This is a genomic window from Pseudomonas fluorescens (genome assembly GCF_001307155.1).
Classification (GTDB): Bacteria; Pseudomonadota; Gammaproteobacteria; order Pseudomonadales; family Pseudomonadaceae; genus Aquipseudomonas; species Aquipseudomonas helvetica.
The window spans coordinates 6,182,809-6,238,333 of record NZ_CP012830.1 but is presented as its reverse complement, the minus strand read 5'-3'; the positions used below and the strand labels follow the sequence as shown (position 1 = coordinate 6,238,333).

Genomic DNA, 55,525 nt, shown 5'->3' with positions numbered 1-55,525 from the left:
GTCGAGAAGCTCTCGAGCGAGGAGACAGATCGGGCCTGGTCGCTGCTGCGCGAAGTACAAAAGGTTGCCTACGAACACGGCCAGGACCGTATGGAGCAATGCTTCGCCAGCGGCCGCGGGCACCGCTTCGATGCCTGCGCGCACCTGTACTCGATGCTGTGCAACAACCTGGCGATCAACTACCGCTGCTACAACGACCAGCGCATGTATGAACAGGCCCTTGAGTTGCATACCCGCGGTATCGCCGCCAGCTCGTTCGCAGAACATTATCAGGGCATCCTCCAAAACCGCATTCTGTTGGAGGATAACCCGGGCATCGCCGAAGCCGCCGAACAGCTCTGGCACTACGCAGCCGACTATGGCTACAGCCGCCACGACCCGGAAGAATACCTGCAGGACGTCGCCCGCGCCCTGTACCGACTGGACCGCGAACGTGAGATTCTGATCTGGCTGGAGCGTATTCTCAAATGGCAGGAAGAGCGCGGAATCAGCGACAAGGAGCTGAAATACTCGCCGCTGTTCGCACGGATAAAAGTTGCCATGTACCTGTCGTACAGCCTGCCGGAGGCGGCCACCAGCCTGTGGCTGCGTTACGCGCCGCACATCAACGAACGCGACGAATCCTCCCTGCTGGGCTGCGCCGGCGATGTGCTCAAGGGCCTCGGGCGCAAGGAAGAGGCCCTGGCCTATTACCAGCGTTCCATCCTGCGCAGTGACCCGAACAACGACGTTGACCAGAGCAACAATGAAATCTTCCGCCAGAGCATCGCCGAGCTGCAGGCTTCGGAAAAACCGGCCGGCAAGGCCTGGTGGCAGATATGGAAGTGACACCAGAGCTGCGACAATCCGGTTACGCCCCGCGCAACGCACTCAATGCCGATCAACTCAAGCGCGGCATTGCCGAGCGCAGCAAGGCCCGCGGTGATGCGCCAGAGGTGGGCAAATGGTTGCTCAACCATTTCTACCGTCATCTGGTCGGCAACTTCGAGCCTGCGCGGCGGATCCTGACCCTGGAGCAGGCTGTCGAGGCACTGGGAACCGAGCCGCCGTCATGGGTGGCCAGGCATTTAAGCGACGCTGGCAAAGATTCGCAGCAGGTGCTTGCGCCGCTGGTCTGGGTCGATCCGCAGCAGGCGCCACTGCTGGCCCAGGAGGCCTTGCTGGTGGAGTTCCTGACCTCGCGTCAGGGCACGGCGCTGGCCGGCAAGCTCGACCGTATCAACTGCCCGCAGGCGCTGGCGCTGTGGCAAAAGGAACACGTGCAGATGACTGCGCGGGTCGAGCAGGGCTGGCGCCAGAGCCAGCCCGAGGCCTTGCTCACGCGGGTGACCACCGCTGAGCACGTATTGCAGGAGCTGCGCCCCGAGAGTTCTTTGCTGCGCGCGGAAATGGCCTTTGAAAGCTACGTGATGCGCCACTGCCTGGGCCAGTTCGCCGATCGCCGCGCCTTGACCGGCGGCTACGGCGAGCGCTATGCCGAAGCGGTGGAGCAGCGGCGCATGCGCGTGTTCAGTTTTCGCGATGGCCAGGGCCAGCCACACATCACCATCAGCCTGATCATCCAGGCCGACGGCACCTTGACCGTCGAGCAGGTCAAGGGCAAGCAGAACCGGCCGCCGGTCGAGCGCTATTACCAGGACCTGCTGCAGTGCCTGAATGCCCTGGGCACCGACCAGCAGACGCCCGCCGACTGCATCGCCATCGGCATCGTGCGCACCGAAGCCGGCTGGCTGCGCATCGAAGAGGTCAGCGACCCGACCGCCCAGACTCGCCTGGTGGCCCGTTATCCGCAACTGTACGAGCGCCTCGATGCGCCTTCGGCCATGGTCGAATGGCTGGTGGCCGGGCGTCAGCCGCAGCAGTTCTTGCAGGTTGCCCCGCAAGCGGTGTCGGTCAAGTACGCCACCCGGCATATTTTCAGTAAACGCATTGAGCGTCAGCCTAATGACCCGCTGTACCTGACCGAAGGTGTGCCGTGGCCTGACATGACCTCGCCCCAGGCCGAGGAAATCCAGGCCTGGCAGGCCCGGGCAAGGTAAGGAGAACGGCATGTCTTTGTTTATCGCAGTTGTTGTTTCAGCCTGGTTGCTGTGGCGAGCATTCAGACCACGCGGCGCCACGCCGTTGTTCAGCCAGCGCAAGCACTGGTCGCTGCTGCTGGCCAGGCCCATGGCCGATGCGATGGAAGTCGAGGGCTTCTACTCGCCGGCGTGCGATCACTTCACCGAGCAAGCGCAGACGATCATGCGCGCAGCGTTGCTGCACCAGGCGGGGGTACGCAGCAATTGCAATGACGAGGCGGTGCGGGCGCACTTCAGTGCGACCCTCGAACAGCAATGGTACAGCCTCGACCTGCAGGCGCTGACGGCCGGCGATGAGCCGCGTGCGGCCATGGCCTTTGCCTGCGCGCGGGTGGCGTTTCTGGTCCGTTGTGCGTTGCTGATGCGTTGGCTCGAGCCCGATCTCGCCTGGCGTGTGCTGCTGCTCAATGCGCAGCGGGCGCAGGACTGTTTCGACGGTTGGGAAGATTTCGGCAAAGCCTATAAGTTGGGGCGCGAGCAGTGGGTTGCGGCGTTTCGCGTCGACTCGCTGGGCGAAGCGTTCCACGAGCAGCATCTGCACCAGTTGCTGGCGCCCGGCGGCGGTGCCTGGGCCGATATATCCTGGCGTACGCCAGCGGCGTTGAACCCGGCTCTGGCGGGGTAGCGGCGCAGCTGTTGGTTCAAGTATCCGAGAGGGGGCATTGCGATGATCGGCTTCACCTTCCGCCAGTTGGAGTATTTCATCGCCGCCGAGCAGGGCAGTGTCAGTGTTGCGGCGCGCATCAAGCGTCGAGGCTGATGGCAGATAAATAAGTCTGTCTCCTTATCAGATGCTTATCACTGCAATGCCAATCGAGTCAGCTGGTTCTAGATCGATGACGACTCAGACATCTCCACCAGCAGGTGCCCAAATGCGTCGGCCGCAGGTGTCTTTCCTGTGACACTCCAAATCAGTCTGAAATCTGCAGCCAGCAGCGGCGGCAGGCCATGCTGACCGTCAATCACCACCATACCAGGCTCCAGATCACCCAGCGGTAGAGCGGTAACGGCAAGCCCTGCCAATACCGCCGCTCGCAGTCCTTGTTGACTTGGGGAGGTAAAGGCGACTCGCCAATTCACAGTGGAACGCTCCAATGCCTCTACGGCCACCTGGCGGTGCAAGCAGGGCGCTGGTGCAAACGCCAGCGGCAAAGGGGCGTCGCCGCTGAAGTCGAAATTCTGCGAAGCCGCCCACACAAACCGGGTTTCGCGCAGCACGGCACCGTCGGCCTGACTTCCCGGCAATGCCAGGATCACGGCCAGATCGAGCCCATCGACATCGACCAGCGCACGCAGATCGAGGTAGGTGCCGACAGTTACATCCAGACGTACAGCGGGAAATTGTCTGGCGAACCGAGTCAGCAACGGCGGCAGACCATCGCCGATAAAATTTTCTGGCACACCGAAGCGCACAGCCCCGGATACCGACGATTTTTTGAAACGCTGGGAAAGAGCGTCCTGCGCGCTGAGGACGTTTTCGGCATGGCGCAGAAAATCTTCGCCATCTTCTGTAAGCGTCAAACGTCGGGTGGTGCGAATCAGTAGCGTGGTACCGGCTTGTTCTTCCAAACGCCGGATCTGATGACTGATCGCAGACTGGCTCAAGTGCAGCCGCTCTGCGGCACGAGTGAAACTACCGGCCTCCTTGATTGCAACAAAAGCACGCAACAGAGTGGGGTCGAAGTCCATTAAGTCGACTCATGATGGATATTAATAAAACTTACGAAATTAAATCATTTCTGTCATTTTTTAATTGCTTCCAGAATGCGCCCGGTCACCTAGACGTGTGCCAGGTGACCCTGGCAAGGCTATCGCGTCTCTTCCCTGATGGCGTTCAGGGTGGTCTTGCCAGCACCCATCAACTTGATCTGGAAGATCATGATGCCGTTCACTTCTTCGCAAAAAGATGTTTTCACACTAGCCGCCGTTTGCTTGGCCTCATTGATGTTCGGCCTGGAAATCTCGAGCGTGCCGGCAATCCTGCCCACTCTTGAATCGGTTCTGGGCAGCGATTTCAAAGATATACAGTGGATCATGAATGCCTACACCATCGCCTGCACCACGGTACTAATGGCCACCGGCATACTGGCGGATCGGTATGGGCGCAAGCGAGTGTTTGTCATTAGCCTGGTGCTTTTCGGCATTACCTCTCTGGGTTGTGGATGGGCGCCCAGCCCCGGTGTGTTGATCGCCAGTCGATGCCTGCAAGGTATGTCCGGTGGTGCCATGCTGATCTGTCAGGTGGCAGTGCTGTCTCACCGATTCCAGTCGGGAGCTGCGCGCGGCAAAGCTTTCAGTGCGTGGGGGATCGTGTTTGGCATCGGTTTGGGGTTCGGTCCGATTATTGGCGCAGCTATCGTAGCGTTGTCGAGTTGGGAATGGGTGTTCCTGGTGCATGCGCCAATTGCCGTGCTCGCGCTGGTGCTGGTGATCGCCGGTGTCGATGAATCACGCGATCCGCAGCGTCGCCGGCTTGATGTGTTGGGTATTATTTCACTGTCGCTGGCGGTGCTGGGCCTTTCCTGGTTCATCACTCAGGGAGCGGGGGTGGGGTTCTCCAGTGGTTCGGCGATCGCCAGTCTGGTTGTGGCAATGGTCAGCTTCATCGTCTTTGTCGTCGCACAGCGACGCAATGTCGATCCGATGTTCGACTTCTCAGTGTTCCGCATCCGCCGTTTCTCGGGTGCATTGCTGGGGGCGGCGGCCATGAACTTCAGCTTCTGGCCATTCATGATCTACCTGCCTCTGTACTTTCAAAACAGCCTGGGCTACGCCAGTGTGGGCACTGGTCTGGCGCTGCTGGCCTATACGCTGCCGACACTGGTTGTCCCCCCGTTGAGCGAGCGGCTGGCGCTGCGCTATCGACCTGACGTGGTGATTCCCGCAGGCTTGTTCACCATAGGTTTGGGATTCTTGCTGATGAAGTGGGGCAGCAGTGTCGCGCATGCCAGCTGGCTGACGATGCTTCCGGGCTGCCTGATCGCCGGGATCGGGCTGGGGCTGACCAATACGCCTGTTACCAATACCACCACCGGATCGGTGCCTGATGAGCGCGCCGGCATGGCATCGGGCATCGATATCAGCGCTCGTATGATCAGTCTGGCAATCAATATCGCGCTGATGGGATTCATTCTGGTGGAAGGTATTCTGTCTTCTCTACGCAACCAGTTATCTGGCTTGTCCGATGATGTTCAACTGAGGTTGCTGGCGGAAAATATTTCAGCCGGTAACTCTGCCGTATTGGCGCAGACTGGCCAGGGCACCACGATTCCGGTCGATGTCGCCAACGCAGCGTTGGCGCATGGGTTTGGCTGGGTGATGCTCTATGGCGGGGTTGCTGCATGGGTGCTAGTGGTAGCGAGCTGCTTGGTCTTTCGTTCGAGTAAAGCCGTTCATTTTCAGCGGTGACTGTAATCCGAAGGACGGTTTCTGGCCGATTGCTGCCTATCGAAAAAGGCCGCAATCAGCCTGGAGGTTAAGTCGCCATCAGCGCTTGCTAAAGGCCAGCCCGGCTGCGAACAGAACAAAGACCATGCCTGTGGTGTGATCCATCCACTTGATCACTTTCTTACGCCGCAGAACGCCGGCAAGGGATTGAGTAGCGCCAATCAACGTCGAAGACCACATCAAACCCAGCACCACGTGAATGCTGACCAAACCAAATGTCCAGGCAACCAGGCTGTGCCCGTGGGGGATAAATTGAGGGAGAAAAGAGACGTAGAAAATGCCGATTTTGGGATTGAGGACGTTCCCCATCATGCCCTTCAGGAACCAGTTTGCATTTGGCTTGCCGTCATCTTCGACGGGCGACAGTGAGCTACGCGGGCGCAGCAACATGTTCAATCCGAGCCATGCCAGATAAGCGGCGCCGCAGTATTTCAACAGACTGTACGCCAGCTCCGATACCGCAATCAGAGCACCCAGGCCAAAGGCGACAGCGGCGCCCCACAGTAAGCAGCCAGCATTGATACCCAGCGCAGCGCGAAACGCCTGTTGCTTACCTTCCACCGTTGCGGTTCTCAAAACCAGAGCGGTATCGAGGCCGGGCGTCAGTGTTAGCAGAGTGGCTGCGAAGGTAAAGGCGAGGAGATTATCTGCAATAGACATCGGTGTATGACTTCAAAGTGATGACGCGCGAACGTTAGCACATGGCGGGTTGCCTTCTGCGACTGCACGATCTTCCAGTCTTTTTACGAACGCTTCGGCTTCTGCCAGACAGGTTGGTCCGGTGCCTGTTGCATTGAAATTGGAGAGTGGGTGTCATCTTGGCGTCATCGAACCGATGGCAAGATCCTCGCAAACCGTCTTGAGCGCTCAGCAGTGCTCCGCCTGATGGCTGATGAATTTGCGAGGAATACCCGTATGAAAGGAGACGCCTCCCTGTTTGCGGCCATTGACCTGGGTTCCAATGCGTTCCGCATGATGATTGGCCAGTCGGTCAAACGGAACCAGCAATTCGTTATCCAGGAGGTGAAAACCCTGCGTGAGCCTGTCCGCTTGGCGGAGGGATTTCAGGGCGGGTCGCTGAACGAACTGGCGCTGGATCGGGGATGGCAGGCACTGGCGCGATTTGGCAAAAAGTTACGCGGCTTTGAGGCCGGTCGTGTACGTGCGGTGGCGACCAGTGCCGTCCGCGAAGCAGATAATGCTCAATTGTTTCTGGGCAGTGCAGAGCGGCATTTAGGTTTTCGTATTGATGTCCTCTCCGGGCATGAAGAGGCCCAACTGGTGTACGCCGGGGTTGCCCACACGATACCGGGTACCGAGAGTATGCGACTGGTCGTGGACATCGGCGGTGGTTCAACTGAATTGATTCTGGGGCAGGGTGCTCACCCCCTGTTGACCGAGAGTATTGCCATCGGCAGCGGCACCTTTGGTGCACGTTACTTTCAGGGCGGTGATATCACGGCTCAAGCGCTCCTCGAGGCTGAGCGGGTGGCCACTCTACAGTTTGAGAAAGTTGCACGTCGTTATCGCGCACTCGGTTGGCAGCAGACTATCGGTTCTTCAGGTACCGCAAGGATGCTGGCCAAAGTGCTCAAGGCCAATGGATTGAACGACTACGGCCAAAGCGGTATCACCTACGGCGGTCTGTTGCGTCTGTCATTGCGTCTGCTGGAAGCGGGGCATGTGAAACGACTCAAATTAGCGGGTTTGCCAACCCATCGCCTGAGCGCCTTGCCCGGCGGCCTGGTGCTCATGCTGGCGGCGTTCAAGGTATTTGGTATCCCGCATATGACTCCGTCCGAGCCAGGCTTAAGGTTCGGCGTTCTGCATGGCCTGATGTGTAAACACTAGTGGAAACCGAAGCCGACTTTTTCAACACGGTCGGCCGATTTCTGCCTGTCGCCAAGGACATGGAAAGGGCATCGATATATTTTTCATTGCTGCGGCCCTTGCTGCTGAGACGGATGCTGCTGGCGTTGCGGTTTCTGTTGCGGCAGCGGCTGCGGTTGTTGCTGCGGCTGATGCGGTAACTGTCCCGCCTCGTGCTGCTGTTGAGGCAGCCTCTGTTGTGGCAGCGGCTGCGGTTGTTGCAGCGGCTGATGCGGCAGTTGTCCCGTCTCGCGCTGCTGTTGAGGCAGCCTCTGTTGAGGCAGCGGCTGCGGTTGTTGCAGCGGCTGATGCGGCAGTTGTCCCGCCTCGCGCTGTTGTTGAGGCAGCCTCTGTTGTGGCAGCGGCTGCGGTTGTTGCAGCGGCTGATGCGGTAGCTGTCCCGTCTCGCGCTGCTGTTGAGGCAGTCGCTGTTGCGGCTGCTGTGGCCGTGAAAGCATGTGTATGTGACGCCAGTGAGCGCGATGGCGGAACCAGTCCCGATCGCGGTAGTGGCGGTTCCAGTAGCTGTCGAAGCCGAAGATCAGAGTCGGCATACCTATCTGGGCGCCATAGTCGGGGATGTATACGCGCCGCCCGGCGTAATCGTACTCAAGTAAGTTGCCGGCTATCCAACCGCGTTCGCCATGCCAGCTGACATCGCACCACCGCCAGTCACTGAGGCAGCCATAGATCGTCAGCCTCGAGCCCCGAGGTACGGTCATGATGGGCGGATAGGCGAGGTCCGGGCCGGTTCTGAGGACGCTGTTGGAAACGGTGTAGGCAAACTGGTCCTGAGCAAAGGTCACGGGAGTGGACAGGCACGCAAGCACTCCAATGATCAAGTAGATAATCGCTTTCATGTCTCGGGCCCTCTGTACCGAGACATCATTTTACATCCGAATGAACGAGTTCCCCCTTGTCTCGGCATGCCCCTGTCTAGCGCTTCTGGCCGCTTTCTTCTGGTGGCCGTATATCCCGAAACAGGCTCAGCAGCAGTAAGTCGTAGGTGATCTTCAAGCCGCCCGCGATCACCAACGGCCAACCAAACGTCGATAAGCCCAGCAAATAACCAGCGAGCAGTGGGCTCAACGCCGACGCCAGGCTTCGTGGGACCGTCGTGATACTGGCCGCAGCTGCGCGCTCCCCACGTGGCACGATTGCCATGATGTAGGAGCTACGGGTCGGAACATCCATTTGCGACAACGCGCTGCGTGCAAGCAGCAGGATGATTGCCAGGTTCAATGTCGGCATCAGAGGAATGAGGATCAGGAACAGGCTGGAGGGTAAGTGGGTAAACACCATCGTATTCACGAGTCCAAACCGATCGGCTATGCGATTCGCTGCCAGATATGAAAACGCCGTCAATACTCCGGTCCAGAAAAAAATCTGCCCTGCGACCGTGGTGGAAAGCTGAAATTTCTGGAAAAGCCACAAGGCGATCATCGATTGCACTACGAAGCCACCCCCGAACGCATCCAGGCTAAACAAGGCTGCGAGGGTATAAACGACCCGTTTCGATTTTTGTAACGGCGCAGCCGGTGCCTTGTGCTCGTCCGTGCCGATCGCCTGAGGTAGCGTGGAGTAAATCAGCGCCGATGCCAGTCCTAATAAGCCGTAAAGGAGAAACATCGCTTGTAGCGCTTTCTTCCTGTCGAGCCCGGATGTCGCGACTATCCAATCAGGCGCACCTGCGACCAGCGCCCCCAATGCAGCAGCCAATGCAGCGATCAGACTATAGCGGGCAAACACCGCCGTCCGCTGACGTTCGTCCACTATGCCGGAAAGCACGGCGTGCTCTAGCGGCAAGAATACGCTGACGTCGCCGCTGGACGGATTCAATGTCCCGACGATAGCAATCACCAGCAAAGGCCAGAAATCGGTGACAGTCGCAAAACCAAAGCCGGTTCCCGTCATGAGTAGCGAGGCCATCAGCAGCAACAGACGGTAGGTAAAACGATGAGCATAGAGGCCTACCAGGAGCGTCAATACACCTGAGCCTAACAACGTGCCGGTGGCGATCATCCCGACTTGAAGCGGCTGCATGCCCAATGCCAGCAGATACAGTGGCAGCAGTAAGCTGACGTAACCGTCGGCGAATGCCCGCAAGCCTCGCACGCATAGCAGACGGGAAAGGACCGGCGAGTTCACTTAACCCAGCGTGCAGGGCATTTTCCGACCGCGCCGCAGATCCAGCCGGCGCAAAAGGGGACAGAATTATTTTTCATTGCTGTCGAGTCTGATGGCAGATAAATAAGTCTATCCCCCTTTCCATGCAAGTGCTTCAACGTAGCGGTTACTACTGATGCGCCCGTGTATTTCCATTGTCCATGCACATGGACAGACATAACGGATTTACCTCATTTTTCTGTGAAATCCGCAGGCATAGAGTGGCTTCACCGGTTTTAAACACCGAGCTGAAAACCCCACTACGCAGTCAATCGGAGATTCAAAAATGAGTAATAAACTGGCGGGTAAAGTTGCATTGGTCACTGGCGGCACCACCGGCATTGGCCTGGCATCCGCGCAGGAGCTTGCAGCACAGGGCGCAACGGTCTTCATCACCGGCCGTCGTCAGGCCGAGCTGGATGCGGCCGTCACGCTGATTGGCGAAAAAGCGGTCGGGATCAGGGGCGACGTGGCGAGCCTGGCCGATCTGGACCGGGTTTTTTCACACATCGCCGCACAAGCCGGGCATCTCGACATCGTATTTGCCAATGCGGGTGGCGGCGACATGCTGCCGCTGGGCTCGATCACTGAAGAGCATTTTGATCGTATTTTCAGTGTCAACGTCAAAGGCCTGCTTTTTACCGTACAGAAGGCGCTGCCACTGCTCAAAGACGGAGGTTCGGTGATCCTGACGGCGTCTACCACGGCCACCCAAGGCACCGAAAACTTCAGCGTTTACAGTGCGAGCAAAGCCGCTGTACGAAACTTTGCCCGGTCCTGGCTGCTTGACCTGAAGCCTCGCAACATTCGCGTGAACGCCATCAGTCCTGGCCCGGTCGCCACGCCGGGTCTGGCAGGCCTGGTGCCAGCAGAACATCTCGACGGCCTGCATACGCATCTGGCCAGCCTCGTTCCGATGGGGCGTCTGGGTGATCCGAAAGAGGTCGCTAAAGCGGTGTTGTTCCTGGCGTCCGATGACAGCAGCTTCATCAACGGCATCGAATTGTTCGTCGACGGCGGTGCCGCGCAAATCTGATTGCCATGGCTTGAGTCGAAGCACCTGCGCGGTGTTTCGACGATTGCTCTTTCATCAGCGCGGCATGTCGGTACCACGCCTTTGACCCGAGTGAGCCTGTTCATTTCAACGTGGAAAAATGCTCCACCAGCCAGTCGATGAACACGCGAACCCGATTGCTGAGGTTGCGGTTGGGCGGGTAGGCGACATGAAAGGGATACGGGGCTGGGCGCCAGTCTTGCAGGATGGGTACCAGTACTTCGGTCTCGATGTAGGGTTGCACTGCATAGTTGAACGTATGGATTACCCCCAGCCCCGCTAGTCCCGCAGCAATGTGCGCGTTGCTTTCATTGACACTCAGTACACCGCTGCCGATCACTTCGAATTTCTCGTCACCTCGCTGAAATACTGCCGGGATCACTCGATTGGTTCGAGCCGATTGATAACAGATGACGCGATGATCGTTTTCCAGTTCCCGTGGATGAGCGGGAACACCAAAACGTTGCAGATAGGCGGGTGTGGCGCAGGTGATCCAGGATGCCTGGCCCAGGAATCTGGCCGCCAGGGACTGCTCCATGAGGGGGCCGCCGCGTATGACACAGTCGACGTTGTCGCTGATCAAATCGACATGCCGATCGCTCACGCCCAAGTCGATCTCAATGTCGGGAAAACGCGCAAAGAATTCAGGCAGGGCGGGAATGATCAGTGCGGTCGCCACGGAGCTACCGACATCGACATGGATTTTCCCGCGAGGATTGAACAGCGTGCTTTGAAAACCGGCATCAATCTCCTCCAGGTCCCGGATGATTCGTGCGGTTTGCTCATAATATTTGGCCCCGTCTGCGGTGACGGTCACGCTGCGAGTGGTGCGTTGTAGCAAGCGCACGCGCAGAAAACTTTCCAGCTCCTGTATCAGCTTGCTCACCGAAGTTTTTGGCATTTCCAAAGAGTCGGCTGCCTTGGTAAATGAACCTGCTTCGACGACCCGGGCAAACACGCGAATGGCTAAAAGTTGGTTCATGCTCGGTTGTGCCCAGTGGGTGAGTTCGGTCGCAGTCTAGTGTGTCAGGAGCAGAAAACCGAACTGACGCCCTTACTGTTCCCGTATCGGGAAAAACAGATCGAAACAGGTCACGCCATTTTCGCTGGTGACGCTGTAGCGGCCACTGTGCAGTTGCATGATCGTGGCGACGATCGAAAGCCCCAGGCCATTGGACTGGGCCGAGCGCTCGCGTGATGGGTCAACGCGGTAGAAACGCTCGAATAATCTTGGAAGGTGTTCCGCCGGAATGGTGGTTCCGTAGTTGCGCACGCGCAGATTGATGCCGTCCTCGGACGGTGTGGCCTGGATCAACAGTTCGGAATGAGGTGCGCCATATTTGATCGCATTGGCGCACAGGTTGGCCAAGGCGCGGCGTAGCAGCATGGGCTCGGCCCAGATAAGGCCGTCGCCCTCCGCGCGGATGGTCATGTCGACGTCCGCGGCCAGGCCTTCAAAGTAATCGGCTACGCGTTCCAGCTCGTCGGCGGCACCCAGTTCCTGGCGCTGATCACGAGCGCTACCGGGATCAGTACGAGCAAGGAACAGAATGTTGTCGAGCATGCGTGCCAGGCGTTCGAGTTCTTCGACGTTGGAGGCGAGCAACTGCTGGTAATGTTCCACGCTGCGGTTCTTATGCATGGCGACCTGGATTTCGCCCAGCAAGTTGTTGATGGGTGTGCGCAGTTCGTGGGCCATGTCGGTCGAGACCTGGCTCAGTTGCGCAAAACCCTTGGCGAGTCGCTCAAGCATGGTGTTGAAGGAGTCGATCATTGGCAGCAACTCCTTCGGAGCACCTTGGCTGTCGAGTCGCTCTGTCAGGTTGCCGATGCCGATACCGTGGGCTTGTTGCGCCAGGCGCCTGACGGGCAACAAGCCGCGGTGAACCAGGGCATATCCCGCCAGCGCCAGGACGATCGCCGCGAGGCTGGCGAGGATGTAAACGCTGAGACGATAGCTGGCGAGTACGGCGGTTCGTTCGGTCATCAGGCAGCCAACGGTCAGTTTCAGCTTGCCCGAGTCGATACTTGCGGAGATGGCCGCAAAAGGTGTTCCGTTCACGGCGGGTAGATGCTGTACATCGGTCAGTGACAGGGAATGGTCCATGGTCACGGGAGTGAGGTCGGGAATATCGATATGACGAGGATTGACCTGCAGTAACGGGGCTTCCCCTGGAACGCCAATCGTGAGTATGTATTCGCGATTGCCCAGCATGTTCTGAAACAGCATAGGTTTGGTCTTGATCAGTTCCAGCGTATTGCTGCCATTAAGAAAAGTACGCAACTGATCAATGCGGTAGACCAGAGTGGACTCGTCACGTCGGATCAGTTCGCGTTCAAGATCGCGATACAGTGCGACGCCGGTGGTGGCCATCAGGGCGAAGGCCAGCAAGGCGAACACCACGGCCAGGCGCAGGGTGAGGGAGTAATGACGACGGTTCATGGTTGCGTATCGAAGCGGTAGCCAACGCCCCGCACACTGTGGATCAGCTTCAGCTGGAAAGGGTCGTCGATTTTCAGGCGCAGGCGTCGCACCGCCACGTCGACCACGTTGGTGTCGCTGTCAAAGTTCATGTCCCAGACCCGGGAGGCGATCAGTGAACGCGACAGCACCTGATCCTGATGCGTGGCGAACAGGTGCAACAACGCAAACTCTTTGTTTGTCAGCGTCACGCGCACGCCGGCGCGGGTGACGCGGCGTTTGATGACGTCAATCTGCAGGTCGGCGATCTGCAGTTGCTCTTCTTCCCGGGTCGGACCCCGACGGGTCAGGGTGCGCAGGCGTGCGACCAGTTCGGCGAAAGAAAAGGGTTTGATCAGGTAGTCGTCGGCCCCCAGCTCCAGGCCTTTGATTCGGTCGGCGATGTCATCGCGCGCGGTCAGGAACAGTACCGGCGTGTCGGCTTCCTTGCGCAGGCGGCGCAGTACTTCCCAGCCGTCCATTTTCGGCATCATCACATCCAGCACGATGACGTCGAAAGGCGTTTCCAGGGCCAGGTATAAACCCTCGGCGCCATCGCGGGCCAGGCTGACGGAGTATCCCTGCTCCTGCAGACCATTGAGTAAGTAATTGCCCGCCTTGGGCTCGTCTTCCACGACAAGGATGTTCATGAGAATGACCTTGGTTCGGTGTCGGCCTTCAACCCAAAAGAACGGGCCTGAACGCCGAGAGCAGGTCGCGCAATTTTAGCCCAATCATCAGGTTTTGTTGCGTATTGCCTGCTCCCGGACAGTCATGTGTATACCGCATTCCATCAGTTTCCGTTGGTGCAACGTCCTTGAACCGAATAGTCCAGCACATGTTCCTGACCCTGATGATCCAGGTAATCGAGACGGGCTGGAGTGACGTCACATTGGTCCGGAATTTCAGTCATGGACAGGACTTTCGCAACGTCCAGGTGGACGAAGAAACCGGTCCTGTCGTGGATCACCGCCGAAGTGTCGCTGGTACCGGCGAAGGCTGAGCCGGTGGCGAGGAGGGTGGCGAGTCCGAGCGTTAACAGTTTCATGGCAGTATCTCCTTGTCTGAAGTGGTCTGCCTGTTGTTTGGCAGTGAGTTCACGGTAACAAGGCAACTCCAACAGCCGACGAACAGGGCCATTACAAAGTTGTAATACAAGGGCGGGTGACTGGAGGCGATTGAAGCGAGAAGTTGCATCGAGAACTATCCTTACCTCTCCAGAGGAGGATGGCGATGAAGTACATGATCAGCTGGTTTGAACGGCCACAAGGTTCGCCTGCGGAGTACGAGAGTGCGCAGAAACGGATCCTGGAGGTGTTCGGTCAATGGAAAGCCCCGGACAATTTCAAGATCGAGGTGTTTGTCGTGCGCGTGGGCGAGTGGGGCGGACACATGCTGGTGGAGTGCGACGATCCGCTGGCGGTTCACAAGGTTTGCTCGACGTTTCCTGCGTTTGAATTCCAGGCGCGACCGGTGGTTGCCGTCGAGGACGCGGTCCGGGTCGAACTCGAAGCAATCGCCTGGCGCGATGGCCTGAAACCCCAGTGATGCAGATTATCCCGGTGCTATCGAAGAGCGGGCGGATCGCCCGCTGAGCTTTGTTGAATGAACCGATCAATCAACCACCTTGCGGCGGGTCCTGGCGGCAGGTCCGTGCGATAGATGGCGTCGAAGGTGTACATCCCGCTTTTGTATTCTGGCATTTTCAGGTGGACGAGTCGGCCAGCATCCAGATCTTCCCGGACTATCGTGATCGGCATGTTCCCCCAGCCAATGCCTTCACGCAGCAACATGTGTTTGGCTCCCAGGTCGGCCAGCCTCCAGGTGCGGGTACTGAGGACTGCGAAATCCTTGTCTTTTGTCAGGAGCGAACGGTCGGACAGCACAAGCTGGATGAACTCACGTCCAGCACCTGGAATATTCAACGCGCTTGAGGCCAGTGGATGATTGGGGGCTGCCACCGGAATCAGCTCGACACTGCCGACTGCAATTCTTTCGATACCATCAATCCCCTCATTCATCGGGCCACTGACGCCGACGGACGCGCCGCCGTTGATCACCAGTTGAGTGACTGCACCGAGCGCCTCCATATGCAGGTGGAGTGCAACCGTAGGAAATTCCTCTCGAAATGATTTGAGTGCGTCCACCACGCGCTCAGCGGGAAGCATCACATCCAGTACCACATGAACTTCAGCTTCGAGCCCCTGAAGCAGGCCTTTTACTTTGGCGCGTAACCCATGAATGCCATTGGCGATGGTTCTGGCTTCGGCCAGCACGGTGCGGCCGGCGTCGGTGAGTTGGGGTTTGCGCGTCGTATGGCGGTCAAATAGCGACACGCCGAGTTGCATCTCAAGATTGGCGATCGAGTAGCTGATGACTGAAGTGGCTCGGTGCAGTTTTCGTGCGGCGGCTGCAAAACTGCCGACCTCGACAACTGTCAGGAACACACGCAGTTGATCGAGAGTGGGAGTGCCTGGGTCTGAGATCATTTCTATTTACTCGAACGTAATCGTCGAAATTAGTCGGCTATTGCGATTGTAGAGTGGGTGGCAGACTTTCTTCAACGCGGTGCTCCAATGGTGGATGCGCCCAACTTGATGGAAGAACGACCATGTCCCAATCTGCAGCGACTACCTCCAAAGATACCCATGAACTGTCCAGTGCTGTCGCTACCACCGCCACGGCGGCGCTGGTCGGCCGTGTGTTCCTCAGCGCCATCTTCATCCTCTCGGGCATCTCCAAGCTGAGCGCCCCGGCGATGATGATCGGCTACATCGGTTCGGTGGGTTTGCCATTCCCGCAACTCGCTCTGGCGTTGGCCATCATCATCGAGATCGGTGGCGGTATTGCGCTGATCGCTGGCTACCGCACCCGTGCCGTGGCGCTGGTGCTTGCGCTGTTCAGTGTGATCACCGCGCTGGCATTCCATAACAGCCTGGGCGACCAGAACCAGTTCATCCACTTCTTCAAGAACATCGCCATGGCGGGTGGCCTGTTGCAGGTCGTCGCATTCGGCGCTGGTCGTTTCAGCCTCGACGCCCGTCGTCGCTGAGCCAATGGCGCCGCAGTGGATGAACGCGTGCGGCGCCTCTCAGGTTCATCTTTCGAAATACTCCGAGAATTCACCATGAAAGCCATACGTGTGCATGAATACGGCAACCCGGATGTGCTGTCTTCGGCTTCGTTGTCGAAAACCTGCCGAGTAAGCACCGGGCGAAGGTTTCCTTCTGCCCGATGTCCAGCTTCGAGTCGCTCACTTCAATTTATAGGGGAGGTATCCTGTTTTGGCATAAAGAAACGCGAAAATAGTTCGGATTGTGATTTGATGTTTAATTTGGCGTAAATATTGCGGCGGTGAACTTTTATCGTCTCTGTCGACAGGGAAAGTTTTCCGGCTATCTCTTTGTTAGAGAAACCACCCAGTAGCAATTTGAGTGCGTCATTTTCGCGTGTTGTTATTTGTTCTTGATTGAAGTGGATGTTGCTGCCAGCGGAAATGCATAGTTATCGATTTGCACGTATTCATTTAATGTGCGAATAAGCGATCTCCAGAACTCTGGACGGTTCAACTGCATGATCAGCTTTCCAATCGATCGGTGCCAGGCCAGGCTATGAAGGTCGAACGGCATTTTCTACCCCTTTAGGGTTAGGGAATCGTCGGTCAGGGGTAAGTATTCGTAGGTATTTACTATTCGCTAGTGCCCGGTATATTCACTATTCAGGGCTTGGAATGGCCATGAGGGCACATCGTCTTGACAAGGATAGTTGCATGAGAAAATCACCTTTGCGAAGCATTTTTTCAGCCTCGCTTCTCTGTGTAGGGATCAGCACATCAGTGGCGGCTGTAGAGCCTGGGATGTATCTGTATAACTGGTTTGGGCTTATCGCACCGGAGACCCCAAAGGAGTTTGAGCAGGAAACCGGTACCAGAATGCAGATGGATGCGTTCGACAGTGCCGAAATCATGCAGAGTAAGGTAATGGCTGGGCGCACGGGGTATGACGTGGTGGTGGCTACCTCCGATGTGTTGCCAAGCCTGATCCAGGCGGGAGTCCTTCAGCCCCTGGATCGTCATCAACTGAGTAATTTGTCACATATCGATCCTGAGATCTTGTCCCAGCTCGCGGTCAATGATCCTGGTAATCGCTACGCTGTGCCCTATTTATGGGGCACTACCGGCATTGGCTATGACGTTGATAAAGTCAAAGCAGCATTGGGCGATGATGCTCCGGTGAATAGCTGGGACCTGATCTTCAAAGAAGAAAACATCAGCAAACTCCAGTCGTGTGGTGTGGCAATGCTCGACTCTCCCAGTGAGATCGTTTCGATTGCTTTGCATTACCTTGGGCTCCCCAGCAACAGCAGGAACCCGGATGATTACCAGAAAGCACAAGCCCTGCTGTTAAAAATCCGCCCCTACGTCCTCTATTTCGACTCATCCAGAATCGACGCTGACCTGGCGGATGGCAATATTTGTGCGGTTGTGGGATGGGCTAATGGCGCCCTTGCTGCGCGGGCCATAAACGAGAAGTCCAACACTGGACGCAAGATTGCCTACAGCCTTCCTCGCGAGGGCGCGCTGGTGTGGTCGGAAAATCTGGTTCTGCTAAAAAACGCACCTCACCCGAAGGAAGGGTTGGCGTTTATTAATTATATGTTGCGACCAGAAGTTATTGCCAAGACCTCAAACCACACGCTGTACCCTAACGCTAATAAAGATGCCACTAAGTTTGTCGAGCGGAAGCTGGCAGACAATCCTTGGGTTTACCCGGATCAAAAGACGATTGCTACACTTATTCCACTTGAACCGCTGCCATTGAAGTTGGAGCGTGTCCGCACCCGAGTTTGGAGCAAAGTTAAGACTGGCATTTGATCTGGCTGGGGTGTTGTCTTTACTGAAGAGTTGCTTCTGCTTCCGGCGATAGTCAGCGTTTATTTAAAATGCGGGTCATCACGTAGGGAGCAGGGGCTGCCTTTATCAGTCGACTGACTAAAGGGTTGTCACAGCAGTTCAAGGGAAGGAGAAAAGTCATGCGTCAAGGTGATTGCCAATGCTACGTGGAGTCGGACGAATACAAAGCCTACAAGGAAATTGAGGAACAGATCGCCCATTGCACGCCCGAACAAGCCTGGGCCATGTATTACGTCTCGGCCGGAGTGGTGCGTCAAAACATCGCCATGGCGGTGACGGAGCACATCGCCAGGGGTAACAAGGCTCTGCTGGTTGAGTTTCCCGAATTTGCACCGGCTGCTACGGCTCATGTGTTGCCTGCGCGGTCTCTTGACTGACTTGCATCAGCCTTGAAGGCGCCCGTTCTACAGGTGTTGGCCAATCATTCACTGGTCTAAATCGAAAGGCCAAATCGATATTCGTGCTCTGTCCCTTCTTGCCGAAAGGCATGTTCGATCGAGAAGCCACACCGTTCCAGTACTTTTGCCGAGCCGATATTGCCAGCGTATACGTTGGCAACCAGTTGTTTAAGGTTCCAATGCAGCTGCGCCTCCTGGATCAGACGCCTCACCGCTTGCGTTGCCAGTCCCTGGCCGCAAGCGCTTTGAGCAATCCGATAGCCGACTTCTGCCGAGCGCTCGGCTATGTCGATGCCTTTCAGGTTCGCTCGACCCACTATTTTTCCGTCAGGATCTTCGATGACAAACGGGTGCCAGGTTCTGGCGGCAAAATCGGATAAATAAGCGGCAATGTGGTCGGTGACACCTTGTATCGAGTAAAAAGCAGAATCGCGCGCGTCAATGTGGCGCTCAAACCATTCGCGATTGTCCAGTTCAAATGTCAGTAATGCCTCAGTATCGGTACTTTGAAGGGTACGAATTCTGATGGGCTTCATAAGGTTGCTCCTTTTTCTGTCACCGAGGGCAACGTTTTCCGTGTGGTCGCCTGATCGTAAAGGGATGCGTCTTTACTGGCTACCCAAGCGCTTTGAGCAAACGCGGCTAGGCGCGTTCATGCCGGCATGGTCGATCCTGTGCCTACCGTACTTCCCGGAGCCTTTATCCAGTGTCTGACATGCCGACCAACGCCGCCTATGCGAAACGCTTCAACGCCGTACTCGCCTACATTGACGCCAACCTCGAAGGTGTCCTTTCGGTGAAGACATTGAGCCGTGTGGCGAACTTTTCGGAATTTCACTTCCATCGGCAATTCACCGCGTTCGTGGGCGTACCGGTCTCACGTTATGTGCAACTGATGCGGCTACGACGCGCGGCGCATTGCCTGGCCTCCCTTGCGGATCATTCGGTGCTGGACGCCGCACTCGGTGCCGGCTTTGAAAGCCCCGAGGCATTCTCCAGGGCGTTCAGGCGGGCGTTCGGTATGACGCCGAGTGCATTCAGGAAGCAACCGAACTGGCAGGTCTGGGGTGCGGTGTTTGCAATTCCTCATTTTTCCAGGAGCATCATCATGCAGGTACGAATCGTGGAGTTTTCCGAAGTCAGGGTCGCAGCGCTTGAGCACTGCGGGCCAACCGGGCTCATCGATGAGAGCGTGCGCAAGTTCATCGAGTGGCGTACGCAGAGCGGACAGTCGCCGGTGGCATCGAGTCGCACCTTTGGCATTCCCTACGGCAATCCCGATACGACACCGCCGGAAGAATTCCGCTTCGCCATGTGCGGCGAGATTCACGAGGCCGTGGCGCCGAATGAGTTTGGCGTGCGCGAACTCGTCATTCCTGGCGGCCGCTGCGTGGTGGTGCGACACGTGGGCTCGACGGATCATATCGGCGAAACGATCTATCCGATCTACCGCGACTGGCTTCCTGCCAGCGGTGAGGAGCTTCGTGACCATCCGCTGTACTTCGATTACCTGAGTGTCTATCCCGAGACACCGCACGATCAGTGGCAGACCGATATTTATATTCCGTTGCAATAGCGGTTGCGGCGCACGTTGCTTTCGACCCGGTGCTGTCGCTGGGCTATTGAGTGAGCGGCGGAGCCCTGTATCAGGGCTCCGCTGAATGGCGACTCTCTCACTGCTTCGAAGCAACGCTAGCAGGCTCTGGCGTGGAAGAAAGATGGCCAATAGCTTTCATTTCAGTCATTTGTACCGTTCGAAGGCGTTTATACTGCGCAGGCTTTTGATCAATGCGCGCTCAACCGCCCGGGTACTCACTTGAAACGCGACCTTCGACTTGCCACTTTGCTGACCTCCCTGGTGTGTGTATCCGTGGTGGTGCTGACTGTCTGGCAGATCTGGACAGCCCGTGAGAACACCCTGAGTGACATCGAAACCGACACGTTGAATTTGACCAAGGCACTCAACACGTACACCGAGGGCACGTTCAAGCAAAGTGAAGTGGTACTGCTGGGGCTGACGGACAGGATCGAGAAAGACGGGACCGGCCCGCAGCAGCTCGAACGCCTGAAAGTGCTGGTCGCTCAGGAGATGGGTGCACTGAAGCAATTGAACAGCGTGGCGCTGTATGACGCTCAGGGGGATTGGATATTCTCGACCAACAAGCATGTCTCACCCAACAGCAGCCACGCTGATCGAGCATTCTTCAAGCATCACCGCGACAATTCGGACCGCGGCATCTTCATCGGTCCGGCGATTCTCAGTCGTGCCACTGGCGTCTGGGTGATTTCGGTCAGTCGACGAATCGATCATCCGGATGGAAGTTTTGCCGGGGTGATCGCCGCCACCTTGAGTCTCGAGCACTTCCTCAAGCTCTATCGAACCATGTCCGTTGGGCAGTATGGCGCGATCAGCCTGACCTCATCCGAAGGGCGTCTTCTGGTGCGGTATCCCTTCCAGGAGCAGGACATCGGGCGTGATCTGTCTCGTGCACCGATATTTTCCGAGTACCTGCGCAAGATGTCGTCGGGTACCGTGGACTTTGTTTCAAACGTCGATGGCATCCATCGAATCTACGCGTTCACCAGAAGCGATCAGTATCCCCTCGTGACGACGGTCGCGGTGGGCCAGGACGAGGCCATGCAAGCGTGGTGGAGCCAGACCAGGCAATCGGTTGCGGTGGTGATGGTGTTGCTGGGACTCCTGATTACGCTTGGGCGCAGATTGATTGCCGATATCAGTCATCGTATTCGGGCAGAGGCAGACCTGCGAACCACCCAGACTACGCTGATCGAGCTTAACCAGACGCTGGAAGTTCTCGCCAGCGAAGACAAGCTGACCGGTCTTGCCAATCGCCGGCATTTCGATCAGTTTCTGGATATCGAATTCAAGCGCGCCAAGCGCCAGCGAAGTCCTTTGTCGCTGATCCTGATCGATGTGGATTTTTTCAAGCGTTACAACGATCACTATGGGCATCTCGCCGGAGATGAATGCCTGCGCATCATCAGCCAGTCGATCAAGCAGTGCGTGCGTCGTCCAGCTGACATGACCGCCCGCTACGGCGGTGAAGAAATCGCTGTGGTGATGCCCAACACAGACGAGTCGGGTGCCCGCTCGGTTGCCGAGGCCATTCTCCTCGGCATTGCACAGGCGCGACTTGAACACCTGTCGAGCCCTTTCGGTAGCGTGACCGCCAGCCTCGGGCTGGCGACTTTTACCGCCTACGATAGCGAGCATGATGAAACGTCGCTGATTGACCTGGCCGACCGTGCGCTGTATTTGGCAAAGTCGCAAGGCAGAAATCGCCTGAGTGTCGCCGCTGTTGGCGTGCAAGGCGAATCTGCGTAAACCGCGATGACACTGGTGCAGTGCTAGCGCTTTTCAAACCAGCCATGATCGCGGTACCAGGCCAGCGTATCGGTAAGCGTCTGTTCGACGGGGCGAAACCGCAGGCCAAGCTCTTGTTTGCTCTTGTCAGGGTTGAAATGCGTGCGCCCGGCTTCGCGCACCATCAGGCGCACGGTCGCCATGCTCAGCAGAATCGGCTTGCCGGTCAGGCGCGCATAGAGCTCTTGCGTAAACGCCAAGGCGTACAGCAGCGACAGCGGCAATTGTCGTAGCGGCGTCTTGACACCCGCTATCTTGCCCAGCAAGGGCACCAACTCAGCCATCGTCATGTGGCGTCCCGCTGCCAGGTAACGTTCGCCACTTCGGCCGTGCTGCGCAGCGGCGATTTGCGCCAATGCCACATCGCGGGCATCGACGACAGAGAAACTGCCGGGAACCAGGCCGGGCAGTTTATTGCGCACGACGTCGTTGAGTAATTGCCCCGAGGAAGTCGGGCCAATATCGGCAGGGCCCCACATCCAGCCAGGCAGAACCATGCAGGCATGCAGGTCGGGATGGTCTTCCAGGAACGACAACACGACACGATCAGCGAGGATCTTGCTGCGATAGTAGCCATCAGCATCGGCTTCGTTGCGCAGGCACGTCTCATCGATCGATGTGCCGGGAGCGCCGTCGAGCACGGCAATGGAAGAGGTGTGGATGAAACGGCGAACACCGGCATTGTAGGCGTGCTCAAGCAGGCGCTGCGTGCCTGTCACGTTGATCCTTTCAAGTTCCTCCCAGTGGCTGCCGCCCTTGTAGTTGTCGCGAAAGAACGCCGCCGTGTGAAACACCGAATCGCAGCCTTGCATCGACGCGGCGAAGGCATCGACATCGGCCATGTCACCCACGACCAGTCTCACGCCCGGAAGATCTTTGAACTGTTGTTCACCTTTGGCTCTTGAACGAACCAGGGCTTTGACCTCGTAGCCACCGGCGACCAGTTCACGCACAAGGTTGTTGCCCAGCAAACCGGTTGCGCCGGTGACGAATGTACTGCGCATGTTTCATCCCTACATTGACTAAAGCAGGTAGATATACCGTTGCTGTCACTCCCGAAAAACAGCGACTGCTGCATAATGGTTTTGCACATTTGCAAAGCGGCGGGCATGTACATGAGTTCAGAAGCGAATTGGGACGATCTGCGTCTGTTATTGGCGGTCTCGCGACGTGGCAGCTTTCTTCAGGCCGGCCAATTGTTGGGCATCGCGGCGTCTACAGTGTCCCGACGGATCACTCAGCTTGAGGGTTCACTCGGCGAGCCACTTGTCGAGCGTGGCGTTGAAGGCTGCTGGCTGACCTCGCGGGGCCAATCCCTGGTTGAAGTTGCCCTGGCCGCGGAGGAGGGCTTGAGGCGTCAGGCCGCTGCCGGCGCGTCCGTATTACCAACGGAGCTTTGCGGCAGTGTCCTGGTCAGTGTCGGCGAAGGATTTTCGTCTTGTGTGCTGGAGGCCGCGCATCGCTTTACGTCTTTGCATCCGCGTTGCTCGGTGGAATTGCTGGTCACCGCCGACTTTCACAAGATCGTCCGCGGCGTAGCGGATATCGCTATCCGCACAGCGCACCTGGGCGAGCCATCACTGGTTTATCGACCCATGGGCAAGCTCGCTTATGGCGTCTTCGCTGATGCGGCCTATCTGCAGCGTTTTCCAGCCGTGACTCCAGTCACCGCGGTGAATATTGCCTTGCTCCCGCCGCTGGACATGTTGCCGCAAATGCGTGCGGCACGGGCCGCGGGGCTGGAACGTGCGCAGATCAGAGTGAATTCGTTCGCCGCACAGATCGAAGCGGTAAGGCGAGGGATGGGCGTCGCGGTGCTGCCGCGTATTTTGGCAAAGGACCTGATAGCCGTGTTTCCGGATATCCAGCTGCCGGATATGGAGGTCTATCTGGTGACCCGGCCTCAAGCGTTGAAACAGGCCCACATCAAGTGTTTTTTTGCCATTTTGGAACAGGTGCTGCGCGAGGCCCTTTGTGCAGCACTCGTCGAAGAATGAGAAATTTTTGCGTCTTCGTCGATTCGGCACACTGAGGTAGAATGCCGCGCTCTGGACGCACGTCTGTTCATTTCTGCGTCCGATATTTTAAAAACAGAATTAGTGTCACCCGAGTAGCTGAAGCCAATGACTAATAAAAAGTCAGCGCGGGAGGGGCCTAAACGTGAGACCGATGGTGTCTGTCGGTCTTATATGTCTACCCATCAGTCTTTCTGAGTACAGGGTTCGACGGCATGCGGCATTGCATGCGGTGAGCCCGGGCAGCTCATGATCAAGAGTGGTAGGTGGATGGCGTTCTATCCTAGGTATTACTGAATGTTAAAAAAAGTCAACACAGGGCTACTCGGCCTGGCCATGTCGATGGTCCTCATGCCTTTGCACGCAGCTGAAACAAAGAAAGTCGATGTGCTCCTCATCGGCGGCGGCATCATGAGTTCGACCTTGGGCGTTTATCTCAATGAGCTTGAGCCTGGCATGTCCATGGAGATGGTTGAACGTCTCGATGGCGTCGCCGAGGAAAGCTCGAACGGCTGGAACAACGCCGGCACCGGTCACTCTGCTCTGGCTGAGCTGAACTACACGCCAGAAGACAAGAATGGCAAGGTCGAGATCCCCAAGGCCGTTGAAATCAACGAAGGCTTCCAGATCACGCGTCAATTCTGGGCCTGGCAGGTCAAGAATGGCGTGTTGAAGAATCCCCATTCGTTCATCAACTCCACTCCGCACATGAGCTTTGTGTGGGGCGATGACAACATCAAGTTCTTGAAGAAACGCTACGAAGCCCTGCAGGCGAGCCCGCTGTTTGCCGGCATGCAGTACTCGGAAGACCCGGAGCAGATCAAGAAATGGGTTCCGCTGATGATGGAAGGCCGTGACCCGAATCAAAAGGTCGCAGCAACCTGGACTCCGATTGGTACCGACGTGAACTTCGGCGAGATTACCCGCCAGTTCGTCGGCTATCTGCAAACCAAGCCGAACTTCGCGCTAAAGCTTTCGAGCGAAGTGGAAGACATCAAGCGCAATGAAGATGGCAGCTGGCGCGTTTCCTACAAGAACCTGAAAGACGGTTCCGAAACCCAGACCGACGCCAAATTCGTGTTCATCGGCGCGGGCGGCGGTGCACTGCATCTGCTGCAGAAGTCGGGCATCCCTGAGGCTCAAGAGTATGCAGGCTTCCCGGTCGGCGGCTCGTTCCTGGTGACCGATAACCCGGCAATCGCTGAACAGCACATGGCGAAGGCCTACGGCAAGGCGTCGGTTGGCGCACCGCCGATGTCGGTTCCGCACCTGGATACCCGCGTGCTGGATGGCAAGCGCGTGATTCTGTTTGGCCCATTCGCGACCTTCTCCACGAAGTTCCTGAAAGAAGGCTCTTACTTCGACCTGCTGACCAGCACCACCACGCACAACTTCTGGCCGATGACCAAGGTGGGCATCGAGCAGTACCCACTGGTTGAATACCTGGCCGGCCAGCTGATGCTGTCGGACGACGACCGCATGAATGCCCTGAAGGAATACTTCCCGAATGCCAAGAAGGAAGACTGGCGCCTGTGGCAAGCCGGTCAGCGCGTTCAGATCATCAAGCGTGATGAAGAGAAGGGCGGCATCCTGAAACTGGGCACCGAGCTTGTCAGCTCCCAGGACGGCAGCATTGCCGGTCTGCTGGGTGCATCGCCAGGTGCGTCCACCGCGGCTCCGATCATGCTGGGCGTGCTTGAGAAGATCTTCAAGGACAAGGTCGCGACCCCGGCCTGGCAAGAAAAGCTGCACCAGATCATCCCGAGCTACGGCACCAAGCTGAACGACAGTCCTGAGCGTGTTTACCAGGAATGGACGTACACCAGCCAAATTCTGCAACTTGCCACACCGCCTGTGATTGGCAAGGCAGCGGCCGCGCAACCAGCCGCTCCAGCTCCAGCGCAACCACAGAAAGAAAGCAATCCAGCGACTGATATGGCCCTGTAAGACCAAGCCCCGCCACACACTGTTTGGCGGGGCTTGTTGCTGGACCGATCAGAAACGATAAAGCCCGGACTCGTGCCGGGCTTTATCGTTTCTGGCGTTTGTTCGTATGCATCCGGCCAAGTCATCTACCCAGCCCTGCAAAGCCAGGACATGGTTTCGGGCTATGGCTACCTACTCAGATGTACACCGTTCAGTTTCCCCCGGTGGTCGTAACGCCAAGGGCCGAAGTATGAGGTCCTGATTGTTTGACGGCAGAATGTGTTATGACCACTGCTATTTCAATGGGCCAGGTGTGAACTATCAAACCGACCGCGCAAGCTTCTGGAGATTGTCCTGATGAAATATTTAACTGCGGTCTTGGTACTGGCTTGGGCAGCCGCACCTTCCAATAGTTGGTCCAAGGATGCCCCGAAACACTCTCCACAGGCAGGCGAACGTACCTACGCGCAAAACTACAAGGATATGGTACTGGCAGATTGCATCGCTACCGCCTACAAGAGCGAACCTAAAGCCGCCCAGGATGCCGGAAGCAGTGCCAGTGCGCTTATGGACTGGACCTATTTCGATCTGGAGCAAGCACCTCAAGCCGGTAGACCTCTGATTGACCAGTTTCTGGCTCGTGATTATCACAACCCACTGGTCGAGTCAGAGCGTCAAGGCGTTCGCTTTGAACTGCTCAAATGCCTGGACCTCTATCACAGCAAAGAGTTGGACAGTCAGGTCAGGCAATTGGTCATCAATCCCCAGCATACCTATCGTCAGGACAACCCGGCACGCCCCCAAAAGGATTGACCCGGCACCGCGATTGACGCTGAGTAACCGCTCGGCCGCTCGACTTCGCCAGCTGCTACAAGTTGCGTAATGGTTTCTGGGGTTTTTCAGACAAAAAAAGAGCCTCAAAGCTCTTTGATGGGGAGGAAGTAGAGCCCAGAGGCTCAAGATGCACGTGAAGCAAGTGGTGAGCTTGGTAGGGGTTCAGATCACTCACCACCTACGCAACTGTTGGAGCATTTAACAGTTGCGCAAAACTATCCTAGGAAGGTGGGTGCGTGGGCTCAAGTACCGTTAGTCGAGTGTCGCGGGGGCTTGTATCCGCTCCTCAAGTGATGCCCGGTGCCTGGAGAAACCGTTGGGGGATGGCGTCCGCAAACGGGTAGAGCGAAAAGTAAGGTCGGGCTTCGTCGATGACTCGCTGCACGGAGGGTCTGCGTGTCAACCGGTCGAAATAGGCACTCAAGTGCTTGAATTCGCTCGGGAACGGCACCAGCGTGCTGGCATAGAAAAGCGCCGGGGTTGCGGCGCAATCGGCCAGGCTGAAGTCCTGGCCGGCCATCCAGATTCGCGACGCCATTCGATGGTCGAGCATGGCGTAGGCTGTCTCCAGCATGGACCGTTGTTTGCTCAAATCAGCGTTGGTGCTGTTCAGTCGATCACTGACAATCTGTTGCAGCGGCCCCTGCACATAGTTGTCGAAAAAGCGGTCCCACAGACGCACCTCCAGCGCGGTTTCCCAATCGTTCGGAATCAACCGTTGCTCACCCGGATAGTGGTGATCCAGGTACTCGATGATGATCGTGGCCTCTGGCAGGGCGCGCTGGCGCAGGTGATCACTGATGACCGGGAACTTGACCAGTGGCCAGAGGGCTTGAAGCTCCGCGCGGTCTGCATCGTCTGTCAGGTCGATGATCCGCTTTTCGAATTCGGTAGCGTTTTCGTAAAGCGCGATCAGCACTTTGTGGCAGTACGACGACAGCGGATGGTAGTAAAGAGTCAGCGACATCGTTCAACTCCTCGGTGGTGTTGCCCCCTCATCATAGTCGCTGGAATGACGGCTCGAAGGGGATCACTGGTCGCCACGACAGAACCTGTAGTTGAGTGGGTTGAGCGAGGCGGGCGACAGGCTTCGATAGACGCGTTAAAACTGCGGGGCTCATCAATATGAGCCCCGCAGGCGACTCTGAATCCCCCGCCAAACCTTGTGCATCAAGCGCGTCGGGCTTCTAGCGGCGGCGTGCCATCGTGAAACATGGTCTTCAGTTGCGCGCGCAGTTCTGGCGAATCGACGTGCTTGTGAACACTGACCGCATGCTGCGCGGCGGCATCCAGCAATTCTTTTTCGGAGTCAGCGGACAGTGCGACAGAGCACTTGATTCCGCTTGGAAATTCACGGCAATCGATGTATTTACGCGACATGATGTTCTCCTTCATACGAAGGCAGGCCTGCGCCTGCGTGAACGGACCGCTCGACACGTCACGCAGCCCATCGAACACGAATGCGCGTCGCATCGAGTGTGGTAATCCACACAGTATAGGTCGATCGCCGGATCGCCAAAGTACTTACGGCGTACCGAACATCGCCGTCCAGTAAATTCCCGCATCGCTCTTCGGATCAACCGCATACGCCGCGCCCAGCTCGCGGAACTGCGGGTTCATCAGGTTGGCGCAGTGACCGGGGCTGGACAGCCAGCCATCGACCACCTTGCGCACGGTGTCTTGCCCGGCGGCAATGTTCTCGCCAATCTGCTGGCCGGCGTAGCCTGCCAGTTCGGCCCGATCACCCGGTGTGCGGCCATCGCGGTCCTTGTGGTCGAAGAAGTTGTGATTGGCCATGGACTGGGTGTGCGCCTGGGCGGCTGTCGCCAGCGTGGCGTTCCAGGCCAGCGGTTGGGTGGCGGTAAAGGACTGAGCGCCGCACTGACGCGTTTGCTTGCGGGCGCTGTTGATCATCTCGAGCAGCTTCTGTCCCTCGGCCTGCCAGTCGCCCAGGCGGCCGGCCAACAGTGGGCGCGCGAGCACAATGCGCCATAGAGTTCCTTCATGGCTCACGCCGATATCGACGAACTGCGGGTCCAGCACGACCTGGCAGAAGCTCTCCCGTACAGCCTTCATGGCCGATGGCGCATCTCGCGGGCCGGACAAGGTGATCGCCTGTACGCTGACCATCGGATAAGCCGTACGCGCCAGCGCCTGCTGCAGGTCGCCGATATTGTTGCCGGGCAGGATCAGGCGCGGATCGGCCGCGAGCGGTGGCAGCTCTTGAGACACCAGGCTGGCGCAACGCTGCACCTGGCTGCGGTAGGTGTTGATCGACTCGACCAGCTGCGACTCTTCGGTGGCCACGGCAGTGGCGGCGAACACCAGCCCCAGCGACAACGTGGCAAGACGCATAACGGATGACAGGACGCGCATGGAACTCTCCTTGAGCTGACTGCGCTCATGATGCGCGAATTAGCCCCACCCAGCGCAATGCCTTTTTAGGCTGCAGCCGATTTTGTTTTCCGCGTCATGACCACGGACTACCTCATGACCATCGACTACCTCCGTAGCAGCTGCCGAGGGGGAGCGTAAAGATTGCAGATTTTTATTACGTCACGAGACGTCGGCGGGGAGAGAAGGGCGGGGTGTCAGCGCGCGGCTTCCCTGCGCGATGACGAGCGCAGCGGCGATCAGCGCCAGGGCGACGGCAAATGTGATTCGCATACCGCTGGCAACGGCTTCGGGACGCGCCGTGGTGATGTCGGCTGTTGCCGATGCAAGCACGAACACCGCACCCAACGCGGACGCACCGGTGATCAGCCCCAGATTCCGCGACAGGTTGAGCATGCCGGAGACAACGCCGCGCTGGTCCGGGCGAATATCGCTCATGACCGCGGTGTTGTTGGCCGTCTGGAACAGCGCGTAGCCAATGGTGATGACAACCATCGGGGCGATGTAGCCGAGGATCCCGAGCGTCTCTGGTATCAGCGAGAGCATGAAGCAACCGGTCGCCACTGCGATGAGTCCGAAGACGGTCATGCGTTGTGCGCCAAAACGGTCGGTAAGGCGACCCGCGGGCACCCCGGTCAGCGCCGCGAAAATCGGCCCGACCGACAAGGCCAGCCCGACAATAGCGGCGTCAAGCCCGAGGCCATGCGAGAGATAAAAAGGCCCGACCACCAGCGTCGCCATCATTACCGTCGAGACAAGCGCACTCATGGCGAGACTCCCGCTCAGCACCGGATCGCGGAACATCGCCAATCGAATCAACGGTGAGGCAACTCGCGCTTCGGCGAGCACGAAGAGGCCGACACCGAAGGTTGCCGCCACCAGCAGGGCCACATTGAGTGGACCGAAACTGCCGTGCCCAATCGTCATGGCCAGCGCATACGCCGCAAGCGTCAGTGCCAGCAGCAACGTACCCAACGGATCGAAGCCGGCGCGCTCGGGCTTCGGCGCTTGGCGATCGGCGGGCAGGTAACGATGCGCAAGCAGAAACGTCAGGATGCCCAACGGTACGCTAATCAGAAAGATCGCCTGCCAGCCGAGGTCGGCGATCAGCACGCCGCCGAGCGACGGCCCCAGCGCGGTGCCAATCGCAGACATCGTCCCGAGCAAGCCCATGGCGCTACCGGTCTTTGCCTTCGAAACCGTCTCGCCGACAAAGGCTATGGTCAGGGCCATCATGATGGCCGCGCCGAGGCCTTGCAGCGCCCGGGCGGCAATCAGCAGCCAGAGCGTGGGCGCGACGCTGCACAAGGCCGAGGCCAGCGTGAACAAGAAAATGCCGGCCAGTAGCAACCGCCGACGACCAGTGATATCGCCGAGGCGTCCGACGCTGACGATCAGGGTGGTGATAGCGAGGAGGTAAGCGAGGACGATCCACTGGACCTCCTGGAAGGAGGCGTTGAACGCCTGCGCCAACGTCGGCAAGCCGACGTTGGCGATGCTGGTGCCGAGCGAGGACAGCAACATGGATAACGAAAGGCTGGCGAGGGCCCAGCGAACCGAGGGTACTCGTGGTGCGCTGCCGGCGACGGCCTCATCTCGTGCTGCACTGATTGGCTTCATCATGTTCCCTTTGTTTGGCGACGTCCGAAACGGAGTTGTCAGAAATCTACGCTGGCGCATAACATGGCGGAAGGCGCAGCATTTGCACTTAATTCGTGCGTCTAACGCCTTATCACCCTCACGCCGTACCAAGGGGCGATCCATGTCGACACCCGATCTCAACTTGCTGGTCACCCTTGATGTGCTGCTCGCAGAAGGCAGCGTCGCACGGGCTGCGAAGCGCTTGCGGCTGAGCCCGTCGGCGATGAGTCGGGCACTGGCGCGACTGCGTGAAACCACCGGCGATCCGCTGCTGGTCAGGGCCGGCCGCGGACTTGTGCCCACCCCGAGAGCGCTCGAACTGCGCGAGCAGGTCAGTCAGTTGGTGCAGGATGCCGAGACGGTTCTGCGCCCGGCTGAAGCACTCAACCTCCAACGGCTGGTCCGCACATTCACGCTGCGCACCAGTGAAGGTTTTGTGGAGAGTTTCGGCGCGCAGTTGATTGCACGCGTCAGCGAGCAAGCCCCCGGCGTACGGCTGCGGTTCGTGCAGAAGCCCGATAAAGACAGCACGTCACTTCGCGATGGGAGCGTCGATCTGGAAACGGGTGTGGTGGGGAAAAGTGAAGGCCCCGAGGTGCGTACGCAGGCACTGTTCAGGGACCGTTTCATTGGTGTTGTGCGCAAGGGGCATCCGCTGAGCCAAGGCGAGATCACGCCGGCTCGTTACGCGGCGGGCAAGCACATTTACGTTTCCCGGCGGGGGCTCGACAAGGGCCCGATCGATGAAGCCCTCAAGTCGCTGGAGCTTGCGCGGGAAGTGGTGACTATCGTCGACGGCTTTTCGACCGCAGTGTCGCTCGCCCGGGCCAGCGACATGATCGCCAGCGTTCCGCAGCGGCACACCGAAAACCTGCGCGCCGGTATGCACAGTTTTGCGCTTCCACTCAGCCTGCCGACGTTCACCGTCTCAATGCTCTGGCATCCACGGCTGGATGCCGACCTGGCGCATCGCTGGTTGCGCGGGTGCCTTCGGGAGGTGTGTGCGCAACCCGGCAATGAGCGGGCATTGGACACGAGCGCGGTTGAAGGGGGGGCCTTTCTTGCACCAGCAGATACGAAAAAGCCCGCACAAGGCGGGCTTTGAAAATCGAGTAGGTGGCCGGCGCTGGTCCCCGGCTTACAAGGTTTATCAGGCCTCTCACAGAATTGCACGGGAACAAAAATATGCTCTTCTGCTTCACACGGCATAAGGGCTGGATCTCAGCGCGGAGATCTTTCTAACCGTGTACCCTTCGGAACGTCGCCCCACGTTTCCTTGCTATCCTCTTGCGCATCAGTCTGCGTCTTCACCTACAGTTTCAGAATAGCAAAAACTCCAAAAAGCAGGCCGGGATTTTTTAGACCGATTGCGTTCAAGGAGGAGGGCGGCAGGATGGAAAAATGCTATCGCCAGCCAGAGATTTTTGGCGCCTTCGGCCCATGTGCATCGCTTGTGGCTGGGCGGATGGAAAGGTCAGCCCTTGGGGTTTTACAGGCAACCTCCCGGGCGAAACGTTACGAAGGTTGGTACCGGCAAATAATCTATCCGGGATATTGGAGCCGTTCCACGATCACTCGGGTAACCCGGCCAACCGTAGTCCATCGGCGAAGCGCGTGGAATCCTCGTGCCGTTGGATGGGTAGCCAGTCTTTCAGGTTGGAGATACGCAAAGAGGGATCCAGATCGCGAAGACGCTGCATCGCCAGCCGCGCTTTATCCATTCGTCCGCTGAGGGCATGACTGGCCGCCACCAAGGCCACCGGGGCGAGGAAACTGGGCAGGTTGCCCAGCGCCTTTTCCGCCCAGTCCGTCGTGAGATCGAAGCGCCCGGCAAAGAAATGCGCGAGCGCCATTCCGACCTGCATCCTGAACATTTCCGGATCCAGCGGACTCAAGCGAATGGCATGGGTAAGTTGCTCGATGGCGGCGTCTGTTTCACCGCGCAGCGTGCGCAGGATACCGCCCAGGTACCAGGCGGGGGCGAGGTTGGGGTTGAGCAGACGTGCCCTGTCGAGCAATGCAATGCCGCCGTCAACATCGCCGGTGAGATGGCTTAATGCATGTCCGCCTCGCGTCAACGCGACTGCATCATCCCGGCCAAGCGTCACCGCCAACCGCGCAAGCCGTACGCCCTCAGCGATCTCTTGCGTACGATCGGTCATCCAGCCATTCAGCTTGCGCCAGAAGTGACACCAGGCTGCCATGCCATAGGCCGATGCAAATTCCGGATCGAGCTCGATGGCCTTGTAGAACAACGGCAGCGCCTGGTCGAGGGCTTCCCGGGTGCCGTTGTGCAGTTTTGCCATTCCGCGCAGGTAGTAGTCGTAGGCGTCCAGGCTTTCCGTCGGTTTGCGTTTGGCACGTTCGATTTCTGCCCGTTCGAGCTGCGGTGCGATGGCTCCGACGACGCTTTCGGCGATTTGATCCTGCAGCTCGAAGATGTCGTTGAGCGTGCCTTCGAAGCGCTCCGCCCAGATATGTGTCCCGCTCGTCGCGTCGATGAGCTGCCCGGTGATGCGTACCTTGTTCCCGCACTTGCGCACGCTGCCTTCCAGCACGTAGCGAACGCCCAGCTCCTGGCTGACGCCCTTGGCGTCCACCGTCCGGCCCTTGTAGGTGAAGCTCGAATTGCGCGCGATGACGAACAGCCAGCGGATACGCGACAGGGCAGCGATGATGTCTTCGACGATGCCGTCAGCGAAATATTCCTGCTCCGGATCGCCGCTCAAGTTCTGGAAGGGCAAGACGGTAATCGAAGGTTTGTCCGGGAGGACGAGCGAGGAGGAGGGCGTTTCCTTCGGGTCTGTATGCGCGCGTTCGTCGATGACAGGCTGGTCAGGCTGTTGCGCTTCGCCGATTCCGCCGACCTTGATCTGGCCGACAAAGCGGTAGCCCTTGCGGGCGACGGTGCGCACCAGGCGCTGCTCCTCCCCCGTATCGCCAATGGCCTTGCGCACCGCATTGATGTGACTGGTGATCGTCGATTCCGAGACGATCCGGCCACTCCACACCGCCTTGAGCAGGTCGTCTTTGCTGACGACACGATCAGGGTTGTTGACGAACAGCAGCAATAGATCGAAAACCTGCGGTCCGACGGCCACGGTTTGCCCGCGCAAGGTGAGTTCCCGGCGCTCCTCATCGAGCACGTAGTCTTCAAATACGAATGGCAAAGTGCGGTTCCCCTGGCGAAGCGCCCTCAACTCCGTGTCCCGGGCGACTGGCGATTAGTATTTGATTTGATGATACGGCAGCGCTAAAACCGCCGCACCGTCCGTGGCAGAGACGGCGGCGGACAGCGGCGTCTTTGGACGTAAAACCAAGCATTCGTGGAGGGAAACCCATAGCAGGCACAAGGACTAAGTTCACGCGCGCAGGCAATCTCCCCTTACACCGACGCAATGGTTGCAGTCGATACGTGGAGAAAGCCCATGAAGATCGTCGTCATCGGAGGCACCGGCCTCATCGGATCGAAACTTGTGAAGAACCTCCGCGAGCGCGGCCATGACGTGCTCGCTGCCAGCCCCAGCACGGGCGTAAACAGCATCACTCGCGAGGGCCTGGCCCAAGCGATGGATGGTGCCGACATCGTCGTCGACGTGGCGAACGCGCCGTCGTGGGAGGACCAGGCCGTCCTCGAGTTTTTCGAAACGTCGAGCCGTAACCTGCTGGCCGCCGAAGCGGCTGCCGGGGTTCGCCATCACGTTGCGCTGTCGATTGTCGGGAGCGAACGGCTTCCCGAGAACGGCTATTTCCGGGCCAAGGTCGCGCAGGAAAACCTCATCAAGGCATCCGGCATTCCTTACTCTATTTTGCGTGCCACGCAATTCTTCGAATTTGTCGGCGGCATTGCCCATTCGTTTACCGTCGGCGAAGAACTTTGCGTTTCGCCGGCGCTGATCCAGCCGATGGCGTCCGACGACGTGGTGGCGGCACTTACCGACGTCGTGCTTGCATCGCCGGTCAATGGCACGGTCGAAGTCGCGGGGCCCGAGGCTATGCCGCTCGACGAGTTGATCAGGCGTTTTCTGCGGGCCACTCAGGATACTCGCCAGGTCGTACCGGACGTACACGCACGCTACTACGGCGCCGTGCTTGACGATCGATCGCTGACCCCCGGCAAGAACCCGCTCCTGGGCGCGATCCGTTTCGAAGACTGGCTCAGCCAGTCAACGGCCGAAGCGGGCCGCTGAGGTCTCCAGGGACAACTCACGAAGGCGCCGCCCCGGTAGTGGGGCGCGCCGTCATAACCCCTGCACACGAAGGAGTATTGCCATGGTTGCCCGATTTCTCTTAGCCGCTGCTTTCGCAGCACTGTCGATCAGCGCAGCGTCGGCCGCTGAGCCGCCTGATGCCAAGGTGACAGTCGTGTTTGACCGTCCCATTCCCAACATCCCTGGCAAGAGCATGAAGGGTGTGGTCGTCGAGTATGGGCCGGGCGCCGCGTCGCCGTCCCACACCCATCCGAAAACGGCCTTCATCTATGCAACGGTCCTGGAGGGCGCGTTTCGTATCAAAGTCAAAGGCCAGCCGGAAAAGATCTACCACGTCGGCGAAAACTTCGTAGAGGAACCGGGTTCCGTGCACGAAGTCAGCGCCAACGCCAGCAACACCGAACCTGCACGCCTGTTGGCCGTGTTCGTCCTCGACAGCGACGAAAAGACACTCGTTATACCTATCAAAAAGTGAGCGGATCAACGCGCTCATAAATGCTCGACAGCCGGGCGGCAGGCCACTGTCGCCCTGGGCTGCTGTAGTGCATGGCATTGAACAGGAAATGAAAAAATGAACTCGCTCCAGGACACGGCCGCCATTGCCACCGGGGCAATCGCCGGGCCCCCCGTCGTAGTGGCGCGGCGAAGCACGCGCAAGACAATCGGCATACTGCTGTGCGTCGGCGCGGTGGTGGTCGTGGCTGCCTGGGGGACCATGGCTGTTTCGAGCGGCACAACCTCGACCGATAACGCCTATGTTCGCGGTGACGTGACCTCACTCGCTGCAAAGGTGGCCGGCTATGTCACTGCGGTAGAGGTCGTGGACAACCAGACCGTCCGGGCGGGTGACGTCCTGTTTCGTATCGATGACCGGGACTTTCGCGCAAAGCTTGCGCAAGCAGAGGCTAATGTCAGCGCGGCAAAGGCTCGCCTGACCCATGTCGATGCGCAGACCCAGCTTCAGCGCGCGTTGATTCGGCAGGCCGAAGCTCAAAGACGTTCAGCCAGCGCCGACATGGATCTGGCAACCAAGACCCACGATCGCAGTCGCAAACTGATCGCCAGCAACGCGGTGAGCCAGGCCTTGTTCGATGAAACCGGCACGGCGCGTTCCAGAGCCGAGGCGTCGGTATCGGCCGCTTCGGCAACGGTGGAGGCGCAACAGCAACACATCGCCGTCTATGTGGCCGAGCGAGAGGCTGCCGTGGCGGCCGTGTCGCAAGCACAGGCTGCGCGCGATCTCGCCCAGATCGATCTTGACTACACCGTGGTACGCGCGCCAGTGGATGGCGTCGTCGGTAACCGCCAGGTTCGTGTCGGCCGGCTCGTGACGCCGGGCGTTTCCCTGCTCGATATCGTGCCGGTCAATGATGTGTGGGTCGTGGCCAATTTCAAGGAAACCCAGCTCGAACATATCCGTCCCGGACAGCGCGTGCGCATCACGGTCGATGGTTACCCCAACACGGCACTTGAAGGCGTGGTCGACAGCTTTGCGCCGGGGAGTGGGGCGGCGTTCAGCTTGCTGCCGCCTGACAACGCAACCGGAAACTTTGTCCGTGTCGTGCAGCGGGTTCCGGTCAAGATCCGGCTGGCCGACAATCCGCTGCCGGGGCGCATCGTGCCAGGTCTGTCCGCGCGGGTGGAGGTGACGCAAGGGGGCGGCTCATGAACACCTTTGCCAGCGCAACGCCGAGCGGCGCCAAGGCTACGACTGGCGTCCTGCTCATCGTGGGCGTCGTGCTGGCCACACTGACGGAAGCGATCGCCGGCACCGTTCTATCAATCGGGCGCGGCGATATCATCGGCGACACCTATGCAACACCTGATGAAATCGCCTGGCTGGATGTCGGCTACACCACGCTCAAGCTGATCGGGTTCATCATGGCCGCATGGCTGATGCAGCGTTTTTCTGCGCGTAACCTGATCATCGGCTCAACCCTGGCCATGGGCCTGGCGTGCTGCATGGCCGCCATCATCGCTCGACTGGACCTGCTGATCGCGCTTCGGATCATTCAAGGCTTCGCCGGTGGCACCCTGCTGGTGGCGGGCCAGGCGATGATTTTTCGTGCCTGGCCGCGAGCCTTTCAGCCGATACTTCAAGCCCTGTTTGCCATGGGCTCGGTGGTTGCGCCAGCGACTATTGCCCCGGCCCTTCAAGGGTGGTTGATCGACAGTCAGTCCTGGACCCGGATTTTCTTCAGCGTGGTACCGCTGGCCCTGGCGGCGACGGGTCTTTTGCTCATTGCAGACGGCCCATCGCCTGCCCAAGTCCGGCAGCGCCCCTTCGACTGGCTCGGCTTCTCCCTGATCTCGGCCACCTTGTTCTGTTTCACCTACGTGCTCAGCCAAGGCAGTCGATGGGACTGGTTCGAGGAACCTCGGATCCTGATGCTGACAATGATCGGCACCGCCGCGCTGCTGGTATTTTTCGGCCAACAAGCGTTGGCCAAAGGCCTGGGGGTATTCGATTTCACGGTGTTCAAATCGAGTGATTTTACCTTTGCCTTTATCGTCAGCTTTGTCGCTGGCGCCGCCTTGTTCGGCAGCGCATTTCTGATTCCGGCATTCGCCCTGTCGGTGCTGGCGTTCACCCCGACCGACGCCGGCTTGCTCCTGCTGCCCAGTGGCGGTTTGTTTGTCGGCTCGCTGCTCATCACTGCCTTTTTTATCAAAGTGCGCCGCGTTCCACCGGTTGCGACAGTGCCCTTCGGCATCCTGCTGATCATGGGGGCGATGTGGATGCTGTCCGGCTCCACCAGCGACAGCGGCGCCGGTGACATGATGGCGGCTATCCTGTTGCGGGGCCTGGGCCTTGGCTTCCTGTTTCTGTCAATTACGCTGATCGCCTTCAGCGACCTCAACAGCCGCAACCTCGCTTTCGGCATCGGGCTGTTCAATACCGGGCGTCAATTGGGTGGCTTAATGGGCGTCGCCGGGATCCAGACCCTGATTGACCATCACATCGTCATCAATGTCGCGGCTCTCGGCGCCAACGTCACCCCGGGGGGAAACGCGCTCATCGAACGACTGACGGCCACCACGGCGATGTTGGCGGGAAAGGGGATGGATCAAGTGGCCGCTGGCAGGGCAGCGACGAGCCTCTTGGGCAAGGTCGTGTCAGGTCAGGCCACGGTGATTGCCTTCGACACCGCGTTCTACGCCGTGGCCCTGCTGTTTGTCGTCGCCGCGCCCATACTGATCGGCATCAAGATCGGCCTGGTGCGATACGCGAAAGCGCGAGCTGTCGCGTGAGACAGCCCACACCAACCGAGCCCCTGAAACGTCAGCAACAGATACTGTCTGCCAATCTCCTGGCCTGCTGAGTCGCGGCCTCACGCGCGCTGCGATCAACGTCTTCGCCCAGGATGGTTTTCTCCACGATCACCGAATGCACATCCGTCACGCCGACAAATTTCAGCCAGGCTTCAATATAGGGCTTCTGAAAATCGAAGCGCGTTGCCGGCGTGCTCGACCGCGCCGAAAAATCCAGGCCTCGGGCGTACATCACCACGGCGGTTTTGTTGAGCAACATGCCTTCCAGACCGCGCTCCGCGTCAACGCTGAACAGGATGTCTTTCTGCGACACCAGGTCGATGAAGTGCTTGAGCTTGTACGGAATGCTGAAGTTCCACAGCGGTACAGACATCACCAGCACATCCGAGCGGTGCAGGTGACTTGCCAGCTCTTTCAGGGTATTCCAGGCGTCTTGTTGCGCCGGGGTCAAAGGCGTGCCATTGAGCCCGGCGTATTTGGCCTCCATGGCCAGATCATCGAATTCCGGTAACGCCATGTTCCAAAGGTCGAGCGTGATGATTTCGGTGTCTGGGGCGTGTTCTTGGTAACGCGCAATGAAGCTACGGGCGACTTCAAGGGAGGCCGAGCGCTGCTTGCGCGGAGAACATTCAATGTGCAGAAGAGTCGTCATGGTGCGCCTCGAGTGGTGGGGGGTAGGGCAGTGGGCGCATTGCAACATAGTTGGATTTGAAATATAAATCGTAAATACCAACACCATTGATCACGAATAAAACTATGTTCGATGCACTGCTGCTCAAGACATTTGTCACTGTCGTCGATGAACAAGGCTTCAGCCGTGCCGCCCAGAAGCTGCACCTCACTCAGTCTGCGGTCAGTGGCCACATGCGGCGATTGGAAGAGCAGATTGGTAAACCGCTGTTGACGCGCACCACCCGCTCCCAGCAATTGACTCCCGATGGCGAACGCCTGGTCTCTTATGCGCGCACGATCCTTGTGCTGAACCGTGATGCCTGGGCAGAACTGACGCGCACGCCGTTTCACGGACGGCTGCGGATCGGGGTGTCCGAGGATTTTGTCGAATCGCGGTTATTGCGCACTTTTCAGGATTTCGCGGCGCAGTACCCGGGCCTGGAAATCGACGTGCAGGTGGGCATTCCTGGCACGTTGCTGAACCTGATGAAGCAAGGCCATCTGGAACTGGTCATCGGTTCTCTATGCGAAACCAGCGAAGCGGGGTTACTGCTGTGGCAAGAACCGCTGGTGTGGGCCTGGTCGGCGCAACCCGTCACCCGGTTACCGACGCCATTGCCGTTGGCCCTGTTCCCCGAGCCGTGCCCTTATCGAGAGACAGCGCTGACACGGCTGGCCCAGGCGGGGATCGCCCAACGCACGGCGATGTTATGCAGCAGCGCTGCCGGGTTGCGGGCGGCGGCGCTTGCAGGCTTCGCGGTCGCGCCCATGCCTCTCAGCCAGTTGGGGCAAGGACTGGTGGCTCTTGGGGCCGAACAAGGGTTACCGGATTTACCGGATGTGCAATTTCGGTTGTTCACCTCTCCTGAAGCGGATCAGGCGATTGCGGCAGCGGTCACTCAGCTCATTGTGGCGTATTGCTCTACGCGCAGGGCTTGAGCGTCTTTGCCTCTGCGGTCGACTCATCGATAGATGGCGTAGTCATTTGATCGTAACAACGACCTTGCCCTTGGCTCGTCCCTGCTCGACGTACTTCAATGCCTCTGCCGTAGATTCAAAGGGGAAGGAGCGGTCAACTACAGGTTTGATGATTCCGGCCTCAATGAGCGCGGTGATTTGTTGCAGCTGGGTGCCATTTGCGCGCATGAACACGAACGCGTAGCTGACGTCCTGCTTGCGTGCCTTGCGCCGAATACCGAGGCTCAGCAGGCGCATGACTTGCTGCAATGGCCAGGACAACCCTTGCTCCTGCGCGAACTTCGCAGTGGGTGGCCCTGAGATGGAAATGAGCTGGCCATCGGGCTTGAGGACCTTGAGTGACTTCTCCAGTACGTCTGCGCCGAGGCTGTTCAACACCACGTCGTAGTCGATCACCAGGTCGGCCCCCAGCGCCTTCACCCATTCGACATTCGCGGTGCTGGTGGTGGTCGCGACAAAGGCGCCGAGGTGTTTGGCAAGTTGGATGGCGAGGGTACCGACACCACCGGAGCCAGCGTGGATCAGCACTTTCTGGCCCTTTTTCAGTTGGGCGGATTCGACCAGTACTTGCCAGGCGGTCAGCGCGACCAAGGGGATGGACGCGGCTTGTGCCATGTTGGTATTGGCAGGTTTCAGGGCGATCGCGTTTTCGTTTACGGCGATCAATTGGGCGAACGTCCCGATCCGCGCTTCGGGCGGGCGAGCGTAGACTTCATCTCCCGGTTTGAAGCGTTTCACGTGCGAGCCAACCTCAACCACGATGCCCGCCAGGTCATTGCCCAGTACCAGCGGAAATGAATAGGGCAAGATCAGTTTGAATTCGCCTTTGCGGATCTTCGAATCCAACTGGTTGACGCTGCTGGCGTGTACCTCAATCAAGACGTCGCGGGCGCCCACCGCGGGGGCGGGCACTTCGCCAATGCGCCCGGTGTTCTTGCCATAGCGATCAATTAAAAATGCCTTCATCGTTGTGCGGCTCTTGTCGGTTGGAATGAGGGTGGACGGAGCGTTTGCGGCGTTGCTGCGCCGTGTTATCAGGCATCAAGGAACGCCAGTACCTTGGTCACAAAGTCAACGTAGTGCTGGAAAATGCCGCCGTGCCCGGCATCTTCATAAATGACCAGCTGTGCGTTGGGAATGCAGTTGGCAAGCGCAATCGAGTTAACGCTGGGCACCATGATGTCGTTGTCGCCGTTGACGATCAGCGTCGGCATCCACAAGCGCCCGAGGTTTTGGGGCGCCTGTTTGCCCCACGCGGTGATGGCTTTCAACTGCCGTAGGAAAGCGCTGGGCGTCGGGCCTTTGTCACGATTTTTTTTGCGCTCTTTCAAACGCTGCAAATACTGCGATGCGGCTCGATTGCCATTGGGCGTCGAAGTAAAGAACAGGTAGACCTTGGGATCTCGCAAGGTCAGCAAGCCCTTGATCATCAATGGCCACGTCACCGAACCGACCTTGTCGATACCGGTGCCGCCGGCCGGCCCGGTTCCGCTGAGAATCAATCGGCGTACCAATTCGGGTGCCTTCAGGGCGATGTCCTGAGCGATGAAGCCGCCGAGTGAGAAACCGAGCACGTCGACGGTCTCGAAACCCAGCGCACGTATCAGCTGGACGGCATCGTCAGCCATTTCGCCGACCGTCAGTGGCGCGGTTCCACCAGAGCCGCCAATGCCGCGATAGTCGGTGGCAATGACGCGCCGTGTTTGTGCCAGGCCATCGATTATCGCGGGGTCGAAGTTGTCCAGCACCGCGCCCCAATGGTTAAACAGTACGAGTGGCACACCGGTTGTGGGGCCGGTGTCGCGATAGGCAAAGGGAATGCCGTTGACCGTGATCGACTGGTTCGCCGCGTTGATGAACGACGTCTGCGAACCCGAAGGGGTATTTGTCTTCGTTGGATTCATTTCTACTCCGAACAGCGGGCCGGATTCGATGCAGCGTCTGGCACGCCTGCATCGAATCCGGCGCGAATGCTCGCTACCAAAAGATCACTGTTGAGTGTGGTAGCGCTGGGCAACCGCAGACTGGCGGATTTGCCCCAGCAGACCCTGACGTGCGATTTGCAGGTCATCCCAGCGTTCAGCTTCTTGCAGCGGCGGGATCGTCACCGGTTCGCGACGATCGAAACCGACCAGTGCTGCATCCACCAGATCGTCCACTTCCATGATTTCGTTCAAGGTGTTGATGTCGACGCCGGAGCGATCCCAGATTTCCGTGCGGGTGGCCGCCGGCAGCACGGCCTGCACGTACACGCCCTGAGGTGAAAGTTCCAAACTCAGGCCTTGGGAAAGGAACAGCACAAACGCCTTGGTCGCACCGTAGACCGACATGCCGAACTCCGGCGCAAGACCCACCACCGAACCGATGTTGATGATCGCACCGTCGCCTGCTTTGGCCAGGCGTGGGGCGATGGCGCTGGCGAGCCGCACCAGCGCTGTGGTGTTGAGGGCGACCAGTTGCGCAACGCTGTCGGTGCTTTGGTCGATGAAGTTACCGGACAGCGCGGCGCCGGCGTTATTGACGAGGATGCCGATACGGGCGTCGTCGCGCAGGCGGGACTCAACGGTTGTCAGATCGCTGAGTTGGGTCAGATCCGCCGGAATCACATCGACGGCGACGCCGTGTTCGCTGCGCAATCGGGCTGCAAGTGCGTCCAGGCGTGCCTGGTCTCGGGCGACTATTACCAGGTCGTGACCGCGTTGAGCGAAGCGTTCGGCGTAGACGGCGCCAATGCCGGTGGAGGCGCCAGTGATGAGAACAGTAGGGCGAGTGCTCATGGGATCATCTCTCTTTCAGGGTGTGTGAAAACAGAAAACGCGGTCATTGATTGCTCAGCTTGCGGTGGCGCTCGATTCAGCCAACGTCGGGTAGTCGATGTAGCCTGCCGAGCCGCCGCCATAGAGGGTGGCGGGATTGAAAGCGGACAACGGCGCGCCACGCTTGAGGCGCTCCACCAGATCCGGGTTGCCAATGAACGGACGACCGAACGCGATCAGATCGGCCTGGTCTTCGGCGAGCCGCGAAGTCGCCAGGTCCAGGTCATAGCCGTTGTTGGCGATGTAGGTGTTTTTGAAGCGCTGGCGCAGGGCGCCGAAATCGAATGGCGCCACGTCACGCGGGCCACCCGTCGCGCCTTCGACCATGTGCAGATAAACGACGCCGAGGGCGTCGAGTTGATCAACGACGTAATCGAATTGCGCCTGCGGATCGCTGCTGGAAACGCCATTGGCCGGCGACACCGGCGACAAGCGCACACCGGTGCGATCCACGCCGATTTCATTGACGACGGCTGCCGTCACTTCGAGCAACAGACGCGCACGATTTTCAATCGAGCCGCCGTAAACATCGGTGCGCACGTTGGCGCTGTCCTTGAGGAATTGATCCAGCAAATAGCCGTTCGCGCCGTGAATCTCCACGCCATCGAACCCGGCGGCGACAGCGTTTGCCGCGGCCCGGCGGAAATCGGAGACGATCCCCGGTAGTTCGCTGATGTCCAGTGCGCGCGGCTCGGAGACGTCTTCAAAGCGGTTGTTGACGAATACTTTAGTGGTGGCTCGCAGCGCAGAAGGGGCCACGGGTGCGGCGCCGTTTTCTTGCAGATCAACGTGCGACACACGGCCGACATGCCACAGTTGCAGGAAGATTTTTCCGCCCTTGGCGTGGACGGCATCGGTCACTTTGCGCCAGCCATCTATCTGCGCCTGCGTGTAGATCCCGGGGGTGTCCTGATAGCCCTGAGCCTGTTGGGAAATCTGCGTGGCTTCGCTGATCAGCAAGCCTGCGCTTGCGCGTTGGCTGTAATAGGTGGCCGCGAACTCGCTTGGCACAAAGCCTTCGCCTGCGCGGTTGCGTGTCAGTGGCGCGAGGACGACACGGTTCGACAGCGTGAGGGCGCCAAGCGTGTAAGGGGTAAACAGATTCTGGTCGGTCATTTGGTATTTCTTCCGTGCCCGTTGATGAAGATCGTTGTGCGTGCAATTAGGATGATGATCGAAATCTAAACTGTCAACGATTTTGATTATGACCAACATCTATGTATCATTGGGCGCATGATTTCCCAGTGGACATGAGGTATTGCACGTGAGAGTGACCAAGGCCCAGGCGCAGGCCAATCGGGAGCACATCGTTGAAACGGCCTCTGAGCTGTTCCGTGAGCGCGGCTTCGACGGCGTCGGTGTATCGGATCTCATGGCGGCTGCCGGTTTCACCCACGGAGGTTTCTACAAGCATTTCGGTTCGAAGGCAGACCTGATGGCCGAAGCCTCTGCCTGCAGTCTTTCCAAATCGCTGGTAGGCGCGGAAGCGCTCGATGTTCCGGGCTTCATCGACGTCTATGTGACGAGGGAGCATCGGGACGGACGTGGCAGCGGTTGCACCATGGCCGCGTTGTGTGGCGATGCGGCGCGTCAATCGGACGATGTGAAAGCGACGTTTGCCGAAGGGATCGAGCACATCCTGCAAACACTGGGGGACAAATATCCGACCAGGCCGGATGCCGCTCCGGGTGAGGACAGAAAGAAAATGATCGACCTGCTGTCTCGTGCTGTCGGTGCGATTATTTTGTCGCGTGCCTGCCCGGATGATTCCGCGCTGGCGGATGAGATCCTTGAGGTGTGCCGCGCTGAAATGTTTGCTTCGTTGCCGGTCAATGAAGCGGAAGCGGGGTAGAGGGGCGGCTCATTCAAAGCATGGTTTTCGGTAGAACTTCGATTTTGATGCGCGGACCTGAAAGTCAACTTTTGGGTGTGGATTCAACCGTCTATGCTTTGGCGGGCCCCTTTGTGTGGGGCGGCACTGGACGAAGCAATCGGTTCATCGTGATCAGTTCAGCACTTGGAGTACCGATGACGGTGCGAGTGAGATAAGTCCGCCTGGGGGGAGGGGAGACTCACCCCGCGTCAGCATTCCGCAACAAAGCCGTATATGTCTGGACATATTTTGCGGGTGCCAGACCGACCATCCGGGTGAAGTCCCTGATGAAGTGTGCCTGATCAAAATAACCCAGCTTGAGCGCGAGATCCGTCCCCGGCCTGGCTTCGCCGCTCTGCAGCAGGGTCAGTGCTTCATGTAGCCGGTATCGGGCAATCACCCACTTCGGACTTACGCCAACGTAATGGGCAAAGAGGCGTTGTAACTGCCGCTCGCTAACTCTGGACAACTCACTGAGTTGTGCCACTGTTGTCAGTCTGTTGTCTGACGCGATTTGGGCGATGAGGTCATTGAGCAGTTCTACACGCTCATCGGGTTGCGGCAAGCAGGGACACAACAACGCTTCTGATTGCTCGCACAGGCTCGCCATCCCCGGACATTCGATTTGCTCGGCCAACCTGTCGACCGCCGCCCCAAAAACTTCAGAGGCCGGGAGCGATCGGTTGGCCAACCGGCTGACAGGTCCGCCGAGAAATGGCTGGAATGCAGCGGGACGGAACTTGATTCCAAACGCCCAGCTGTTGCCAGACAGCGTCTTGCTGAAGCGGGAGCGACGGGGTCCCCACACATGGACCTGACCCCTTTCCACAACGAGATGCACATTGGGGTGAGGCAGGGTTTCCTGTTGCTGTGCAGGCTGATCGCTGAGATTCCAGCTGACATACCAATAATGCTCAACCCAGGGTGCCAACTGGACTGAGGGTGCCTCGCGAATGTGAGTGAACTGCGGGCCCGTCAATCGCTGATTAAGGACGCCTCGTGCGGGCTGCAGGATAACAGTAGAGGCTGGTCGTGTTTTTCCAATCATCTTCGGTCGCCATTTGCTCCAATGAAAATCAGGGACAGGTCCGACTGTGTGGACCGGTCAAATAAGCCGCTGATCTCGGCATAGGCGGACTGTAAACAGTCGAGGGATTAGCGTCGACAACAACTGCGTCAGGTATAGACCTTACGGCATTACCTGGATTTTTAATGGAGATGACAGCATGCAAGCCAAGGGAACATTCGACGTCCAACTCCCCGTCCATCCTGTTGCGCCCGGTACCGAGGCCGCCCAACTGAGCAGAAAGGCCATACACAAGACGTTTCAGGGAGACTTGGTGGCCAATAGTCTGGGAGAGATGCTTGCCTCCCTCTCGACGGTCCCGGGATCTGCCGGCTATGTGGCGATGGAGCGGGTTGAGGGTAATCTGGCGGGAAGGGCAGGCAGCTTTGTGTTGATGCATTTTGGAACGATGGACAGAGGCCAGCGAACACTGACCATTCAGGTCGTGCCCGACTCGGGTACCGGCGAATTGGAGGGACTCAGCGGCACGATGGAAATAGATATCCGTGATGGGCAGCATTTCTATCTGTTCAACTATCAACTCATGTCACGCGCTGAACAGTGATGAAGCTCAAACGCATCATCCTGATATCGGCCATCACCGTATTGACGTTACCAGCCGCCGTGCTGGCTTTCGTGAAACCGCTCCGAGTCGTTGCCCCCATGCTCGTTCCGGAAGTAACTTGCCCACTTGCGAATATCTGCACAGACAGCGTGGCGCAATTGGACGACGCGCAACAACTGTACGCTGCGGGATATGCAACGGCAGTGGCATGCCGGCCTGGGTGCACGAGACATCTGGGATGCAGCGCGCAGTGTGAATTGAAAAACTGGAGAGACTGTGAATGGACGTTATTCAGATGCTGCGAGTGGATTGGCTCGATACACAAATGGACAAGTGCGATGTTATGGCCGAATGGCTTTATCGGGAATTCAGTTATGAATTTGCGCAGCAATCTCTTTCAAGTTGGCAACAAGAGTTCTCCGATGGACAGCGTGATGGCCGTTGGAAGTGCCTGATCGCAACGGAACGAGACCAGTTGCTGGGCGGCGCTACACTTGCCAGTAACGACCTTTCTGACCGGCCGGATCTGGGCCCGTGGCTTGCGTGTGTGTTCATCACACCTGACGCTCGAAGGAGAGGGCTCGCAGCGCAGTTAATCGAAGGCATCTGTGACCATGCAAGAGACACTGGATTCACGACCTTGTACTTGCACACCCACAACCAGAGCAATTATTACACCACGCTTGGCTGGGAAGTGTTGGAGCGCTTTGAGGCTTGGGGGAAAGAGCAATACCTTATGTCACGGAGTTTATAGTCAACGCCGACTTCACATTTCCGCTGCGTGTTTTTTATAAGCAGCAAAATTCTGATAGGACGCCTGCGTTTTCACACAGCCTGGCCCACAGCAGTCATCGAAAAGAGACCGATAGGGATACGCTAAAGTTATGCAGGTCGTCGATCAATGGTGATCGACTGTGCGCGCTGCGTCTGTCCCTGGAGGACCCAATGCCGCCTATCACGACGTGCCTGGTGGCGCTGTTTGTTTTTTGCCTGACTCTTGCAGTGCCAGCCCAGGCCAACACCTGCCCAGCTGGCGAGAAGCAAGTGTGCCTGGACGGCTGCATCTGTCTGCCGGATCTGGTGCAGATGCCTGATGGCATCGACCAGATCGCGGCACCTGCCCTGGCGCTGTGGCTGACCCAAGCCCGTGCTGAAGCGACCAACGCCAACATCCAACCCATTCCGCCGCACATCCGGGAGCAGCTGCTGCGCTGGTACGACCCCAGCGTCCTCGATGCCGCGCGCTACACCGTTAGCGACAACGGTCAGCTCAGCACCGCCACTGCCATGCTGCAAAACCCCGATGTTGGTGCCGTGACGCTGATCGACATCATCCTCTTCCGGGACGCTCAAACCGCAGAACAGGACGTCGCGCTCTGGGCTCACGAGCTCAAGCATGTGCAGCAATATCAGGAATGGGGGGTAGAAGGATTTGCCCAGCGCTATACACAAGACTTCAATGCTGTGGAGGCGCCGGCTTATGCCATACAGGCTGAAGTCAGACGGTCGGTGCGGGAAGGGACTCACTGAAGATTATCCGCAAGCTGGAGCCTATGCAGCGGGAACTTCAGGGTACTCGCCAGGTCAGTTGGGAGCTGTTTTACGGCAGTGCCGTCCGAGATCAGTCGAGTCCGCCCCCTGATGCCAACCAAGAATTTTCTGCCGGGTCTTATCCTGGTGTTCTGCGCCGTCGCGTCGCTTGGTTCGGTGGCTGCCGAGCGGAGAGCGCCCTCGCAAAGTAACAGCGCATCAACCACCCTGATCGAAACGGCCTCGCGGCAGTACGGCGATGGCCAGTTGGACCAGGCCGCCGCCACGCTGGAGCGTGCCCTGCATATCCAGCCGAACAATCCCGCGACTCTGCATTACCTCGGTGTATTGCGTCTTCAGCAGGGTCAGTACCAACAGGCTGAAACGTTGGCGGTGCGCTCGAACATGCGGGTTGGTAGCAACGTCGCGTTACGCAACCGCAACTTCCAATTGATCCAGGCGGCGCAGCAGGCCCAGGCTTCGAATACCCCACCCAACGCCAAAGCGGACCAGGTCGCCGTACAGAAGGGACTGGAAGAGGAGACCCAACGGCGCCGCGAAGCAGAAATGGCCGTTGCTGAACAATCCACTCGGGATGCTGGGCGCGACGCTGGCAACTTCGCTTACGCAACGGCAGATGGGGTATCGGATTCACCGACGGCTGGCAGACCTCGGCCTGAAGGACAAATGCAAATGACTTCCGTCGAGCCAGAGCCAGAGTACGAGTACGACGAGGTCGAGATTCCCCGCGGCCATTGGCCGCCTCCAGGTAAATGCCGAATCTGGTTTCCTGATCGCCCGCCAGGGCATCAACCCGCACCCGGCAGCTGCAAGAAGCTGCGACATCGGGTTCCGTTAGGGGCTTACCTGGTGCGCGGTTGAGTTTCTGAGTGCCAGTCGCCGTAAATCGCTGACATCGGCGAACCACTCATGGGATTGAAGGGTGTGGAATGCGTCATGTGTCCCATATCCCCAGGCAACCGCGCCAAAGGCGATACCGGCAGTCGCTGCGGCTTCACCATCCGTAGGTTGGTCGCCGATGTAGATCACGTCCTCTCGCGCCACGCCGAATTTGCGCATGACACGACGCAAGCGAGACGCCTTGCCGAAAATCGAGGCACCGCACTCGAAGGCCTGGATATGTCGACAGCTGGAGCCCAGAATTTGCGTGACATTTTCTCGGGAATTAGAAGACACCACGGCCAGAATCAGTCCCTTTTCGTCAAGATGGGTCAGGGCATTGGCGATGTTTTCAAAGAGCAGGATCGAGCTTCGATGTTTCTTCATCAAGCCCATAAAGGTTCGCGCTACCAGAGGCAACTTCCAGCGGGGCATTCCGATATGAGCCATGATCTCCCGAGCCCCTCGCTTGCGCAGTGAGTCCAACTCTTGCGGGTGAATCCGACGGAATGCGTGCTTGTCAGCGACCTGGTTGAACACCGTAATAAAGAACGGAAATGAATCAGCGAGCGTGCCATCAAAGTCGAAAATGACAAGTCGGTATGACATGTAAAAGCTCCTCCCTGGAGTGTGCTAGCTGAATACAGACGGCTGCTTGTGCAGGGCGATCAAGTCGCCCGATTAACTGGGAGGGCGCATTATCCCTGCTCCGGAATCGGTACGGAAGGAGGGCGAGGTTAACGTTTGTAGAGGGGCTGCTTCTGGATCTGAGCGTGTAAAAACGCTGGCACGTTGAAGCTCATTTCTGCGTCTACTCCAGTAAGCCTTCGGATCAGGAAGTGCATCGCATCCCTCTATTGTTTGAGGGGGCCGTCAGCTATTTATGCAGTGGCATGCTAGAACTTTTCCCTATTTATCGGTCTATGTGGATACGCACATAAAGCTCGGTAAGCGCGACCCGAAGGTTTCCCGCAGCCAAATGGCGACATGTCCAATTGTCAATCAGAGGTTGTCTTCGCCCATGAAATCTTATGTCCCACGGATGGTGCTTCTCAGCCTGTTCGCGTTTGCGGCAGTGGGCTCGGCATCAGCATCACAGATGAAGACCTCAAACCCTGTTTTCGCAACTGAAGTCGCAGCCGTTCAGGCTCCGGTCCAGGCTGCCGGAAACCCTTGGCCGAGCTTGGCCAGTATGGCCGGCAAGCAGCCAGGGCCGTTGCTTGCCCATGACGACCGATACTGGCGTGACGGCCGTTGGCACGATCGTAGAGAAGACTGGCGCCGAGACGAATGGCGTAGAAACGAGTGGCGTAGAGAACAGGAGCGCCGGGAAGCCGAACGTCGTCGTGATTGGGAGCGCCATCATGAGCACCGCTACGATGACGATCACCGCTACTATCGTCGCTAATACGTAGCCACGGGATAAGTCCGCCGAAAGCACTGCCTGCTGATTTGTAAATCCAGGTGGTGCTTAAGCGACACAGATCAGCTCTCGGAAGAAGTGATTGAGTCGAGAGTGGATTCAGCCGCCAGCTTCAATCGGTCGGCTTTGCAAATGTATTTAGACTTGCTTTTCGGTGCCAATTTGGCGCTGGCCTTTTTGGCGTTAGCCTTTAATAACTGATTTATTTTTTTACGACGATTCATCTTTTCTACTCGGCTTGTACGTTTTCGAATGATATCAGCTTAAATATCGGCTCAGAGCCTTGTGGTGCACACTTGAGCGCTTTTGTCCGTTATCTGCCCGATGCGCTCGGCTATCGGTCCAGCAGAGGTGCCAGCAGGGCACACATGCCGCGCCAGTGCGAACCCTCCCAGTAAATTCGTTGGCAGGCGTCGCAGCGCAGGAAGTGCGAATAGAGGGCACCAACGCGTGGCGGCACCAGTGGCCGGGCCAGTTCCGGGCTGATTTCGTGCAGCGGCAGGTTGCAATGCAGGCACAGGCTGAAGGGCCGCGCGCTACGCGCCAGGTCGAGGCGCTCGTACACTTCGCGCAGTTGCAGCGACGGTTTCAGGGCATGCACGTAACAGCCGTGGCTGATGATCCGCCGCTTGAGCAGTTCGCGGTCGCGGGTTAGCACGATGCGCCCTTGCTGCGCCGCGATCTCGGCGATCTCGCTATCTTCGAAGCGATTGTCGTAGAGCGTGTCGAAGCCGCTCATGCGCAGCAGGTTGGCCAGCCCGCCAAGGTGCGCATCAGCGACGAAGCGCAGCACCCGTAAAGGTTGCGCACGGACCTTTAGCAGCGGGCTGATGTCCAGCGTTTCGAACTTGGGATACACCGCCAGCCGGTCACCGTCGAAGATTACCCGCTCCAAGCCCACTGACTCGCCATTGAGCAGCACCAGCTCGACCTCGGTGTGCGGTATGCCGAGCGCCTCGATCATGTGCTTGACCGTCGCCCCGCGCGCGCACTCGCAGGTAAAGGACTGCCGCCGCCGTTCGGCCGGCAGGAAATCGTTGAGCTCCTCGTAGAAGCGGAAGGTTGCACGGGTCATGCTCAACAGTATGGCAGGGCTGCGGGATGGGCGAGTCCAGTCCGGAGATCTACTCCGGCAGGTCCCATCCACCCACCGTTCGTCCGCCAGGTTCGGTAACCCGTATTGACAGAAAAATCCATCAGGAGAATACTCGGCCAATATTCATATATATGACTAGATAACAAGGTGAATAAAGTCGATGAATTCCCTGTCCAGTGATGTCCGCCTACCGCTTTATCAACGCCTGCGTGATCAGTTGGCCGAACAGATTGCCAACAATCGTTGGCGTCCGGGGGAGGCCATTCCCACTGAAGCTGCGCTTTCAGCGGAGTACAAACTGTCCACTGGCACCGTGCGCAAGGCGGTCGACGCGCTGGTCAGTGAGGGCATCCTGGAGCGTCAGCAAGGTCGAGGTACCTTCGTTCGTCGGCCTCAGTTTCAATCTTCGCTTTTCCGCTTCTTCCGCTTCCAGACTGCTGCGGGTGAACGCCAGGTCCCGGAGAGTCGCATCCTGTCTATCGAACCGGTGGCCGCACCCTCGGCAGTGGCCCAGGCGTTAGGGCTGCCAATCGATGCGCCGGTCATTCGCATTGTCCGCGTTCGTCTTCTGGATGTTCAGCCGGTACTTGCCGAAGAAATCTGGCTACCTCGCAGCCGGTTTCAGCCGCTACTGGAGATCGACCTGAATCGAAAAGGGCCATTGCTTTACCCGATTTACGAAGAGCTCTGCGGTCAGGTCGTCGCCTCTGCCGAAGAAGCACTCACCGCCGAGTCGGTAAATGACGTGCATGCGCGGTTATTGAAAATACCGGTCAACAGTCCCGTGGTGGTGATCGAGCGTCTGGCGCGTGACTACGCCGGTACGCCTCTGGAGTGGCGGCGCTCCCGTGGGCATGCCGAGCATTTCCGTTACAGCGTGGATATTCGCTAGCGCATTGCCCGGATAGCGGATCGCTCACCGGCGAATCGATCGCTGGCGGATTCATCGTTTTGTTTGCCATGACTGGCCTCGTAGCGGCGCGGTTCGCTCTCGGCTGCCTCATGTTCCACCTATAAGGATAAGAAATCATGTTCAGCTGGTATCGCCAAGTCACTCCTCGGGAGCGCAAAACGTTTTGGGCCTGCTTCGGTGGATGGTCGCTGGACGCACTGGAAGTACAAATGTTCGGCCTGGCCATTCCGGCGTTAATTGCCGCCTTCGCGCTGACCAAGGGCGATGCCGGGCTGATCAGCGGTGTCACACTAGTCACTTCGGCTATCGGCGGTTGGGTAGGGGGGACGTTGTCCGACCGCTACGGCCGGGTGCGTACGTTGCAGTGGATGATTTTGTGGTTCTCCTTCTTCACCTTTCTGTCCGCCTTCGTCACCGGGTTCCAGCAGTTGCTGATGGTCAAGGCGCTGCAAGGCTTCGGCATTGGCGGTGAGTGGGCGGCCGGCGCGGTACTGATGGCCGAAACCATCAACCCGACATACCGCGGCAAAGTGATGGGCACCGTACAAAGCGCCTGGGCCGTAGGTTGGGGTGTGGCGGTCGGGGTTTTTGCGTTGATTTATTCGTTCGTACCGCAAGACATGGCCTGGCGTGTGATGTTCATCGTTGGCTTGTTGCCGGCGCTCCTGATCATCTGGGTACGGCGCAATGTCGAGGAGCCCGACAGCTTCCAGCGTCTGCAAAAAGAACAGGTTATCCCACAAAGTTTCTTCAAATCCCTGGCCGGTATTTTCCGTCCTGAACTGATCCGCGTGACACTGTTCGGCGGGCTGCTGGGCCTGGGTGCACACGGCGGGTACCACGCGGTAATGACGTGGCTGCCGACATTCCTCAAGACTGAACGCAACCTGTCGGTGCTGAACTCTGGCGGCTACCTTGCCGTGATCATCCTTGCCTTCTGGTGTGGCTGCGTCGTCAGCGGATTTTTGATTGACCGTATTGGCCGTCGCAAAAATATTGTGCTGTTCGCCCTGTGCTGCGTCGTGACCGTGCAGTGCTACGTGTTCCTGCCGCTGACCAATACCCAAATGCTATTCCTCGGTTTTCCGCTCGGCTTCTTCGCAGCGGGCATTCCGGCCAGCCTCGGTGCACTGTTCAACGAGCTGTACCCGGCGGACGTGCGCGGCGCTGGCGTGGGTTTTTGCTACAACTTCGGCCGAGTGCTCTCGGCGGTATTCCCGTTTCTGGTCGGCCACATGAGTGACTCCATGTCACTGGGCTCGGCCATTGGCATCGACGCCGGGATCGCTTACGGCGTGGCCGTTATCGCGGCCCTTTGCCTGCCGGAAACCCGTGGTCGCAGTCTCGACGCTGCAATCCCGTCCGTCTCGGTGAACGGCCGCGAAAGCGCCCGAGCGTGATGATCATTACTTGCGATAGATGAAACCCATGCCTGATACCTGTTCAACATCGATCACTGGCATCGATTCCCATGCTCATGTCTTTAGCCGGGGGCTGAAGCTGGCCGCTACACGGCGCTATGCCCCTGACTACGATGCCACGCTTGCGGAGTATCTGAATCACCTGAGTGCCCATGGCTTGAGTCACGGCGTATTGGTGCAGCCGAGCTTTCTGGGCACCGACAATAGCTACCTGCTGGCGGCGCTGAGGCAAGTGCCGGAGCGGTTGCGAGGAGTGGTCGTGCTGGAGCCGGGCGTTAGTCGTGCCCTGTTGAATGACATGGCTCACATCGGCGTGGTCGGCGTTCGCTTGAACCTGATGGACAAGGCGTTACCTGATTTTTGCGATCGCGCCTGGAGAGAATTTTTCAGCCACATCGCTGATCTTGACTGGCATGTCGAATTGCATCGGGAGGTAAAGGATCTGCCGGCACTGATCCATCAATTGACGCCGATCGGTTTGAAGCTGGTGATTGATCACTTCGGACGGCCGGATGCCCATTTGGGAATTGATCAGCCAGGGTTTTCCGAGTTGCTCGAATTGGGATCGAGAGGGTCGATCTGGATGAAGGTATCGGGAATTTATCGTTTGGGAGGTACGCCGCAACAAAACCTCAATTTCGCCCGATCGGCATTACCGCTGTTGGAGCAAAGTTTCGGCCTCCACCAACTGGTATGGGGCAGTGACTGGCCACACACGCAGCATGAGAAAAGCATCGGTTTCGACACAGTAATCGATCAGCGACAAGCCCTGGAGTGTTCGATGCAGCTTAGCCATTCGTTGCTCGTGCAAGCACCTCAAAGGTTATTCGGTTTTGCAAATCACCCACGCATTTGCAGATAACCCTTCATCCCACCCACGTGTAACGAAAACGTGCTGAAAGCCTGAAACGCGACGTTGCAGTCAAACCTCTCGTGCCGCATCGAGAGGTTCTGCGCAAGAGCAGCCTATTACAACTACAAGAGAGCGGTTTCCATGAACAAGCCATCCAGTACTGACATTGAAAAATCGACCATGCGCAAGTTGGGGATTCGCCTGATCCCCTTTCTCGTACTCTGTTATTTCATCGCCTACGTTGACCGAGTCAATATCGGCTTCGCTGCACTGACCATGAACCAGGACATCGGCCTGACAGCCAGTGCCTTCGGATTCGGTGCCACGCTGTTTTTCGTCGCTTATGTACTCTGCGAAATGCCCAGCAACATGGCCATGGAGCGTTTCGGTGCCCGCCGGTGGATCGCACGCATCATGATCACCTGGGGCATCGTCGGTTTCTGTTCGGCATTTGCGGTCGGGCCGATATCCTATTCGATTTCCCGATTCCTCTTGGGGGCAGCCGAAGCCGGCTTCTTTCCCGGCGTCATTCTTTACCTCACGCAATGCATCCCCAAAGCGTACATGGCTCGTATCGTTGCGCTATTCATGGTGGCGATACCACTCTCCAACTTTCTCGGTTCACCGGTGTCGGCACTGCTGTTGCAATTGGACGGTCTGGCCGGATTCAAGGGATGGCAGTGGTTACTGATGCTTGAAGCCATTCCCGCCATCACCCTGGGATTGCTCGCGCTGAAAGTATTGCCCAATCGCCCAAGCGAAGCGAAATGGTTGACTCAGCAGGAACAGGATTGGCTAGGCGAGCAACTGACTAACGATAAGGCCGCACGCGAAAGTGGTATTCCTCAGCACGCTCACAGCATCAGCGGCACCCTCAAGGCCGTGTTTACCAACAAATATGTATGGGTGCTTTCGATTATCTACATGGGCAGTTCGGCAACCAGCAACACGCTGTCGTTGTGGATGCCGCAGATCCTGAAATCCTTCCATCTGACCAACATGCAAACAGGTCTGATGAACATGATTCCGTTCGGCATGGCCGCAGCGTTCATGATTTACTGGGGACTACGTGCAGACAAGAGCGGGGAGCGGATCAAGAGCACTGCTATTCCGCTGGCTATTACTGCGGTGAGCTTCGCTGCCACGCTGTTCACGGACTCCCTGACCATTACGCTGGTACTGCTGACGCTCGTATTGATGGGTAACTATGCGATCAAGGGGCCGTTCTGGGCACTTTGCTCCGAATCCCTGCCGCCGGCGACTTTGGCCACCGGGATTGCAGCGATCAATACTTTTGCTCACTTGGGTACGGGCGCCATGAGTTCGGTAATCGGTGTACTGCGTGATCAGAC

55 protein-coding genes and 1 pseudogene (2 of these 56 running past the window's edge) are annotated in these 55,525 nt (G+C 58.3%); 30 read left to right on the top strand and 26 right to left on the bottom strand.

What is annotated here, in order from left to right:
• The 3 genes in view from AO353_RS28635 to AO353_RS28625 are tightly spaced (at most 10 nt apart) and all read left to right on the top strand, a layout consistent with a single transcriptional unit that may run on beyond the window.
• Positions 1–828 carry the final stretch of a hypothetical protein gene (locus AO353_RS28635; RefSeq protein WP_054598008.1) on the top strand. Its footprint begins 1,500 nt before the window's first position, so the window shows 828 of its 2,328 coding nt (coding positions 1,501–2,328); its start codon lies beyond the left edge, outside the window; it ends in the stop codon at positions 826–828.
• Positions 819–2,039: a hypothetical protein gene (locus tag AO353_RS28630; protein ID WP_054598007.1), complete on the top strand. Its 1,221-nt coding sequence runs from the start codon at positions 819–821 to the stop codon at positions 2,037–2,039. Before AO353_RS28635 ends, AO353_RS28630 begins: the two co-directional genes overlap by 10 nt.
• Before the next feature lie 10 nt (positions 2,040–2,049).
• Positions 2,050–2,706: a DUF1266 domain-containing protein gene (locus AO353_RS28625; protein ID WP_054598006.1), complete on the top strand. Its 657-nt coding sequence runs from the start codon at positions 2,050–2,052 to the stop codon at positions 2,704–2,706.
• A 203-nt stretch (positions 2,707–2,909) separates the two neighbouring features.
• Here AO353_RS28625 and AO353_RS28620 read toward each other — a convergent pair whose 3' ends face one another.
• Positions 2,910–3,770: a LysR family transcriptional regulator gene (locus AO353_RS28620; protein ID WP_054598005.1), complete on the bottom strand. Its 861-nt coding sequence runs from the start codon at positions 3,768–3,770 to the stop codon at positions 2,910–2,912.
• A 192-nt stretch (positions 3,771–3,962) separates the two neighbouring features.
• Between AO353_RS28620 and AO353_RS28615 the strand changes: the two genes are divergently transcribed.
• Positions 3,963–5,489 carry an MFS transporter gene (locus AO353_RS28615; RefSeq protein WP_054598378.1) on the top strand — a complete coding sequence of 509 codons (1,527 nt, stop codon included), beginning with the start codon at positions 3,963–3,965 and terminating at the stop codon, positions 5,487–5,489.
• Positions 5,490–5,567: 78 nt separating this feature from the next.
• Here AO353_RS28615 and AO353_RS28610 read toward each other — a convergent pair whose 3' ends face one another.
• Positions 5,568–6,188: a LysE family translocator gene (locus AO353_RS28610; RefSeq protein WP_054598004.1), complete on the bottom strand. Its 621-nt coding sequence runs from the start codon at positions 6,186–6,188 to the stop codon at positions 5,568–5,570.
• Between the two features lie 255 nt (positions 6,189–6,443).
• Here AO353_RS28610 and AO353_RS28605 point away from each other — a divergent pair, with 255 nt between their 5' ends.
• Positions 6,444–7,379 carry a phosphatase gene (locus tag AO353_RS28605; protein WP_054598003.1) on the top strand — a complete coding sequence of 312 codons (936 nt, stop codon included), beginning with the start codon at positions 6,444–6,446 and terminating at the stop codon, positions 7,377–7,379.
• Between the two features lie 83 nt (positions 7,380–7,462).
• On the opposite strand, the gene AO353_RS28600 is transcribed toward AO353_RS28605, so the two are convergent.
• Together AO353_RS28600 and AO353_RS28595 are read right to left on the bottom strand one after the other, a co-directional pair.
• On the bottom strand, positions 7,463–8,257 hold the full coding sequence (locus AO353_RS28600) for an SH3 domain-containing protein (RefSeq protein ID WP_054598002.1): 795 nt from the start codon (positions 8,255–8,257) through the stop codon (positions 7,463–7,465).
• Between the two features lie 76 nt (positions 8,258–8,333).
• Positions 8,334–9,512, bottom strand: coding sequence for an MFS transporter (locus AO353_RS28595; protein ID WP_237143013.1), 1,179 nt, complete (start codon positions 9,510–9,512; stop codon positions 8,334–8,336).
• A gap of 337 nt (positions 9,513–9,849) precedes the next feature.
• On the opposite strand from AO353_RS28595, the gene AO353_RS28590 reads away from it, so the two are divergent.
• Positions 9,850–10,599 carry an SDR family NAD(P)-dependent oxidoreductase gene (locus tag AO353_RS28590; RefSeq protein WP_054598000.1) on the top strand — a complete coding sequence of 250 codons (750 nt, stop codon included), beginning with the start codon at positions 9,850–9,852 and terminating at the stop codon, positions 10,597–10,599.
• A 100-nt stretch (positions 10,600–10,699) separates the two neighbouring features.
• On the opposite strand, the gene AO353_RS28585 is transcribed toward AO353_RS28590, so the two are convergent.
• From AO353_RS28585 to AO353_RS28570, 4 genes are all read right to left on the bottom strand, one after another.
• Positions 10,700–11,599 carry a LysR family transcriptional regulator gene (locus AO353_RS28585; RefSeq protein ID WP_054597999.1) on the bottom strand — a complete coding sequence of 300 codons (900 nt, stop codon included), beginning with the start codon at positions 11,597–11,599 and terminating at the stop codon, positions 10,700–10,702.
• Positions 11,600–11,671: 72 nt separating this feature from the next.
• Entirely contained in the window at positions 11,672–13,060 is a 1,389-nt protein-coding gene (locus tag AO353_RS28580) for a heavy metal sensor histidine kinase (protein ID WP_054597998.1), read from the bottom strand.
• Positions 13,057–13,728, bottom strand: coding sequence for a heavy metal response regulator transcription factor (locus AO353_RS28575; protein WP_054597997.1), 672 nt, complete (start codon positions 13,726–13,728; stop codon positions 13,057–13,059). The genes AO353_RS28580 and AO353_RS28575 overlap by 4 nt, the downstream gene beginning before the upstream one ends.
• 143 nt (positions 13,729–13,871) lie before the next feature.
• Complete coding sequence (locus AO353_RS28570; RefSeq protein ID WP_054597996.1) at positions 13,872–14,126, bottom strand: DUF2790 domain-containing protein; 255 nt, start codon at positions 14,124–14,126, stop codon at positions 13,872–13,874.
• A gap of 185 nt (positions 14,127–14,311) precedes the next feature.
• Between AO353_RS28570 and AO353_RS28565 the strand changes: the two genes are divergently transcribed.
• Positions 14,312–14,626, top strand: a complete 315-nt coding sequence (locus AO353_RS28565) for a DUF3303 domain-containing protein (protein ID WP_054597995.1) — start codon at positions 14,312–14,314, stop codon at positions 14,624–14,626.
• A gap of 17 nt (positions 14,627–14,643) precedes the next feature.
• On the opposite strand, the gene AO353_RS28560 is transcribed toward AO353_RS28565, so the two are convergent.
• Positions 14,644–15,567, bottom strand: coding sequence for a LysR family transcriptional regulator (locus AO353_RS28560; protein WP_054597994.1), 924 nt, complete (start codon positions 15,565–15,567; stop codon positions 14,644–14,646).
• A 122-nt stretch (positions 15,568–15,689) separates the two neighbouring features.
• Between AO353_RS28560 and AO353_RS28555 the strand changes: the two genes are divergently transcribed.
• A complete protein-coding gene (locus tag AO353_RS28555) occupies positions 15,690–16,130 on the top strand; it encodes a DoxX family protein (protein ID WP_054597993.1) in 441 nt (146 codons plus the stop codon).
• A 206-nt stretch (positions 16,131–16,336) separates the two neighbouring features.
• On the opposite strand, the pseudogene AO353_RS31945 reads toward AO353_RS28555, so the two are convergent.
• A pseudogene (locus tag AO353_RS31945) lies at positions 16,337–16,707 on the bottom strand (response regulator transcription factor).
• 140 nt (positions 16,708–16,847) lie between these two features.
• On the opposite strand from AO353_RS31945, the gene AO353_RS28550 reads away from it, so the two are divergent.
• Positions 16,848–17,951 carry a polyamine ABC transporter substrate-binding protein gene (locus tag AO353_RS28550; RefSeq protein WP_054597992.1) on the top strand — a complete coding sequence of 368 codons (1,104 nt, stop codon included), beginning with the start codon at positions 16,848–16,850 and terminating at the stop codon, positions 17,949–17,951.
• 158 nt (positions 17,952–18,109) lie between these two features.
• Positions 18,110–18,367: a hypothetical protein gene (locus AO353_RS28545; RefSeq protein ID WP_054597991.1), complete on the top strand. Its 258-nt coding sequence runs from the start codon at positions 18,110–18,112 to the stop codon at positions 18,365–18,367.
• Between the two features lie 56 nt (positions 18,368–18,423).
• On the opposite strand, the gene AO353_RS28540 is transcribed toward AO353_RS28545, so the two are convergent.
• Positions 18,424–18,924: a GNAT family N-acetyltransferase gene (locus AO353_RS28540; RefSeq protein ID WP_054597990.1), complete on the bottom strand. Its 501-nt coding sequence runs from the start codon at positions 18,922–18,924 to the stop codon at positions 18,424–18,426.
• Between the two features lie 170 nt (positions 18,925–19,094).
• Here AO353_RS28540 and AO353_RS28535 point away from each other — a divergent pair, with 170 nt between their 5' ends.
• Positions 19,095–19,964, top strand: coding sequence for an AraC family transcriptional regulator (locus tag AO353_RS28535; RefSeq protein ID WP_054597989.1), 870 nt, complete (start codon positions 19,095–19,097; stop codon positions 19,962–19,964).
• A gap of 240 nt (positions 19,965–20,204) precedes the next feature.
• Positions 20,205–21,734, top strand: a complete 1,530-nt coding sequence (locus AO353_RS28530) for a sensor domain-containing diguanylate cyclase (RefSeq protein ID WP_173859953.1) — start codon at positions 20,205–20,207, stop codon at positions 21,732–21,734.
• Between the two features lie 23 nt (positions 21,735–21,757).
• On the opposite strand, the gene AO353_RS28525 is transcribed toward AO353_RS28530, so the two are convergent.
• Entirely contained in the window at positions 21,758–22,777 is a 1,020-nt protein-coding gene (locus AO353_RS28525) for an SDR family oxidoreductase (RefSeq protein WP_054597987.1), read from the bottom strand.
• 111 nt (positions 22,778–22,888) lie between these two features.
• Here AO353_RS28525 and AO353_RS28520 point away from each other — a divergent pair, with 111 nt between their 5' ends.
• The 3 genes from AO353_RS28520 to AO353_RS28510 all read left to right on the top strand — a co-directional run bounded on the left by AO353_RS28520 (position 22,889) and on the right by AO353_RS28510 (position 26,527).
• Positions 22,889–23,770 (top strand): LysR family transcriptional regulator, encoded by an 882-nt coding sequence (locus AO353_RS28520; protein WP_054598377.1) that lies wholly within the window; start codon positions 22,889–22,891, stop codon positions 23,768–23,770.
• 315 nt (positions 23,771–24,085) lie between these two features.
• Positions 24,086–25,735 (top strand): malate dehydrogenase (quinone), encoded by a 1,650-nt coding sequence (gene mqo, locus AO353_RS28515; RefSeq protein WP_054597986.1) that lies wholly within the window; start codon positions 24,086–24,088, stop codon positions 25,733–25,735.
• Positions 25,736–26,071: 336 nt separating this feature from the next.
• The gene (locus AO353_RS28510) at positions 26,072–26,527 is read left to right on the top strand and encodes a type VI secretion system amidase immunity protein Tai4 (protein WP_054597985.1); all 456 of its coding nucleotides are present in this window, start codon (positions 26,072–26,074) and stop codon (positions 26,525–26,527) included.
• Positions 26,528–26,834: 307 nt separating this feature from the next.
• Here the strand turns inward: AO353_RS28510 and AO353_RS28505 are convergent, their stop codons facing one another.
• The 4 genes from AO353_RS28505 to AO353_RS28490 form a co-directional block, all read right to left on the bottom strand.
• Positions 26,835–27,515 carry a glutathione S-transferase family protein gene (locus AO353_RS28505; protein ID WP_054597984.1) on the bottom strand — a complete coding sequence of 227 codons (681 nt, stop codon included), beginning with the start codon at positions 27,513–27,515 and terminating at the stop codon, positions 26,835–26,837.
• Positions 27,516–27,718: 203 nt separating this feature from the next.
• On the bottom strand, positions 27,719–27,928 hold the full coding sequence (locus AO353_RS28500; RefSeq protein ID WP_054598376.1) for a DUF1059 domain-containing protein: 210 nt from the start codon (positions 27,926–27,928) through the stop codon (positions 27,719–27,721).
• A 144-nt stretch (positions 27,929–28,072) separates the two neighbouring features.
• On the bottom strand, positions 28,073–28,924 hold the full coding sequence (locus tag AO353_RS28495) for a CAP domain-containing protein (protein WP_054597983.1): 852 nt from the start codon (positions 28,922–28,924) through the stop codon (positions 28,073–28,075).
• 180 nt (positions 28,925–29,104) lie between these two features.
• Positions 29,105–30,562, bottom strand: a complete 1,458-nt coding sequence (locus AO353_RS28490; RefSeq protein WP_054597982.1) for an MFS transporter — start codon at positions 30,560–30,562, stop codon at positions 29,105–29,107.
• 142 nt (positions 30,563–30,704) lie between these two features.
• Between AO353_RS28490 and AO353_RS28485 the strand changes: the two genes are divergently transcribed.
• The gene (locus AO353_RS28485) at positions 30,705–31,688 is read left to right on the top strand and encodes a LysR family transcriptional regulator (RefSeq protein ID WP_054597981.1); all 984 of its coding nucleotides are present in this window, start codon (positions 30,705–30,707) and stop codon (positions 31,686–31,688) included.
• A 466-nt stretch (positions 31,689–32,154) separates the two neighbouring features.
• On the opposite strand, the gene AO353_RS28480 is transcribed toward AO353_RS28485, so the two are convergent.
• Positions 32,155–33,753: a winged helix-turn-helix domain-containing tetratricopeptide repeat protein gene (locus AO353_RS28480; protein ID WP_054597980.1), complete on the bottom strand. Its 1,599-nt coding sequence runs from the start codon at positions 33,751–33,753 to the stop codon at positions 32,155–32,157.
• Positions 33,754–34,011: 258 nt separating this feature from the next.
• Between AO353_RS28480 and AO353_RS28475 the strand changes: the two genes are divergently transcribed.
• From AO353_RS28475 to AO353_RS28460, 4 genes are all read left to right on the top strand, one after another.
• A complete protein-coding gene (locus tag AO353_RS28475; protein WP_054597979.1) occupies positions 34,012–34,773 on the top strand; it encodes an SDR family oxidoreductase in 762 nt (253 codons plus the stop codon).
• An 82-nt stretch (positions 34,774–34,855) separates the two neighbouring features.
• Positions 34,856–35,269, top strand: coding sequence for a cupin domain-containing protein (locus AO353_RS28470; RefSeq protein WP_054597978.1), 414 nt, complete (start codon positions 34,856–34,858; stop codon positions 35,267–35,269).
• A 96-nt stretch (positions 35,270–35,365) separates the two neighbouring features.
• Positions 35,366–36,463: an HlyD family secretion protein gene (locus AO353_RS28465; RefSeq protein ID WP_054597977.1), complete on the top strand. Its 1,098-nt coding sequence runs from the start codon at positions 35,366–35,368 to the stop codon at positions 36,461–36,463.
• Positions 36,460–38,046: a DHA2 family efflux MFS transporter permease subunit gene (locus tag AO353_RS28460; RefSeq protein ID WP_054597976.1), complete on the top strand. Its 1,587-nt coding sequence runs from the start codon at positions 36,460–36,462 to the stop codon at positions 38,044–38,046. The genes AO353_RS28465 and AO353_RS28460 overlap by 4 nt, the downstream gene beginning before the upstream one ends.
• 31 nt (positions 38,047–38,077) lie before the next feature.
• Here the strand turns inward: AO353_RS28460 and AO353_RS28455 are convergent, their stop codons facing one another.
• On the bottom strand, positions 38,078–38,719 hold the full coding sequence (locus tag AO353_RS28455) for an FMN-dependent NADH-azoreductase (RefSeq protein WP_054597975.1): 642 nt from the start codon (positions 38,717–38,719) through the stop codon (positions 38,078–38,080).
• Between the two features lie 104 nt (positions 38,720–38,823).
• Here AO353_RS28455 and AO353_RS28450 point away from each other — a divergent pair, with 104 nt between their 5' ends.
• The gene (locus tag AO353_RS28450; protein ID WP_054597974.1) at positions 38,824–39,678 is read left to right on the top strand and encodes a LysR substrate-binding domain-containing protein; all 855 of its coding nucleotides are present in this window, start codon (positions 38,824–38,826) and stop codon (positions 39,676–39,678) included.
• Between the two features lie 42 nt (positions 39,679–39,720).
• On the opposite strand, the gene AO353_RS28445 is transcribed toward AO353_RS28450, so the two are convergent.
• From AO353_RS28445 to AO353_RS28430, 4 genes are all read right to left on the bottom strand, one after another.
• Positions 39,721–40,683 carry an NADP-dependent oxidoreductase gene (locus AO353_RS28445; protein ID WP_054597973.1) on the bottom strand — a complete coding sequence of 321 codons (963 nt, stop codon included), beginning with the start codon at positions 40,681–40,683 and terminating at the stop codon, positions 39,721–39,723.
• A 68-nt stretch (positions 40,684–40,751) separates the two neighbouring features.
• Positions 40,752–41,621, bottom strand: a complete 870-nt coding sequence (locus AO353_RS28440) for an alpha/beta fold hydrolase (protein WP_054597972.1) — start codon at positions 41,619–41,621, stop codon at positions 40,752–40,754.
• A gap of 84 nt (positions 41,622–41,705) precedes the next feature.
• Positions 41,706–42,494 (bottom strand): SDR family NAD(P)-dependent oxidoreductase, encoded by a 789-nt coding sequence (locus AO353_RS28435; RefSeq protein WP_054597971.1) that lies wholly within the window; start codon positions 42,492–42,494, stop codon positions 41,706–41,708.
• Between the two features lie 54 nt (positions 42,495–42,548).
• The gene (locus AO353_RS28430) at positions 42,549–43,649 is read right to left on the bottom strand and encodes an alkene reductase (RefSeq protein WP_054598375.1); all 1,101 of its coding nucleotides are present in this window, start codon (positions 43,647–43,649) and stop codon (positions 42,549–42,551) included.
• A 148-nt stretch (positions 43,650–43,797) separates the two neighbouring features.
• On the opposite strand from AO353_RS28430, the gene AO353_RS28425 reads away from it, so the two are divergent.
• Complete coding sequence (locus tag AO353_RS28425) at positions 43,798–44,385, top strand: TetR/AcrR family transcriptional regulator (RefSeq protein WP_173859952.1); 588 nt, start codon at positions 43,798–43,800, stop codon at positions 44,383–44,385.
• Positions 44,386–44,605: 220 nt separating this feature from the next.
• Here the strand turns inward: AO353_RS28425 and AO353_RS28420 are convergent, their stop codons facing one another.
• Entirely contained in the window at positions 44,606–45,454 is an 849-nt protein-coding gene (locus AO353_RS28420) for a helix-turn-helix domain-containing protein (protein WP_054597969.1), read from the bottom strand.
• A gap of 178 nt (positions 45,455–45,632) precedes the next feature.
• On the opposite strand from AO353_RS28420, the gene AO353_RS28415 reads away from it, so the two are divergent.
• The 4 genes from AO353_RS28415 to AO353_RS28400 all read left to right on the top strand — a co-directional run bounded on the left by AO353_RS28415 (position 45,633) and on the right by AO353_RS28400 (position 48,449).
• Complete coding sequence (locus tag AO353_RS28415; RefSeq protein WP_054597968.1) at positions 45,633–46,037, top strand: DUF3224 domain-containing protein; 405 nt, start codon at positions 45,633–45,635, stop codon at positions 46,035–46,037.
• A 295-nt stretch (positions 46,038–46,332) separates the two neighbouring features.
• The gene (locus AO353_RS28410; protein WP_054598374.1) at positions 46,333–46,791 is read left to right on the top strand and encodes a GNAT family N-acetyltransferase; all 459 of its coding nucleotides are present in this window, start codon (positions 46,333–46,335) and stop codon (positions 46,789–46,791) included.
• A gap of 191 nt (positions 46,792–46,982) precedes the next feature.
• Complete coding sequence (locus tag AO353_RS28405) at positions 46,983–47,567, top strand: eCIS core domain-containing protein (RefSeq protein ID WP_054597967.1); 585 nt, start codon at positions 46,983–46,985, stop codon at positions 47,565–47,567.
• 111 nt (positions 47,568–47,678) lie between these two features.
• Positions 47,679–48,449, top strand: a complete 771-nt coding sequence (locus AO353_RS28400; RefSeq protein ID WP_054597966.1) for a tetratricopeptide repeat protein — start codon at positions 47,679–47,681, stop codon at positions 48,447–48,449.
• Here AO353_RS28400 and AO353_RS28395 read toward each other — a convergent pair.
• From AO353_RS28395 to AO353_RS28385, 3 genes are all read right to left on the bottom strand, one after another.
• Positions 48,423–49,076, bottom strand: a complete 654-nt coding sequence (locus tag AO353_RS28395; protein WP_054597965.1) for an HAD hydrolase-like protein — start codon at positions 49,074–49,076, stop codon at positions 48,423–48,425. The genes AO353_RS28400 and AO353_RS28395 overlap by 27 nt on opposite strands.
• Positions 49,077–49,952: 876 nt before the next feature.
• Complete coding sequence (locus tag AO353_RS30280) at positions 49,953–50,114, bottom strand: DUF2986 domain-containing protein (protein WP_081013843.1); 162 nt, start codon at positions 50,112–50,114, stop codon at positions 49,953–49,955.
• 110 nt (positions 50,115–50,224) lie between these two features.
• A complete protein-coding gene (locus AO353_RS28385) occupies positions 50,225–50,965 on the bottom strand; it encodes a Mut7-C RNAse domain-containing protein (RefSeq protein WP_054597963.1) in 741 nt (246 codons plus the stop codon).
• A 181-nt stretch (positions 50,966–51,146) separates the two neighbouring features.
• Between AO353_RS28385 and AO353_RS28380 the strand changes: the two genes are divergently transcribed.
• The 4 genes from AO353_RS28380 to AO353_RS28365 all read left to right on the top strand — a co-directional run.
• Positions 51,147–51,878: a GntR family transcriptional regulator gene (locus AO353_RS28380; RefSeq protein ID WP_054597962.1), complete on the top strand. Its 732-nt coding sequence runs from the start codon at positions 51,147–51,149 to the stop codon at positions 51,876–51,878.
• Positions 51,879–52,015: 137 nt separating this feature from the next.
• A complete protein-coding gene (locus AO353_RS28375; protein WP_054597961.1) occupies positions 52,016–53,299 on the top strand; it encodes an MFS transporter in 1,284 nt (427 codons plus the stop codon).
• Positions 53,300–53,327: 28 nt separating this feature from the next.
• On the top strand, positions 53,328–54,182 hold the full coding sequence (locus AO353_RS28370; protein WP_054597960.1) for an amidohydrolase family protein: 855 nt from the start codon (positions 53,328–53,330) through the stop codon (positions 54,180–54,182).
• 132 nt (positions 54,183–54,314) lie between these two features.
• Positions 54,315–55,525, top strand: partial view of an MFS transporter gene (locus AO353_RS28365; protein WP_081013842.1) — the 5' portion only. 121 nt of this gene lie beyond the right edge of the window; 1,211 of the gene's 1,332 nt are visible here — the first part of the coding sequence; the start codon lies at positions 54,315–54,317; its stop codon lies off the right edge, out of view.

What these genes read in the sequence shown, in the direction of transcription:
- AO353_RS28585 (WP_054597999.1), bottom strand. Translation starts at nt 11,599, where the DNA reads ATGAACCAACTTTTAGCCATTCGCGTGTTTGCCCGGGTCGTCGAAGCA.
- AO353_RS28440 (WP_054597972.1), bottom strand. Translation starts at nt 41,621, where the DNA reads ATGAATCCAACGAAGACAAATACCCCTTCGGGTTCGCAGACGTCGTTC.
- AO353_RS28630 (WP_054598007.1), top strand. Translation starts at nt 819, where the DNA reads ATGGAAGTGACACCAGAGCTGCGACAATCCGGTTACGCCCCGCGCAAC.
- AO353_RS28525 (WP_054597987.1), bottom strand. Translation starts at nt 22,777, where the DNA reads ATGCGCAGTACATTCGTCACCGGCGCAACCGGTTTGCTGGGCAACAAC.
- AO353_RS28580 (WP_054597998.1), bottom strand. Translation starts at nt 13,060, where the DNA reads ATGAACCGTCGTCATTACTCCCTCACCCTGCGCCTGGCCGTGGTGTTC.
- AO353_RS28395 (WP_054597965.1), bottom strand. Translation starts at nt 49,076, where the DNA reads ATGTCATACCGACTTGTCATTTTCGACTTTGATGGCACGCTCGCTGAT.
- AO353_RS28575 (WP_054597997.1), bottom strand. Translation starts at nt 13,728, where the DNA reads ATGAACATCCTTGTCGTGGAAGACGAGCCCAAGGCGGGCAATTACTTA.
- AO353_RS28615 (WP_054598378.1), top strand. Translation starts at nt 3,963, where the DNA reads ATGCCGTTCACTTCTTCGCAAAAAGATGTTTTCACACTAGCCGCCGTT.
- AO353_RS28400 (WP_054597966.1), top strand. Translation starts at nt 47,679, where the DNA reads ATGCCAACCAAGAATTTTCTGCCGGGTCTTATCCTGGTGTTCTGCGCC.
- AO353_RS28620 (WP_054598005.1), bottom strand. Translation starts at nt 3,770, where the DNA reads ATGGACTTCGACCCCACTCTGTTGCGTGCTTTTGTTGCAATCAAGGAG.
- AO353_RS28570 (WP_054597996.1), bottom strand. Translation starts at nt 14,126, where the DNA reads ATGAAACTGTTAACGCTCGGACTCGCCACCCTCCTCGCCACCGGCTCA.
- AO353_RS28540 (WP_054597990.1), bottom strand. Translation starts at nt 18,924, where the DNA reads ATGAAGCCCATCAGAATTCGTACCCTTCAAAGTACCGATACTGAGGCA.
- AO353_RS28380 (WP_054597962.1), top strand. Translation starts at nt 51,147, where the DNA reads ATGAATTCCCTGTCCAGTGATGTCCGCCTACCGCTTTATCAACGCCTG.
- AO353_RS28495 (WP_054597983.1), bottom strand. Translation starts at nt 28,924, where the DNA reads ATGCGCGTCCTGTCATCCGTTATGCGTCTTGCCACGTTGTCGCTGGGG.
- AO353_RS28485 (WP_054597981.1), top strand. Translation starts at nt 30,705, where the DNA reads ATGTCGACACCCGATCTCAACTTGCTGGTCACCCTTGATGTGCTGCTC.
- AO353_RS28510 (WP_054597985.1), top strand. Translation starts at nt 26,072, where the DNA reads ATGAAATATTTAACTGCGGTCTTGGTACTGGCTTGGGCAGCCGCACCT.
- AO353_RS28555 (WP_054597993.1), top strand. Translation starts at nt 15,690, where the DNA reads ATGTCCCAATCTGCAGCGACTACCTCCAAAGATACCCATGAACTGTCC.
- AO353_RS28455 (WP_054597975.1), bottom strand. Translation starts at nt 38,719, where the DNA reads ATGACGACTCTTCTGCACATTGAATGTTCTCCGCGCAAGCAGCGCTCG.
- AO353_RS28450 (WP_054597974.1), top strand. Translation starts at nt 38,824, where the DNA reads ATGTTCGATGCACTGCTGCTCAAGACATTTGTCACTGTCGTCGATGAA.
- AO353_RS28410 (WP_054598374.1), top strand. Translation starts at nt 46,333, where the DNA reads ATGCTGCGAGTGGATTGGCTCGATACACAAATGGACAAGTGCGATGTT.
- AO353_RS28610 (WP_054598004.1), bottom strand. Translation starts at nt 6,188, where the DNA reads ATGTCTATTGCAGATAATCTCCTCGCCTTTACCTTCGCAGCCACTCTG.
- AO353_RS28370 (WP_054597960.1), top strand. Translation starts at nt 53,328, where the DNA reads ATGCCTGATACCTGTTCAACATCGATCACTGGCATCGATTCCCATGCT.
- AO353_RS30280 (WP_081013843.1), bottom strand. Translation starts at nt 50,114, where the DNA reads ATGAATCGTCGTAAAAAAATAAATCAGTTATTAAAGGCTAACGCCAAA.
- AO353_RS28565 (WP_054597995.1), top strand. Translation starts at nt 14,312, where the DNA reads ATGAAGTACATGATCAGCTGGTTTGAACGGCCACAAGGTTCGCCTGCG.
- AO353_RS28435 (WP_054597971.1), bottom strand. Translation starts at nt 42,494, where the DNA reads ATGAGCACTCGCCCTACTGTTCTCATCACTGGCGCCTCCACCGGCATT.
- AO353_RS28475 (WP_054597979.1), top strand. Translation starts at nt 34,012, where the DNA reads ATGAAGATCGTCGTCATCGGAGGCACCGGCCTCATCGGATCGAAACTT.
- AO353_RS28600 (WP_054598002.1), bottom strand. Translation starts at nt 8,257, where the DNA reads ATGAAAGCGATTATCTACTTGATCATTGGAGTGCTTGCGTGCCTGTCC.
- AO353_RS28445 (WP_054597973.1), bottom strand. Translation starts at nt 40,683, where the DNA reads ATGAAGGCATTTTTAATTGATCGCTATGGCAAGAACACCGGGCGCATT.
- AO353_RS28375 (WP_054597961.1), top strand. Translation starts at nt 52,016, where the DNA reads ATGTTCAGCTGGTATCGCCAAGTCACTCCTCGGGAGCGCAAAACGTTT.
- AO353_RS28470 (WP_054597978.1), top strand. Translation starts at nt 34,856, where the DNA reads ATGGTTGCCCGATTTCTCTTAGCCGCTGCTTTCGCAGCACTGTCGATC.
- mqo (WP_054597986.1), top strand. Translation starts at nt 24,086, where the DNA reads ATGTTAAAAAAAGTCAACACAGGGCTACTCGGCCTGGCCATGTCGATG.
- AO353_RS28430 (WP_054598375.1), bottom strand. Translation starts at nt 43,649, where the DNA reads ATGACCGACCAGAATCTGTTTACCCCTTACACGCTTGGCGCCCTCACG.
- AO353_RS28500 (WP_054598376.1), bottom strand. Translation starts at nt 27,928, where the DNA reads ATGTCGCGTAAATACATCGATTGCCGTGAATTTCCAAGCGGAATCAAG.
- AO353_RS28560 (WP_054597994.1), bottom strand. Translation starts at nt 15,567, where the DNA reads ATGATCTCAGACCCAGGCACTCCCACTCTCGATCAACTGCGTGTGTTC.
- AO353_RS28415 (WP_054597968.1), top strand. Translation starts at nt 45,633, where the DNA reads ATGCAAGCCAAGGGAACATTCGACGTCCAACTCCCCGTCCATCCTGTT.
- AO353_RS28465 (WP_054597977.1), top strand. Translation starts at nt 35,366, where the DNA reads ATGAACTCGCTCCAGGACACGGCCGCCATTGCCACCGGGGCAATCGCC.
- AO353_RS28460 (WP_054597976.1), top strand. Translation starts at nt 36,460, where the DNA reads ATGAACACCTTTGCCAGCGCAACGCCGAGCGGCGCCAAGGCTACGACT.
- AO353_RS28605 (WP_054598003.1), top strand. Translation starts at nt 6,444, where the DNA reads ATGAAAGGAGACGCCTCCCTGTTTGCGGCCATTGACCTGGGTTCCAAT.
- AO353_RS28385 (WP_054597963.1), bottom strand. Translation starts at nt 50,965, where the DNA reads ATGACCCGTGCAACCTTCCGCTTCTACGAGGAGCTCAACGATTTCCTG.
- AO353_RS28520 (WP_054598377.1), top strand. Translation starts at nt 22,889, where the DNA reads ATGAGTTCAGAAGCGAATTGGGACGATCTGCGTCTGTTATTGGCGGTC.
- AO353_RS28625 (WP_054598006.1), top strand. Translation starts at nt 2,050, where the DNA reads ATGTCTTTGTTTATCGCAGTTGTTGTTTCAGCCTGGTTGCTGTGGCGA.
- AO353_RS28490 (WP_054597982.1), bottom strand. Translation starts at nt 30,562, where the DNA reads ATGAAGCCAATCAGTGCAGCACGAGATGAGGCCGTCGCCGGCAGCGCA.
- AO353_RS28420 (WP_054597969.1), bottom strand. Translation starts at nt 45,454, where the DNA reads ATGATTGGAAAAACACGACCAGCCTCTACTGTTATCCTGCAGCCCGCA.
- AO353_RS28505 (WP_054597984.1), bottom strand. Translation starts at nt 27,515, where the DNA reads ATGTCGCTGACTCTTTACTACCATCCGCTGTCGTCGTACTGCCACAAA.
- AO353_RS28545 (WP_054597991.1), top strand. Translation starts at nt 18,110, where the DNA reads ATGCGTCAAGGTGATTGCCAATGCTACGTGGAGTCGGACGAATACAAA.
- AO353_RS28405 (WP_054597967.1), top strand. Translation starts at nt 46,983, where the DNA reads ATGCCGCCTATCACGACGTGCCTGGTGGCGCTGTTTGTTTTTTGCCTG.
- AO353_RS28590 (WP_054598000.1), top strand. Translation starts at nt 9,850, where the DNA reads ATGAGTAATAAACTGGCGGGTAAAGTTGCATTGGTCACTGGCGGCACC.
- AO353_RS28550 (WP_054597992.1), top strand. Translation starts at nt 16,848, where the DNA reads ATGAGAAAATCACCTTTGCGAAGCATTTTTTCAGCCTCGCTTCTCTGT.